This window comes from Micromonospora sp. NPDC005553, assembly GCF_042871765.1.
GTDB lineage: Bacteria > Actinomycetota > Actinomycetes > Mycobacteriales > Micromonosporaceae > Micromonospora.
Window position 1 is genome coordinate 1214163 of sequence record NZ_JBIAJD010000001.1, and the last position, 56993, is coordinate 1271155.

54 protein-coding genes (2 of these 54 cut by a window edge) are annotated in these 56993 nt (G+C 71.8%); 19 read left to right on the forward strand and 35 right to left on the reverse strand.

Annotated elements, in window-relative coordinates; translation table 11 throughout:
- On the forward strand, positions 1-474 hold the 3' portion of the coding sequence (locus ACFYPG_RS05475; RefSeq protein WP_387350470.1) for a MerR family transcriptional regulator. 297 nt of this gene lie to the left of the window's left edge; the window shows 474 of its 771 coding nt (coding positions 298-771); its start codon lies beyond the left edge, outside the window; it ends in the stop codon at positions 472-474.
- A gap of 162 nt (positions 475-636) precedes the next feature.
- Here the strand turns inward: ACFYPG_RS05475 and ACFYPG_RS05480 are convergent, their stop codons facing one another.
- Together ACFYPG_RS05480 and ACFYPG_RS05485 are read right to left on the reverse strand one after the other, a co-directional pair.
- Positions 637-918, reverse strand: a complete 282-nt coding sequence (locus ACFYPG_RS05480) for a hypothetical protein (protein WP_387350471.1) — start codon at positions 916-918, stop codon at positions 637-639.
- A gap of 70 nt (positions 919-988) precedes the next feature.
- Positions 989-1438, reverse strand: a complete 450-nt coding sequence (locus ACFYPG_RS05485) for an SCP2 sterol-binding domain-containing protein (RefSeq protein ID WP_357204124.1) — start codon at positions 1436-1438, stop codon at positions 989-991.
- 331 nt (positions 1439-1769) lie between these two features.
- Between ACFYPG_RS05485 and ACFYPG_RS05490 the strand changes: the two genes are divergently transcribed.
- The gene (locus tag ACFYPG_RS05490) at positions 1770-2822 is read left to right on the forward strand and encodes an LLM class F420-dependent oxidoreductase (RefSeq protein ID WP_387350473.1); all 1053 of its coding nucleotides are present in this window, start codon (positions 1770-1772) and stop codon (positions 2820-2822) included.
- On the opposite strand, the gene ACFYPG_RS05495 is transcribed toward ACFYPG_RS05490, so the two are convergent.
- Both ACFYPG_RS05495 and ACFYPG_RS05500 read right to left on the reverse strand, forming a co-directional pair.
- Positions 2809-4008 (reverse strand): FAD-dependent oxidoreductase, encoded by a 1200-nt coding sequence (locus tag ACFYPG_RS05495; RefSeq protein WP_387350475.1) that lies wholly within the window; start codon positions 4006-4008, stop codon positions 2809-2811. The two genes, ACFYPG_RS05490 and ACFYPG_RS05495, sit on opposite strands and share 14 nt — an antisense overlap.
- Positions 4009-4172: 164 nt before the next feature.
- Positions 4173-4367: a DNA-binding protein gene (locus tag ACFYPG_RS05500; protein WP_355008720.1), complete on the reverse strand. Its 195-nt coding sequence runs from the start codon at positions 4365-4367 to the stop codon at positions 4173-4175.
- Between the two features lie 487 nt (positions 4368-4854).
- On the opposite strand from ACFYPG_RS05500, the gene ACFYPG_RS05505 reads away from it, so the two are divergent.
- From ACFYPG_RS05505 to ACFYPG_RS05550, 10 genes are all read left to right on the forward strand, one after another.
- Positions 4855-5649 (forward strand): TIGR03084 family metal-binding protein, encoded by a 795-nt coding sequence (locus tag ACFYPG_RS05505; RefSeq protein WP_387350477.1) that lies wholly within the window; start codon positions 4855-4857, stop codon positions 5647-5649.
- A 77-nt stretch (positions 5650-5726) separates the two neighbouring features.
- Entirely contained in the window at positions 5727-6917 is a 1191-nt protein-coding gene (locus tag ACFYPG_RS05510; protein WP_387350479.1) for a cytochrome P450, read from the forward strand.
- Positions 6918-6955: 38 nt separating this feature from the next.
- The gene (locus tag ACFYPG_RS05515; RefSeq protein ID WP_387350481.1) at positions 6956-8527 is read left to right on the forward strand and encodes an AMP-binding protein; all 1572 of its coding nucleotides are present in this window, start codon (positions 6956-6958) and stop codon (positions 8525-8527) included.
- Positions 8524-10131: a tyrosine 2,3-aminomutase gene (cmdF, locus tag ACFYPG_RS05520; RefSeq protein WP_387350482.1), complete on the forward strand. Its 1608-nt coding sequence runs from the start codon at positions 8524-8526 to the stop codon at positions 10129-10131. Before ACFYPG_RS05515 ends, cmdF begins: the two co-directional genes overlap by 4 nt.
- Complete coding sequence (locus tag ACFYPG_RS05525) at positions 10115-10837, forward strand: DUF899 domain-containing protein (RefSeq protein ID WP_387350484.1); 723 nt, start codon at positions 10115-10117, stop codon at positions 10835-10837. Before cmdF ends, ACFYPG_RS05525 begins: the two co-directional genes overlap by 17 nt.
- A 7-nt stretch (positions 10838-10844) precedes the next feature.
- Entirely contained in the window at positions 10845-12014 is a 1170-nt protein-coding gene (locus ACFYPG_RS05530) for a DegT/DnrJ/EryC1/StrS family aminotransferase (RefSeq protein ID WP_355008714.1), read from the forward strand.
- Positions 12011-12757, forward strand: a complete 747-nt coding sequence (locus tag ACFYPG_RS05535) for a class I SAM-dependent methyltransferase (protein WP_355008713.1) — start codon at positions 12011-12013, stop codon at positions 12755-12757. Before ACFYPG_RS05530 ends, ACFYPG_RS05535 begins: the two co-directional genes overlap by 4 nt.
- Entirely contained in the window at positions 12754-13467 is a 714-nt protein-coding gene (locus ACFYPG_RS05540) for a class I SAM-dependent methyltransferase (RefSeq protein ID WP_355008712.1), read from the forward strand. Before ACFYPG_RS05535 ends, ACFYPG_RS05540 begins: the two co-directional genes overlap by 4 nt.
- Before the next feature lie 17 nt (positions 13468-13484).
- On the forward strand, positions 13485-14462 hold the full coding sequence (locus tag ACFYPG_RS05545; RefSeq protein ID WP_387350487.1) for an aldo/keto reductase: 978 nt from the start codon (positions 13485-13487) through the stop codon (positions 14460-14462).
- A 30-nt stretch (positions 14463-14492) separates the two neighbouring features.
- Positions 14493-15767: an activator-dependent family glycosyltransferase gene (locus tag ACFYPG_RS05550; RefSeq protein WP_387350488.1), complete on the forward strand. Its 1275-nt coding sequence runs from the start codon at positions 14493-14495 to the stop codon at positions 15765-15767.
- 65 nt (positions 15768-15832) lie between these two features.
- On the opposite strand, the gene ACFYPG_RS05555 is transcribed toward ACFYPG_RS05550, so the two are convergent.
- The 11 genes from ACFYPG_RS05555 to ACFYPG_RS05605 all read right to left on the reverse strand — a co-directional run bounded on the left by ACFYPG_RS05555 (position 15833) and on the right by ACFYPG_RS05605 (position 28417).
- Positions 15833-16270 carry a nitroreductase family deazaflavin-dependent oxidoreductase gene (locus ACFYPG_RS05555; protein ID WP_387350490.1) on the reverse strand — a complete coding sequence of 146 codons (438 nt, stop codon included), beginning with the start codon at positions 16268-16270 and terminating at the stop codon, positions 15833-15835.
- A gap of 3 nt (positions 16271-16273) precedes the next feature.
- Positions 16274-16780 (reverse strand): SRPBCC domain-containing protein, encoded by a 507-nt coding sequence (locus tag ACFYPG_RS05560; RefSeq protein ID WP_387350492.1) that lies wholly within the window; start codon positions 16778-16780, stop codon positions 16274-16276.
- Positions 16781-16830: 50 nt separating this feature from the next.
- Positions 16831-18462, reverse strand: a complete 1632-nt coding sequence (locus tag ACFYPG_RS05565) for an MFS transporter (RefSeq protein ID WP_387350494.1) — start codon at positions 18460-18462, stop codon at positions 16831-16833.
- Positions 18459-19055, reverse strand: a complete 597-nt coding sequence (locus tag ACFYPG_RS05570; RefSeq protein ID WP_355008706.1) for an NADPH-dependent FMN reductase — start codon at positions 19053-19055, stop codon at positions 18459-18461. The genes ACFYPG_RS05565 and ACFYPG_RS05570 overlap by 4 nt, the downstream gene beginning before the upstream one ends.
- Before the next feature lie 111 nt (positions 19056-19166).
- Positions 19167-20414 (reverse strand): activator-dependent family glycosyltransferase, encoded by a 1248-nt coding sequence (locus ACFYPG_RS05575; RefSeq protein ID WP_387350496.1) that lies wholly within the window; start codon positions 20412-20414, stop codon positions 19167-19169.
- A 34-nt stretch (positions 20415-20448) separates the two neighbouring features.
- The gene (locus ACFYPG_RS05580) at positions 20449-21081 is read right to left on the reverse strand and encodes a dTDP-4-dehydrorhamnose 3,5-epimerase family protein (RefSeq protein WP_387350498.1); all 633 of its coding nucleotides are present in this window, start codon (positions 21079-21081) and stop codon (positions 20449-20451) included.
- 10 nt (positions 21082-21091) lie between these two features.
- Entirely contained in the window at positions 21092-22357 is a 1266-nt protein-coding gene (locus tag ACFYPG_RS05585) for a GNAT family N-acetyltransferase (protein WP_387350500.1), read from the reverse strand.
- The gene (locus ACFYPG_RS05590) at positions 22354-23736 is read right to left on the reverse strand and encodes a condensation domain-containing protein (protein ID WP_387350502.1); all 1383 of its coding nucleotides are present in this window, start codon (positions 23734-23736) and stop codon (positions 22354-22356) included. The genes ACFYPG_RS05585 and ACFYPG_RS05590 overlap by 4 nt, the downstream gene beginning before the upstream one ends.
- 37 nt (positions 23737-23773) lie before the next feature.
- Complete coding sequence (locus ACFYPG_RS05595) at positions 23774-24022, reverse strand: phosphopantetheine-binding protein (protein ID WP_387350504.1); 249 nt, start codon at positions 24020-24022, stop codon at positions 23774-23776.
- Positions 24023-24114: 92 nt separating this feature from the next.
- Entirely contained in the window at positions 24115-27363 is a 3249-nt protein-coding gene (locus ACFYPG_RS05600) for a BTAD domain-containing putative transcriptional regulator (protein ID WP_387350506.1), read from the reverse strand.
- Between the two features lie 52 nt (positions 27364-27415).
- Positions 27416-28417, reverse strand: a complete 1002-nt coding sequence (locus ACFYPG_RS05605; RefSeq protein WP_355008699.1) for a methyltransferase — start codon at positions 28415-28417, stop codon at positions 27416-27418.
- 174 nt (positions 28418-28591) lie between these two features.
- On the opposite strand from ACFYPG_RS05605, the gene ACFYPG_RS05610 reads away from it, so the two are divergent.
- Positions 28592-30133, forward strand: coding sequence for a 4-hydroxyphenylacetate 3-hydroxylase N-terminal domain-containing protein (locus ACFYPG_RS05610; protein ID WP_355008698.1), 1542 nt, complete (start codon positions 28592-28594; stop codon positions 30131-30133).
- A gap of 173 nt (positions 30134-30306) precedes the next feature.
- Here the strand turns inward: ACFYPG_RS05610 and ACFYPG_RS05615 are convergent, their stop codons facing one another.
- On the reverse strand, positions 30307-32376 hold the full coding sequence (locus ACFYPG_RS05615) for a KedN5 family methylcobalamin-dependent radical SAM C-methyltransferase (RefSeq protein ID WP_387350508.1): 2070 nt from the start codon (positions 32374-32376) through the stop codon (positions 30307-30309).
- A gap of 204 nt (positions 32377-32580) precedes the next feature.
- Positions 32581-34182, reverse strand: a complete 1602-nt coding sequence (locus tag ACFYPG_RS05620; protein ID WP_355008697.1) for an FAD-binding oxidoreductase — start codon at positions 34180-34182, stop codon at positions 32581-32583.
- Between the two features lie 312 nt (positions 34183-34494).
- Here ACFYPG_RS05620 and ACFYPG_RS05625 point away from each other — a divergent pair, with 312 nt between their 5' ends.
- Genes ACFYPG_RS05625 through ACFYPG_RS05645 form a run of 5 tightly spaced genes read left to right on the forward strand, consistent with a single transcriptional unit; the run spans position 34495 to position 40192 of the window.
- Positions 34495-35481: a Gfo/Idh/MocA family protein gene (locus ACFYPG_RS05625; protein WP_387350511.1), complete on the forward strand. Its 987-nt coding sequence runs from the start codon at positions 34495-34497 to the stop codon at positions 35479-35481.
- Positions 35478-36407, forward strand: coding sequence for an NAD-dependent epimerase/dehydratase family protein (locus tag ACFYPG_RS05630; protein WP_387350512.1), 930 nt, complete (start codon positions 35478-35480; stop codon positions 36405-36407). The genes ACFYPG_RS05625 and ACFYPG_RS05630 overlap by 4 nt, the downstream gene beginning before the upstream one ends.
- Entirely contained in the window at positions 36404-37714 is a 1311-nt protein-coding gene (rfbH, locus tag ACFYPG_RS05635) for a lipopolysaccharide biosynthesis protein RfbH (protein ID WP_387350514.1), read from the forward strand. Before ACFYPG_RS05630 ends, rfbH begins: the two co-directional genes overlap by 4 nt.
- A gap of 40 nt (positions 37715-37754) precedes the next feature.
- Entirely contained in the window at positions 37755-38816 is a 1062-nt protein-coding gene (locus ACFYPG_RS05640) for a glucose-1-phosphate thymidylyltransferase (protein ID WP_387350516.1), read from the forward strand.
- On the forward strand, positions 38813-40192 hold the full coding sequence (locus ACFYPG_RS05645) for an NDP-hexose 2,3-dehydratase family protein (RefSeq protein ID WP_357194100.1): 1380 nt from the start codon (positions 38813-38815) through the stop codon (positions 40190-40192). The genes ACFYPG_RS05640 and ACFYPG_RS05645 overlap by 4 nt, the downstream gene beginning before the upstream one ends.
- Before the next feature lie 50 nt (positions 40193-40242).
- On the opposite strand, the gene ACFYPG_RS05650 is transcribed toward ACFYPG_RS05645, so the two are convergent.
- The 18 genes from ACFYPG_RS05650 to ACFYPG_RS05735 form a co-directional block, all read right to left on the reverse strand.
- Entirely contained in the window at positions 40243-41394 is a 1152-nt protein-coding gene (locus tag ACFYPG_RS05650) for an epoxide hydrolase family protein (protein WP_355008691.1), read from the reverse strand.
- A 34-nt stretch (positions 41395-41428) separates the two neighbouring features.
- A complete protein-coding gene (locus tag ACFYPG_RS05655; RefSeq protein ID WP_387350519.1) occupies positions 41429-42685 on the reverse strand; it encodes a cytochrome P450 in 1257 nt (418 codons plus the stop codon).
- Positions 42682-44277, reverse strand: a complete 1596-nt coding sequence (locus ACFYPG_RS05660; protein WP_387350520.1) for an AMP-binding protein — start codon at positions 44275-44277, stop codon at positions 42682-42684. The genes ACFYPG_RS05655 and ACFYPG_RS05660 overlap by 4 nt, the downstream gene beginning before the upstream one ends.
- A gap of 8 nt (positions 44278-44285) precedes the next feature.
- Complete coding sequence (locus ACFYPG_RS05665; RefSeq protein WP_387350521.1) at positions 44286-45026, reverse strand: class II aldolase/adducin family protein; 741 nt, start codon at positions 45024-45026, stop codon at positions 44286-44288.
- Positions 45023-45709: a DsbA family protein gene (locus ACFYPG_RS05670; protein ID WP_357194115.1), complete on the reverse strand. Its 687-nt coding sequence runs from the start codon at positions 45707-45709 to the stop codon at positions 45023-45025. Before ACFYPG_RS05670 ends, ACFYPG_RS05665 begins: the two co-directional genes overlap by 4 nt.
- The gene (locus tag ACFYPG_RS05675; RefSeq protein ID WP_387350524.1) at positions 45706-46641 is read right to left on the reverse strand and encodes a thioesterase; all 936 of its coding nucleotides are present in this window, start codon (positions 46639-46641) and stop codon (positions 45706-45708) included. The genes ACFYPG_RS05670 and ACFYPG_RS05675 overlap by 4 nt, the downstream gene beginning before the upstream one ends.
- Positions 46642-46644: 3 nt before the next feature.
- The gene (locus tag ACFYPG_RS05680; RefSeq protein ID WP_387350526.1) at positions 46645-47427 is read right to left on the reverse strand and encodes an alpha/beta fold hydrolase; all 783 of its coding nucleotides are present in this window, start codon (positions 47425-47427) and stop codon (positions 46645-46647) included.
- On the reverse strand, positions 47424-48236 hold the full coding sequence (locus ACFYPG_RS05685) for a beta-ketoacyl synthase N-terminal-like domain-containing protein (RefSeq protein ID WP_387350528.1): 813 nt from the start codon (positions 48234-48236) through the stop codon (positions 47424-47426). The genes ACFYPG_RS05680 and ACFYPG_RS05685 overlap by 4 nt, the downstream gene beginning before the upstream one ends.
- Positions 48233-49345, reverse strand: coding sequence for a beta-ketoacyl synthase N-terminal-like domain-containing protein (locus tag ACFYPG_RS05690; protein WP_387350530.1), 1113 nt, complete (start codon positions 49343-49345; stop codon positions 48233-48235). Before ACFYPG_RS05690 ends, ACFYPG_RS05685 begins: the two co-directional genes overlap by 4 nt.
- Positions 49323-50405, reverse strand: coding sequence for a beta-ketoacyl synthase N-terminal-like domain-containing protein (locus ACFYPG_RS05695; RefSeq protein WP_387350532.1), 1083 nt, complete (start codon positions 50403-50405; stop codon positions 49323-49325). The genes ACFYPG_RS05690 and ACFYPG_RS05695 overlap by 23 nt, the downstream gene beginning before the upstream one ends.
- Positions 50402-51607: a beta-ketoacyl-[acyl-carrier-protein] synthase family protein gene (locus ACFYPG_RS05700; protein WP_387350534.1), complete on the reverse strand. Its 1206-nt coding sequence runs from the start codon at positions 51605-51607 to the stop codon at positions 50402-50404. Before ACFYPG_RS05700 ends, ACFYPG_RS05695 begins: the two co-directional genes overlap by 4 nt.
- A gap of 3 nt (positions 51608-51610) precedes the next feature.
- Complete coding sequence (locus tag ACFYPG_RS05705) at positions 51611-51865, reverse strand: acyl carrier protein (RefSeq protein ID WP_355008681.1); 255 nt, start codon at positions 51863-51865, stop codon at positions 51611-51613.
- Entirely contained in the window at positions 51862-52386 is a 525-nt protein-coding gene (locus ACFYPG_RS05710) for a 3-hydroxyacyl-ACP dehydratase FabZ family protein (protein ID WP_387350536.1), read from the reverse strand. The genes ACFYPG_RS05705 and ACFYPG_RS05710 overlap by 4 nt, the downstream gene beginning before the upstream one ends.
- Positions 52379-52774: a 3-hydroxyacyl-ACP dehydratase FabZ family protein gene (locus tag ACFYPG_RS05715; protein ID WP_387350538.1), complete on the reverse strand. Its 396-nt coding sequence runs from the start codon at positions 52772-52774 to the stop codon at positions 52379-52381. Before ACFYPG_RS05715 ends, ACFYPG_RS05710 begins: the two co-directional genes overlap by 8 nt.
- Positions 52771-53511: a 3-oxoacyl-[acyl-carrier-protein] reductase gene (gene fabG, locus ACFYPG_RS05720; protein ID WP_387350540.1), complete on the reverse strand. Its 741-nt coding sequence runs from the start codon at positions 53509-53511 to the stop codon at positions 52771-52773. Before fabG ends, ACFYPG_RS05715 begins: the two co-directional genes overlap by 4 nt.
- 117 nt (positions 53512-53628) lie before the next feature.
- A complete protein-coding gene (locus ACFYPG_RS05725) occupies positions 53629-54819 on the reverse strand; it encodes a CaiB/BaiF CoA transferase family protein (RefSeq protein WP_387350542.1) in 1191 nt (396 codons plus the stop codon).
- Position 54820: 1 nt separating this feature from the next.
- The gene (locus ACFYPG_RS05730) at positions 54821-55975 is read right to left on the reverse strand and encodes a steroid 3-ketoacyl-CoA thiolase (RefSeq protein WP_357194308.1); all 1155 of its coding nucleotides are present in this window, start codon (positions 55973-55975) and stop codon (positions 54821-54823) included.
- A gap of 26 nt (positions 55976-56001) precedes the next feature.
- On the reverse strand, positions 56002-56199 hold the full coding sequence (locus ACFYPG_RS05735) for a ferredoxin (protein WP_355008676.1): 198 nt from the start codon (positions 56197-56199) through the stop codon (positions 56002-56004).
- A gap of 164 nt (positions 56200-56363) precedes the next feature.
- On the opposite strand from ACFYPG_RS05735, the gene ACFYPG_RS05740 reads away from it, so the two are divergent.
- A protein-coding gene (locus tag ACFYPG_RS05740; protein WP_355008675.1) for an acyl-CoA dehydrogenase family protein crosses the window boundary here: on the forward strand, positions 56364-56993 show its 5' portion. 522 nt of this gene lie beyond the right edge of the window; 630 of the gene's 1152 nt are visible here — the first part of the coding sequence; it begins with the start codon at positions 56364-56366; the stop codon falls past the right edge of the window.

Genomic DNA, 56993 nt, shown 5'->3' on the forward strand with positions numbered 1-56993 from the left:
AACGACGTGACGGCCGAACGCACCGAGGTCGACCGCCTCATCAACGAGCTGGGCTGGCAGGTGGGCGACGACGTCCCGGGCCGGAACCGGCTGGCCCACGTCCTCGCAGCTCTGCGCCAGCTCGGCTGCAGCCACGGCACCGAGTTCTTCCATCCGTACGCACAGCTCGCGGAACAGTCCGCGGACCGCGAGCTCAGTCTGCTTCCGCGCGACAACATGGAGGTGGAGCGGGCCGCCGCGGTGGCCCGCGCGGTGCTGCTCGACGCGGCGCTCGCCGCGCTGCGCGGGATGGCCCAGGAGCACCTGGTCACCCAACGTTTCGGCAGACCGGCCGACACGTCCGGCGCGGCCCCGTCGACGCACGGCCGCTCCCCCACCACCGACGCGACGCCGGCGAACGGCACGCGGCACGCCGGCGACCCGGCGACCGGGGTGCCCCAACAGCTTCCCCGCCGGGCCGACCGTGCCGGCTGAGAGGCACGTGGGAGACGGGCACAGGAACGTCGCCCGCCGGGAGAGCGGCGACACCCGCACCGGCCGCGGTAAGCCGACCTCAGTCGGCGTACGCGACCCGGTGGCACCCGCGGGGCCTGGCCAGGCCGTACCGCACGACGGTGCGCGCCGCGAGCCCGCCGTTCATCGGAAGTCACCCGCTGGGCCGGCGTCGTAGAAGGGGCCGTCGAGAAGCGTGGCCGGAATGCCGCGCCAGCGGTCTTCGACGTTCTCGGCGCGAGGGTTTCCGAGCGTCCGCGGGGCATCGCGCCCGTCTCCGGCCGGCCCGCCGATGTGGTAGCCGGGACCGTCGAGGAGCGTCGCCGGGATACCGCGCCACGGGTCTTCGAGGTCCTCGTGGCGAGAGCCGGCAGCCGAATCCTCGGCATCGCGCCCATCCTCACCGTGCGCGCCGGTGTCGGTCATGTTCTCGCTCCTCACGTGCCGAATCGCCAGATGGAACCCGGACGCCTCCACCCGGTCCGGGCCGCGCCGCTCAGGGCCGGGGGGCGGCGAAGAAGGTGGGGAACCGGGCGGTCAGACCGAGGTCACCTCGGGTCTTCAACCGGCCCTTCATCACCAGCATCACCGCGTGCGCGTTGCCCGTGACCAGGTGGACGAAATCAGCCGCGGCCAGGTTCAAGGTCAGCTGTGGCTGCCCGTCGGCGCGGGACGACAGAGTGCAGACGCCGTCGGCGATGACCATCTGGTAGGTGTCGACGCCGCCGTCCGGTCGATCGCCGATCCGCCAGTGCACCACCGCCCGGGTCCGGCCGGCGACCTCGGGCCGAAACGCGGACTGCATCCCGCCGATCAGGTGATCGAGGATTTCGGCACGCCGCTCACCGCGCATGACCTCGCGCAGCTCGTCGTCCGGAGTGTGCTTGACCAGACGGGCGAACTCGACCGGATCCATAGCTTCGACACGTGAATCATGGATGGACATCAAACTCCTCCAACGCCGGATGAGAGACACGTCGCTGGACCGCCGGCACCCGCCCACGGCGGTGACGACCCTCCGTCCGCCTCATACGAGGCTGACCATGATGTGCGGCCCCGCCATCGTGCCCACCACAGCAGCGGTGCGACTTCCGCGCCCTCCGGTCATCGCCACCCCCTGCTCTCGTCACACATCCTGGCCCCGAGTTCGACCGGGGGCACCTCCCAGGCTGCGCAGGTGCCAGGGCCCGTCCGATCGGGCGTCGCCGGTGCCCTGCGCTGCGGGAACGGCACGGCGCGAGATGCCCGCCGATGCGACCCGACGCCACGATGGTCGGATGCGACTGTCGCTGAATCTGGGACATCTGGTGGGCGCCGGCGATGCCGCCGGCCGGGTGCGGTTGGCCGTCGAGGCGGAGCGGCTCGGCTTCCACACCGTCTGGGCGGCGGAGGTGTACGGCTCGGACGCGGTGACGATGCTGACCTGGATCGCCGCGCACACCCGGTCCGTCAACATCGGCTCCGCCGTCATGCAGATGCCGGGACGCAGCCCCGCCCTCACCGCGATGACCGCCGCGACCCTCGATCGCCTGTCCGGCGGTCGGTTCCGGCTGGGCCTCGGCGTCTCCGGACCACAGGTCTCCGAGGGATGGCACGGCGTGCCCTTCGCCGACCCGCTCGGGCGGACCCGTGAGTACGTCGACGTGCTCCGCCTCGCCCTGTCCCGGCGCCCGCTCGCCCACCCGGGCCGGCACTACCCGCTGCCGCTGTCCGGCGGCGCCGGCAGAGCCCTGCGGCTGACCGTCCATCCGCCCCGCCCGGACCTGCCGATCTATCTGGCCGCGGTCGGCCCGCGCAACCTGGAACTGGCCGGGGAGATCGGCGACGGCTGGCTCGCCGCATTTCTCAGCCCGGAGTTCGCGGCCGAGCAGTTGCGGCACGTCCGGGCCGGCCGGGACCGAGCCGGCCGGCCCATGGACGGGTTCGAGGTGATCGCGTCAGTGCCGCTCGCCGTCGGCGACGACGTCGGGCGGTGCGTCGACCGGGTCCGCGCGCACGTGGCCCTCTATCTCGGCGGCATGGGCAGTCGAGACCGCAACTTCTACAACCTCCTCGCCGCACGCATGGGATACGCGGACGCGGCCCGTGACGTCCAGGAGCTGTATCTGGCGAAGCGGTACGCCGAGGCGGCCGCCGCCGTACCGGCGGACTTCGTCGACCGTACGTCGCTGCTCGGACCGGTGGACCGGATCGCCGGGCGGCTCCGCGAGTTCGCCGAGGCCGGCGTCACCGAGCTGGCGGTCACCGTCTTCGGCGGCGGCATCGGTGCCCTGCGGGAGGTTCACGAGGCGTACACCGCGGACCGGTCGACGCCGCTCAGGCGGGGGTGACCGTCCGGTTCCAGTCGATCCGGTGCCGGTGCACCGGACCGAACATCCGCTCGGGCTTCAGCACGGTGTGCCGCGCGACCGGGGCCAGCAGCCGCATGAGCGCGTACGCGACCGGGCCGGGAGCCTTGGCCTGATTGGCGCGCGCGGCATCGGCAGCGATCTTCTCCACCCGGGGTCGGCGCATCATCTCGTAGGTGGCGAAGGCCGCCTGCACCCCGGGCACATCGCGCAGGCAGCGAGCGAGCTGCACGGCGCTCTCCGAGGCCAACGAGGCGCCCTGACCGGACACCGGGGAGGGCGCGTGCGCGGCGTCCCCGACCAGCACCATCCGCCCGCGGTACCACGTCCGCAGCGGGGGCAGGATCTCGATGGCGCCGAACGGGAACACGTCCTGCGGCCCGGCCCGGTCGAGCACTTCGCGCGCCGGTACGTCCTCGGCGTGCACCCGGCGCAACCGGTTCAGCCATCGGTCCGCGGGCACCCGGCGCGCCTCGGACATCGCCATCGGCTCGTCGCTGGTGATGTTGCTGAACCAGTTGACGCGTCCGTCGGATCCGATCCAGTGGCCGAAGAAGGCGTCGTGCCCGTTTGCCAGATGCATGACGCCCGGCTCACCGACCGACGGCACCTCCACGGCGCCGCCCAGGCCGAGCATCCCGGTGTACTGCGCCGTGGGTGCGCCCGGGTCGATGAGGCGCCGGACGGCCGATCGGATGCCGTCCGCACCGATCAGGACGTCGGCGGTCGCGCTGCTGCCGTCGGCGAAGTTGGCGGTGATGCTGTCCGGCGAGTCCGTGGCGCCGACCAGACGCCGGCCGTACACGATGCGGACACCCGCCGCCTCGGTCCGCTCACGCAGCAGTCGTTGCAGGTCCGCGCGCTTGACCGCGCGGCTCGGCGGCAGATCGGGCAGGTGCTCGAAATCGCCGAACGGGCGGCCTCGGCCGTCCGTCATCACGGTGCGGCGGATGGGGCTGCCAAGGCGGTGCACGTCGTCCTCGACCCCGACGATGCCGAGCGCGTCGATGCCGTTGGGCGCCAGCATCAACTCGCCGCCGACATCGTCGGACGGTCGGTCGTACGCCTCGAAAACGGTCGGCTCGATGCCTGCGCGGTGCAACGCGAGCGCCGCCACGCTGCCGGCGATGCCGCTACCGATGATCATGGCTGTTCTGGCCTGTGTCATGCCGCTTCCTCCGGGTCGATGCCCCACACTGCCTCGCGATGGAGCTGATGTGTGGCCTTCGTACCCGTTTCCCATCAGATGCCTTCTTCCAAAGTGCTGTGGCGGGTGCCCGCCACGACGAGACCGGGTGGGTGGCGAACAGCCACCCACCCGGTCGTCACGGTTCATTTGAAGGAGAGGCCCTTCGCCTTCATCGACGACTTGAGCGTGCTCAGGGCTTTGGGGCCCATCCCGTGCAGCTCCTTGACCTCGGACTCACTGATCTTGGTGAACTGCTCCAGCTTGGTGTAGCCGGCACCCTCGAGCGCCCGCAGCGCGGGCTTGCCCAGTGAGCTCGGCAGATCGGTGCCTTGCGCCATCGTGTGACTCCCTTCGGTTCTGTGGACGCGCCCGTCCGGCGTTCATCGTGCCCCAGTGGCGGTGCCGGGACGGTCCGGAAACGTTCCGGTCCGGGTGAGTCGCGCGCCGCGCCGCACAGTGGCGGACCAGGGTCCGGGTCCAGCGGCGGCACCGGCGCGATCGGCGGCGTCATCGGGCGTCGCGGCCGCGCGGACCCTGCCCGGCGCGTGTGGCGCCGGAACAAGTCTGCCCAGCGCCACCCGTGCCACGCGTACGCGTTCGTGCGCAGTCGCCCTGAACACCCCGGCGGCGAAGATCCACACTGCCCCGCAGCGCACTGACGAAGGTGCATCACCCTCCGTGCGAGGTCGACCATGGAGAAGTTTTCCGGGGATTGGCGCACGGGTCCCGCCTGCAGAGAACCGACGCCGATCCAGTCCACACACACCGCCGCCCGGCTCGCACCGGCCCGACGCCACCCGTACGCCCGATCGAGAGGACCTCACGGTGACCGGACCCGACCCGATCCCCGCCCTGACCGCTGACGGTGACGAGCTGGACCGGCTGCTCGCCGGCCTGGACGACACACAGTGGAAGCTGGACACTCCGGCTCCCGGTTGGACCATCGCCCATCAGGTGGCCCACCTGGCCGCGACATTCCGGCTGGCCGGTTTCGCCGCCGCGGACCCGGACGGCTTCCGCGCCCGCGTCGCGACGATGAGCGGCGACTTCGACCGCAACGTCGACGTGGCGCTGTCGGCCTATCTCTCCGACCCGCCGCACGTCCTGCTCAACCGGTGGCGGGAGGAACGCGCCAACGCCGAGAAGGCTCTCGCCGCCGTGCCGGACGGTCAGGTGGTGCCCTGGCTGGTGCGGCCACTGCCCGCGCCGGTGCTCGCCTGCGCCGGAATGATGGAGCTGTTCGGCCACGGTCAGGACATCGCCGACACGCTCGGCGTGCGTCAGGTGCGGACGGACCGGATCCGGTTCCTGTGCGGCTTCGCCGTGCGCACCTGGGACTTCGGCTATCAGGCTCGCGGCGAGTCGACCCCCGACGTCGAGTTCGGCTACACGCTCACCGCTCCGTCCGGCGCCGTCTGGCGGTTCGGCCCGGAGGACGCCGAGCAGCGGATCTCCGGGCCGGCCGAGGACTTCTGCCTGCTCGTCACGCGGCGCCGGCACCGCGACGATCTGTCCCTGACCGCGACGGGGGCCGACGCCGAGCACTGGCTGGACATCGCCCAGGCGTACCGCGGGCCGGCCGGTGCGGGTCGCACGCCGGGACAGTTCGGCCGGTCCTGATCATGCCGGATGCACCTCGTTCCAGCAGCGCAACCACGAAGGCGCTGCGCGACACCCGCTGTTGCCAGGATGACGGCATGACCGTCGCGCCGCACGCCGCGGACTTCCTGCTGGGCGACGCGGCACAGCGGCACGCCGGATCCGCACGCCTGGCGGCGCTGGGACCGGTGCACCGGGTGACGCTGCCGTCCGGCGGTCCGGCGTGGCTGGTGGTCGGGTACGACGAGGTGCGCCGGTGCCTGGCCGACACCCGCCTGGAGGGCCGCACCGGCGCGGTAGCCGACCGGCGCGGTCTTTCCGAGCGGCTCCGCCTCGGCATGAACAATCACATGCTGAACCGGGAACCGCCGGACCACACCCGCCTGCGCAGGCTGATCTCCGCGGCGTTCACCCGGCGGCGGATGGAGGACATGCGGCCACGCATCGAGCGGATCGCCGAGGATCTGCTGGACGCGATGGCCGGCGCGGACGAGGTCGACCTCGTCGCGGCGTACGCGTTGCCGCTGCCCATCCGGGTGCTCGGCGGGCTGCTCGGCATCCCCGAGTCGGACGACGCCGCCTTCCACCGCTGGACGACCACACTGACGGCGAGCGCGCTGAGCCTCGCCGAGCTGGAGGCGGCCGCCGGGGAGATGCTGGACTACGCCCAGGGCCTGCTGCGCGACAAACGCCGCGCGCCGGGTGACGACCTCCTCTCCGCCCTGGCATCGGTGCGGGACGGCGGTGACCGGCTCACCGAAGACGAGCTCACCTCCATGGTGTTCCTTCTGCTGATCGCCGGACACGAAACCACCGTCAATCTGATCGGCAACGCGATGCTGGCGTTGCTGACCGACCGCCCGCAGCTCGAGCGGCTGCGCGCCGATCCGGACCTGGTGCCGGACGCGGTGGAGGAGGTTCTCCGGTACGAGAGCCCCGTGCAGGTGGCCGCCCGGCGGGCGCGGCAGCCGCTGGCCGTCGGCGGGGCCACCATTCCGGCCGGCGCGGTGGTGCTGGTCTCGCTGCTGGCGGCCAATCGCGATCCGCAGCGGTTCGCCGAGCCGGCCACGCTGCGCGTCGACCGGCCGCAGAACGCGCACGTGGCGTTCGGGCACGGACTGCACCACTGCATCGGCGCGCCGCTGGCCCGGCTGGACGCGACGATCGCCATCCGCGCGCTGGTGCGCCGCTATCCGCACCTGCGGCTGGCCAACCCGGCCGAATCGCTGGCCTGGCGGGCGAGCGTCGTCATGCACGGCCTGAACTCGCTGCCCGTGCGACTGCGCTGATCTCCCCGTCGCCCCAACCGATCTGGAAAGGAGGAGGCGTGACCGCGAACACCCAGGGTCTGGAGCCGGCCGACGCCGGCCCGACCGTGGCCGACCTGATCCGGGCGCAGGCCCGGCGGCATCCCGAAGCGATCGCCGTGTCGGACGGCGACGTCGAGCTCACCTACGGCGAGCTGGCACGCCGCGCGGCCGGTGTGCGGGCGGCGGTACGGGCGTACGGTGCCGGGCCGGGACGACCGGTGGCAGTGCTCGCGTCCCCCGGCGCGGACCTGGTCGTCGCGCTCGTCGGCGCGCTCGGTTCGGGGGCGCCGATGGTGTGCCTCGCCGGCACCGGGACCGCGCACGCCGCGCTCGCCGATCTGGGGCCGGCGTGCGTACTCACCGACTCGGACCCGGACGATCCGGTACGCCGGGCGGTCGACGCGACCGGCGTGCCCGTGCTGGACCTCGCCGGCATCCCCGGCGCCACCGACACCACGGTGTCCGCCGTCGCTCCGGACGCGACCGCCTACGTGGCGTACACGTCCGGCACCACCGGTCGACCCAAGGGCATCCGGCAGACCCACGCCGCGCTGGCCCAGTTCACCGGATGGTTCGCCGCCGAGTTCGGCATCGGTGCCGGCACCCGGCTGGCGCAGTGGGCGGCACCCGGCTACGACGCCTGCCTCGTCGAGGTGTTCGCGGCCCTGCGCGGGGGCGCCACGCTGTGCCCGGTGCCGTGGCGAACACGCGCGGACCCGGATCGCCTGGTGCCGTGGCTGTCACGTGAGCGCGTGACAGTGCTCCAGACCGTGCCGAGCTTCGCCCGTGAGCTGGAGCCGCTGCTCGCCGGCGATCCGGCGTCGACCCGGCTGGCCGCCCTGCTGCTCGCCGGCGAGGCGCTGCCTGGCCCGCTCGCCCGCCAGCTCCGGGCGCGGCTGCCACGGACCAGGCTGGTCAACCTGTACGGACCGACCGAGACCATCCTCGCCACCTGGCACGAGGTGTCCGTCGCGGACACCGGGCCCGGCACCGTCGCGATCGGCCGGCCCATCCCCGGACGTGACCTGCTCGTGCTCGACGACCGCGACGGCCCGTGCCCGCCGGGCGAGATCGGTCACCTGGTGATCCGCAGCCGGTACGTCACCACCGGGTACGTGGGGGCGGCGGCCGCGGACAACGGGGTGTTCCACCCGCCGCGCGGCGTCGACGGCGTCACCCCGCACTACCGGACCGGTGACCTCGGCCGGTGGCGCCCGGACGGTGTGCTGGAGTTTCACGGCCGCCGGGATTTGCAGATCAAGATGTACGGCGTCCGCATCGAGCTCGCCGACGTCGAGGCCGCCCTGTCCGCTGACGAAGCAGTGGCCGCCTGCGCCGTGGTGCCCGTGACCGGCCACGACGGTCTGGTCGTCCGCCTCGACGCCTACGTCGTACCCGGCCCAGGCGGGACCCCGGACCACTGGCGCTCGGCACTGCGCCGCCGGTTCGGCGATCCCGTCCTGCCGGTCACCTTCACCACCGTGGATTCCCTGCCGCGCAACACCGGCGGCAAGGTCGACCGGCGCGCCCTGGCCGGCCTCCGTACCGGAAGAACGAAACACCGCGATCCGATGGAGTGTGCACTGTGACCCTTGTCGAGACCCAGACGACCGTCGACTTCGACGGCGAGACCGTCGGCGTGCCCGATGTGTGGAAGGTCGCGGTGGACCGCGTCCGCTGCGGGGTGAACCGGGACGCGCTGGGCCGTGCGGCCAGCAGCCGGGCCATGTTCGAGGACACCGTACGACGCGGTGAGCCGGTGTACGGCGTCACCACCGGTTACGGCGAGATGGTCTACATGCTCGTCGACACCTCGAAGGAGGTCGAGCTCCAGACCAACCTCGTACGCAGTCACAGCGCCGGCGTGGGGCCGGACTTCGCCGAGGACGAGGCCCGGGCGATCGTGGCGGCCCGGCTCAACGCCCTCGCCAAGGGATATTCCGCGGTCCGCCCCGAGGTGCTGGAGCGGCTGGCGCTGTATCTGAACGAGGGCCTGACGCCGGCCATCCCGCAGATCGGCTCGCTGGGAGCGAGCGGTGACCTGGCTCCGCTGGCACACATCGCCTCCACCCTCATCGGCGAGGGTTATCTGCTGCGTGGTGGTAGCCGCGTGCCGACCGGCCCGGTGTTGCGCAAGCTCGGCATCGAGCCGCTGGAGCTCCGCTTCAAGGAGGGCCTCTCACTGATCAACGGCACCTCGGGCATGACCGGCCTGGGCTGCCTGGTGGCCAAGCGCGCGCTCGACCAGGTTCGCCAGGCGGAGATCGTCACCGCTCTGGTGTTGGAGACCATGCGTGCGTCGACCAGTCCGTTCCTCGCCGAGGGCCACGACATCGCGCGCCCGCACCGCGGTCAGATCGACACCGCGGCGAACATGCGGGCCCTGATGCGAGGGAGCGGGTTGGCGCTGGAGCACGAGGACCTGCGCCGGCAGCTGCAGGCGACCGAGCGGGCCGCGAACGGCGTCTCCCGTACGGAGATCTACATGCAGAAGGCGTACACGCTGCGGGCCATCCCGCAGGTGGTGGGCGCCGTCCGGGACACCGTGTACCACGCCATGGAGAAGCTGGAGACCGAGGTCAACTCGGCCAACGACAACCCCCTGTTCTTCGTCGGCAAGGAGGTCTTCCACGGCGCCAACTTCCACGGCCAGCCGATCGCCTTCGTGATGGACTTCCTGACCATCGCGCTCACCCAGCTCGGGGTGTTCTCCGAGCGGCGCACCAACCGACTGCTGAACCGGCATCTCAGCGACGGGCTGCCGGAGTTCCTCGTGGCCGGTGATCCCGGCCTGAACAGCGGGTTCGCCGGCGCGCAGTACCCGGCCACCGCGCTGGTCGCGGAGAACCGCACCATCGGGCCGGCCAGCACCCAGAGCGTGCCGTCCAACGGCGACAACCAGGACGTGGTCAGCATGGGCCTGATCGCCGCCCGCAATGCCCGGCGGGTGCTGGAGAACAACGACCGCATCCTCGCCGTGGAGTTCCTGGCCGCGGCGCAGGCGGTGGACCTGCGGGGTGGGCCCGACGGGCTGAGCCCTGCTGCCCGGGCCACCTATGACACCGTCCGCGGCCTCGTGGCCACGCTGAACGAGGACCGGTACATGTCCGACGACATCGAGCGGACCGCCGAGGCGCTGTCGCGTGGGGTGTTCCTGACGGAGCTGGAGCGCGCCGATGTCGTGCTGCGCTGACGGGGCTACGGGCAGGGCCGCCACCACCACGCCGGCCCCGGCCGACCGGGCGCAGTGGCTGGCCGACCGGGCGCAGTGGCTGGCCGCCCGCAAGGCGCTGCTGGAGCGGGAGAAGGAACTGACCCGGGCCCGCGACGCGGTGACCCGGGAGCGGCAGGCGCTGCCCCTGCTGACCGTCGACACGGACTACACCTTCATCGCCCCGGGCGGGCGCCGGCTGAGCCTGCTCGACCTGTTCGAGGGCCGGCGCCAGCTCATCACGTACCACTTCATGGGTTCGTTGGAAGGGTACGGCTGGTGTCCGATCTGCTCGTTCTGGGTGGACAACATCGGTCACCTGGCGCACCTGCACGCCCGGGACACCACGCTGGTGGTGGTGTCACCGGAGCCGCCAGCGGAGACGGAGCAGTTCGTCAAGCGGATGGGCTGGACCGTGCCGTTCGTCTCCTGCCACGGCACCACGTTCTACGAGGACTTCCACGTGCGCCTCGACGACGACGACCCGGAGCCGGAGATGCCCGGCGTCAGCACGTTCCTGCGCGAGGGCGACGTGGTGCGCTACGCCTACTCCACCTACCGGCGCGGTAGCGACCTGCTCAACAACACCTACAACTACCTCGACCTCACCCCGCTGGGTCGCCAGGAAGATCACCTGGAGGACAAGATGGACTGGGTCCGCCACCACGACGACTACGAGAGGTGGTGAGCGGATCATGATCAACGTGTTTCAGCCGTCCCTCGGCGAGGCGGAGCTGAACGCCATCGCAGAGGTGTTCGGCAGCAACTGGGTCGGCAAGGGACCGCGCACCGCTGCGTTCGAGGCAGCCTTCGCCGGCCACCTCGGTGTGGACACCGACAGGGTCACGGCGGTGAACTCGTGCACCGAGGCGACCTTCATCGCGATGCAGCTCGCCGGTGTGGGGCCCGGCACCGAGGTGGTGCTGCCGACAGTGAGCTTCGTCGGTGCGGGCAACGCCATTGCGGCGCACGGTGGCCGTCCGGTCTTCTGCGACGTGGATCCGCACACCCTCAACCCCACCGTCGACGACGTGGCGGCGGCACTCACTCCGCGCACCCGCGCAGTGCTGGCGCTGCATTATGGTGGCCGGCCTGGTGACATCGCGGGCATCGCCGAGCTGTGCCGGGAACGCGGGATCCTCCTCATCGAGGACGCCGCCTGCGCGGTGGACTCCAGCGTGGACGGCGTACCCTGCGGCACGCTCGGCGACATCGGCGTGTGGAGCTTCGACGCACAGAAGATCGTCGTGGCCGGCGACGGCGGCATGCTCACCGCCCGCGATCCCGACCTGGTGGCACGGGCCGCCAAGCTCGCGTACTTCGGCCTGGAGCAGTTCAGCGGCTTCTCCCAGGCCCGGCGCTCGGCGCACCGATGGTGGGACTTCGACATCTCGTCGTTCTCCAGGCGTTCGATCATGAACGACATGCAGGCCGCCGTCGGCCTGGTGCAACTGGGCCGACTGCCGGACTTCGCCGACCGGCGGCGAACTGTCGAGGCTCGCTACGACAGCGGCCTCGCCGACGTGCCCGGTCTGACCCTGCCCCCGCCGCTGCCCCCCGGCCAACGCAGCTCGTACTACCTGTACTGGGTGCAGATGGACGAGGGAATCCGCGACGACGTGGCCAGCGATCTGTACGCCCAGGGCATCTACACGACGTTCCGCTACCCCATCCTGCACCGGGTGGCCGCGTACGGGTCGACAGCGCGGCTGCCCCGGGCCGAGCGGGCCGCCGAACGCACCCTGTGCCTGCCGATGCACCAGGCGCTCAGCGACGACGACGTGGACGCGGTCGTCGCGGCGCTGCGCGCATCCCTCGCCCGTCGGCTCGGCCGGCACACCGTCGCGGCGGGAGACACCCGGTGACCGGCCAACCCACTGTGACCTCGGCGGCATACGACGCCGACGTGGCCGAGATCTACGACCTGCTGTACGCGGGACGGGGCAAGGACTTCGCCGCCGAGGCGGACGCCGTGGCGCGCGTGGTCCGCGAGCGCCGGCCGCAGGCCCGGTCCGTGCTGGACGTGGCCTGCGGGACCGGCGAGCACCTGCGGCGGCTGGCGACGACCTTCCTGGAGGTCGCCGGACTCGAACTGTCCCCGGCGATGTGCACTGTGGCGCAGGCCAAGCTGCCGTCCGGCGCCGTCCACGTCGGCGACATGCGGTCGTTCGCGCTGGGCCGCGAATTCGATGCCGTGTGCATCCTGACCGGCACCATCGGCTACGCCCACGACGTCGACGAGCTCTGCGCGACGGTCCGGACGATGGCCGCGCACCTCGTTCCCGGTGGCGTACTGGTGATCGACCCATGGTGGTCCCCGGACACCTTCCTCGACGGGCACATCGCCCACGACGTGGTCCACGACGACACCCGTACCGTCGTGCGGGTCTCGCACTCGGCGCGGCAGGGGCAGGCGGCCCGGCACGAGGCGCACTACGTCGTCGCCGACGACGGCGGTATCCGGCACTTCTCCCACGTGCAGATGCTGACCCTGTTCACCCGGGAGGACTATCTCGAGGCCCTGCGGTCGGCGGGCTGTACCGCCGAGCATCTCACCGATGCCGGCGGCCTGCCCGGCCGTGGCCTGTTCGCCGGGGTCCGCCGATGACCTACACCGCGGAGTTCGCCGAGATCTACGAGTTCATCTACCGCAGCCGGGGCAAGGACTGGGCCGCCGAGGCGGAGACCCTGACCCGGTTGATCCGCGACCGGCGTCCGGAGGCGGCCAGCCTGCTCGACGTGGCCTGCGGGACGGGCGCACACCTGGCCACCTTCGCCGGCACCTTCGACGAGGTGGCCGGCGTGGAGCTGTCCGAGCCGATGCGTGCGACGGCCCGGACGCGCCTACCCGGGGTGCCCGTGCACGACGGCGACATGCGCGACTTTCGCCTGGGCCGCCGCTTCGACGCGGTCACCTGCATGTTCAACGCCATCGGCTACCTGGGCTCGGTGGCCGAGTTACGCCAGGCCGTGTGGTCCATGGCGCAGCACCTGGAGCCGGGCGGCGTGCTGGTGGTGGAACCGTGGTGGTTTCCCGAGCGGTTCCTCGACGGTCATCTGGCCGTCGACTCCGACACCGACGGGACGCGGGCGGTGGCCCGGATGTCGCACACCACCCGCACCGGGCGGATGTCGCACCTGGAGGTGCGCTTCCTGGTGGGGGACGCGGGCGGTATCCGGGAGTTCACCCAGACGTCGCACCTCATGCTGTTCAGCCGCGACGAGTACCTGGGTGCGTTCGCGGACGCCGGCTGCCCGGCCGAGTTCCTGGATGACGGGCTTACCGGGCGCGGCCTGTTCGTCGGGCAGCGCGGCTGAGACGAAGGAGAGCGACGATGCGCTACACCCGACTCGGCCGTACCGCCCTGGAGGTCAGCCCGCTGTGCCTGGGCACGCTCAATCTCGGTGTGCGCACCACGCGCGAAGAGGCGTTCCGCCTCATGGACGAGGCGCTGGACCACGGCATCAACTTCTTCGACACTGCTAACCACTACGGCTGGCAGGTGCATCGAGGGCTGACCGAGGAACTCATCGGCGCATGGTTCGACCAGGGCGACCGCCGGCGGGAGAAGGTGGTGCTGGGGACCAAGGTGTTCAACCCGATGAGCGACTGGCCCAACGACCGCGGGTTGTCCGCCCGGCACATCGTCGCCTCCTGCGAGGACTCCCTGCGGCGGCTGCGCACCGACTGGATCGACCTGTACCACATGCACCACTTCGATCCACACGCCGGCTGGGACGAGATCTGGCAGGCGATGGAGATGCTGACCGGCCAGGGCAAGATCCGGTACGTCGGCTCCTCGAACTTCGCCGGGTGGCACATCGCCGCGGCGCGGGAGACGGCGACCCGACGCGGTCACCTCGGGCTCGTCGTCGAGCAGTGTGCCTACAACCTGGTGGCCCGGCAGGCCGAGACGGAAGTGATCCCGGCGGCCCAGGCGTACGGCGTCGGGGTGTTCGCCTGGTCCCCGCTGCACGGCGGGCTGCTCGGCGGCGCGCTCCGGAAGCTGGCCGACGGCACCGCCGTGAAGACGGCGCAGGGGCGCGCGATGCGGGCCCTGGAGGACCGGTACGAGGCCGTCGCCGACTACGAGAAGTACTGTGCCGGTCTCGGGCTGGACCCGGCCGAGGTGGCGCTCGCCTGGGTACTGGGCCGTCCCGGACTGACCGGCGCGGTGATCGGTCCACGCACCCTGGCGCACCTGCACGGTGCCCTCGCCGCCCTCGACAGCCCGCTCGACCCCGCGGTGATCCGGCGCCTGGAAGAGCTGTTCCCTCCGGTCGCCGGCGCCAGCCCGCCGGCGGGCTGGTGAATCACCTCGAACCCGAAGGAGAGACCCGCCATGCGTGTCCTGTTCGTCGCTCCCCCGGACCTGAAGTCACACCTCTACATCATGACGCCGCTGGCCTGGGCGCTGCGCACCGCCGGTCATGACGTGCGCGTCGCCTGCCAGCCGGGCTCGACCGAGGCGCTGGCGCAGGCGGGGCTCACCGCCGTCCTGGCCGGTGAGCCCATGGCCGAGACGCTGGCCGAGGTCGACGAGATGTCCGAGCCGCCGAAGCGCCAGGCCGCACCGGCAACGCTGCCGGTGCAGACCGACTATGCCCGGGACGATCCGTACGCCGAGCTTGAGTACCTCACCACGAACCTCCTCCCGTTCCTGCACACCGACGAGATGCTCACCGACCTGATCGGTTTCGCCCGCGCCTGGCGGCCGGACCTGGTGCTCTGGGACGCGATGACCTACGCCGGACCGGTGGTGGCCCGGGCCTGCGGCGCGGCGCACGCGCGCATCCTGTTCGGCACGGACGCCTTCGTGCAGCTCTGGGAGGCGGTCCGGGCGGCCGGCGGGTCCCGGCCGGACCCGATGCGCGCCTGGCTGGAGCCGCTGCTGCGCACGCACGGCGGCGGCGCGTTCGCCGACGACGTCGTGCACGGTCAGTGGACGATCGACACCATGCCGCCGTGGACCTGGCGCCCCAGCTCACCGCACTACATCCGGATGCGTCACCTCGCCTTCAACGGCCCCTCGGTGGTGCCCCGGTGGCTCTATGAGCCGCCGGTCCGGCCGCGGGTCTGCGTCACGCTGGGCATGACCCACCGCGAGGCGGACGTCGCCGAGGCCTCCGCCGTGGACCTGCTCGAGGCGGTGGGCGACCTCGACATCGAGGTGGTCGCCACGATGAGCGCGGAGCAGCTCGCCTCGGTGCCGCGGATACCGGACAACGTGCGGGTGGTCGACTTCGTGCCGATGAACGTCCTGCTGCCGACGTGCAGCGCCATCGTGCACCACGGCGGATCCTCGACGATGGCCTCAGCCTTCGAGCACGCCGTACCGCAGCTCATCGTGCCGAGCGCGTACTGGAGCGAGAAGTGGTTCGGCCCGGTGGCGCAGGCGAACGGGCTGCAGGAGCGTGGCGCCGGGGTGTGGCTGGCCTACGACTCCGACCACCTCACCCGGGCGGGGCTCCGCGAGGACCTGATGCGGGTGCTCAAGGACCCGTCGTTCAAGGAGAACGCGGTCCGCCTGCGTACCGAGATGATGGGTCTGCCCACGCCCAACGAGGTGGTGCCCGCCGTGGAGAAGTTGACAGCGGCCTACCGGCGGGCGGGCTGAGGCAGGGCTGTGCGCCTCCGCGCGGACGGGGGCGGGCCGGCGGAGGCGCACAGCCTGTTCAGGGGTTAACGCAGCGGTTCCAGCAGCACCACCGGGATCTCCCGGGATGCCTTCTTCTGGTAGCGGCGGTAGGTGGAGAAGATTCCCGCCATCTTCTCCCACAGCGCGGGCCGCTCGGCCTCAGCGGCGACCGACGCCTTGGCCTGGAAGGTCTCGCCGTACACCTGCACGGACACCTCGGGTTCGGCACAGAGGTTCAGGTACCAGGCGGGATTCGCCTCCTGCCCGCCCGCCGAGGCCACCACCACGTACCGGTCGCCGTCCCGCCCGTAGATCAGCGCGGTGCGGCGCAGCTTGCCCGTCCGGCGGCCCCGCGTCGTCAGTAGCAGGGTGGGCAGCTTGCCCTGGAAGTCGTGTCCCTTGACGCCGTCGCTCTCCACATAGGAGCGCACGTGGTCGGCCACCCACTTGGTGGGACTGTCGTGGATCTCTTCGTCAGCCATGTGTCATCCCTGTTCTCCGTCGAGCAGTCGACGATAGCGTTCGACCAGCGCCGGAGGTGCCGGATCGGGGCCGGGTGGCACGACCTCGCGGCCGGCCAGGTGATCTCCGAGCAGGTCGAGGCCGGCGTGCCAGCCAGCCGCGCTGTAGGCGATGTGGCCCGGGTCGGCCACCGTGGTCAGCAACGTGAGGTCGGTCCCGTCCCCCGCGGCGGACAGCTCCCAGCGCAGGGTGTCCGGACCCCAGGTGTACGCGAAGAGGTGGGGTGGGTCGACGGCGAGGACCTGGCCCGGATCCGTGTCGCCACCGGGCCAGGTGAACGTCATCGCAGCGCCAGCCTCCGGCACCAGCTCGACGGTCATCGGCGTCCACCAGGCGTTGACCTGATCCGGTTCGACGAGGCACCGCCACACCTCGGCGACCGGTGCCGGAAAGCGGCGCCGCAGCCGCACGCTGGGCCGCGCGCTGTCCCGGCACAGCGTCACCTGGGTGCCATCCACGTCGAGTGACATGGTTACTCCTTCCGCGACGCCCGGCGGGCCAGGCCCGCCGGGCATCGGCGTCAGCGTTGAGGCGGAACGGTCTGCGGGGCGTCGTCGGTGCGGCCGGCCTCGACGCCGGCGGCGTCCGCGGCCGTAGCCTGCTCGGCAAGCGGCGGAATGTCGGTCGGCGGCGTCATCTCGCTCAGCTGCGTGTGCCGCAGGGCGAAGTACGCGAAGACGGCCAGGCAGATCATCAGCGCCGCGCTGACCCAGGCGACGTTGTTCAGACCGACGGTGAACGCGGCCCGCGCCGGCACCAGCAGGTCGGGGAACTGCGCGGACAGCACGCTGGCGGGAGCGATGCCCTCCCGGGCAGCCTCCACCACGTCGGGCGGCACCGTGTCGGGCACAGTGTCCGCCAACTCGCTGCGGTAGGTCGCCATGCCGATGCTGCCGAGCGTGGCGATGCCGATCGAGATGCCGAACTCGTTGCTGGTCTGCTGCAGCGACGACGCGGAGCCGATCCGGTCCGGCGGCGCGGCGCCCATCACCAGCATGGTGCCCAGCGACGAGGGCAGGCCCATACCGAACAGCAGCACCGCGAAGCCCGCGACGAGCAGCCCGAGACCGTCCACGCTGTCCACCTGGGCCAGGATCAGATAGCCCACCACCCCGATGCCGAGCCCGAGCGCGATCACCCGGCCCGCCTTCAGCTTGGCGGTTAGGCCCGGCGCCAGGAACAACGCGATGATCATGGCCAGGGACGGCGGCAGCAGCCACAGGCCCGCCCGCAGCGGTGACAGCCCCTCGATCACCTGGAGGAACTGGGTCACCAGCAGCGACGCGCCGCCGTTGAGCGCGCTGACCAGCAGGCCGAGGATGAGCGCGGCGCGCAGCGTCGCTATGCCGAACAGGCGCAGGTCGAGCAGCGGGTCGGTGAGGCTCCGCTGCCGCCGCACGAAGAGCACGCCGACCAGAACGCCGAACACCATGGCGAGCAGTGCCGGTGCCGTGAAGCCGTCCTGGGCGAGCTTCTTCAGCCCGTACACCAGCGAGATCATCGCGACCAGGGACATGGCGACACTGAGCAGGTCGAGCTTGCCAGCGCCCGGGTTGCGGCGCTCCGGCAACAGCACCGGCGCCACCACCAGGACGAGGACCATGATCGGGACCGCGAGCAGGAACGCCGAGCCCCACCAGAAGTACTCGAGCATGATGCCGCCGACCAGGGGCCCGAGCATCAGACCGCCCATGAAGCAGCTCATCCACGACGCGATCGCCATGCCGCGCTGCGCCGGGTCCCGGAACATGTGGGTGATGAGGGCCAGGGCGGCGGGCATTCCTGCCGCACCGGCCACGCCGAGCAGGGCGCGGGCGCCGATGAGCATCTCCGGCGTCGTGGCGTACGCCGCCAGCAGCGACGCCGCGGCGAACGCGGCGGAGCTGATCAACAGCATCCTGCGGTTGCCGAAACGGTCACCGAGCGTGCCCATGGTGACCAGCAGGCCGGAGGTGAGGAACCCGAAGATGTCCACGATCCACAACTGCTGGGTCGTGGTGGCGCCGAGGTCGGCGCTGAGATGCGGTAGTGCGAGATACAGGACCGTGAGGTCCACCGAGGCCAGCAGGGTGGGCAGGCAGAGCACAGCCAACCCGATCCATTCCCGGCGGCCCGCCCGCGGCACGGCCGCAGTGGTGCCTTCGGTTGTCATCGAATTCCTTCCTGAAGTTTCCCGAGTCGGGTGTCGGTCGGCGCCACGCGTCCGCGCCGCAACGTGTCGGCCCACCAGACGAGCTGTTCGAGCATGCGACCAGCCGCGACCGTCAGACCGGGATCGACCGGCCGGCCGGCGAGATCGAAGGCGGACCGGTGGTGAGGGATGGTCACCGGGTCGCGCACCGTCATCGCGTCCAGGTCGGTGAACACCTGGCGCAGATGGTCCACCGCCCGCAGCCCCGCTGCCGGCCCGCCGTAGCAGACAAAGCCAACGGGCTTGCGCCGCCATTCGTCGCGGAACCAGTCGATGGCCGTCTTCAACGACCCGGGGAAGCTGCCGTTGTACTCCGGTGTGACGACGACGAACGCGTCCGCGGCGGCCAGCCATGGTGCGAGGTCGCGAACGGCGGGCGGAGCCGGGTCGCCGGCGACCTCGGGCAGGCGGGCCTCGGCGAGGTCGATCACGTCCGCCTCGATGCGCCCACCACGGTTGGTCTCGTCGCACAGCCAGCGCGCCGGGACCGGACCGAACCGGCCTCGGCGGATGCTGGCAATGACGATCACCAACCGCAGATGGTTCTCGCTCATCCTGGCGTCACCTCTCCCCGGCTCGCCGGCCTCCCCGCAACAGTGGTCAGCCTTCCGTGCCGGGGTTCCGGTTCGGTTCCGGCCGGACGTGCGCCGGCCGGAACCCCCGGGTCACCGCTGGGCGGCGATCTTCTCGAGAACCGGCACGATCTCGCTCGGTGCCGGCTCGGCGAGCATCTCGCCCCGGATCCGGTCCGCGGCCGCCCGGAACTCCGGCTCGTGCACCAGCCGCAGGACGTTGTCGCGGATCGCCTCGGGCGTCGCCCGGTCGAGCGTCAGATCCAGGCCGGCGCCCTGCTCGCGCAACATGTCGGCGCGCACGACGGCGTCCCACAGGTCGGGGACGAGAGTCAACTGCGGCACGCCGTACGCCATCGCCGTCGACACCACGCCGGCGCTGCCGATGTGCACGACGGCCGCGCAGCTGGGCAGCAGCGCGTGCATCGGCACGAAGTTCACCACCCGGACGTTGGGCGGCACGTCGGTCAGTTCGCTCTCGTCGACGGCCAGCGTCGCGACCACCTCGACGTCGGCGTCGGCGAAGAGCTTGAGCGTCGAGACCGGGATCGGGTCGTAGCCCAGCATGTAACGCATCGAGATGCCGGCGGTCACGCAGACCCTCGGGCGCTCCGGGCGCTCGCGCAGCCAGCCAGGGACCCGGGCCGGACCGTTGTACGGCACATACCGGAACGGCACGATCCGCAGCCCGACGTCCAGCCGCATGCTCTCCGGCGCCTGGTCCAGGGTGTACTGCCCGGTCAGCACGTCGGCGTCGTAGGTGACTCCGAACCGCTCCAGGTGCGCGGCGGCCCAGTCCTGCATCGGGTCGCGTCGCCGATCCTCGGGCTGCTCGGCGAGCAACGCCTGGAACCGGTTGTAGATGCGGGTCTGCGCGTCGGCTCCCCAGAGCAGACGGGCGTGTGCGGCGCCGGTGACCCGGGCCGCGATGGCGCCGGCGAGGGTGAAGTTCTCCCAGATGATCAGATCCGGCTGCCACTCCCGCGCGTACGCCACGAGGGCGTCGACCATCGGGTCGTTGAACACCTTGGCCGAGGTCTCCACGGCCTCGTCGAAGAACGCCAGCAGGGCCGGATAGTCCATGTCGGCGCCGCCGGTCCGCAGCGCCGTGGTGATCCGCTCGCCCCAGGTCGGGTCGTCGGCCTTGGCCGCGATGACCGACATGAAGTCGTGGTCCTCCCCGACCTGCACGGCGGTCAGGCCGGACTGCACTACCGCGTCCATGAGGGCCGGTTGGGTGGCGACCCGGACCTCGTGGCCGGCGGTGCGCAGGGCCCAGGCCAGCGGGACCATGTTGTAGTAATGGGTGGTTTCCGCATAGGTGGCGAACAGAACGCGCATCGGTGCCCTTTCGGTCGGGTCGTCGTGTGCCCGCCTACCGTCCACCAGCCGCCCTGGCCGGGGCATCTCGCAGATTGCGCACCTCGATCGCCCGGCAGCGGGCGTAGTCCGGCAGCAACCCCGCCTCCCTTGCCTGCTCCAGGGTCGGCGCGGCGCGGTCGCGCTCGGACAGATCGTGCCCGGCGGGGTTTCCCACCGGCAGACCCAGCCGCGGATCGAGGACGGAGACGGCGCGCTCGTCAGCGGGCTCGTACTCCCGCGAGAGCAGGTACTGCATGACGGTGTCGTCGGTCAGCGCGACGAAGGCGTGGCCGACGCCGACCGGCAGGTACAGCGCGTCCATCCGGTCGCCGGTGAGCCGCACCGCGTCCCACTGGCCGTACGTGGGCGACCCCACCCGGATGTCCACCACGATGTCGAGCAGGGCGCCGTGCACGCAGTAGACGTACTTCTCGGCGCCGGGGGGTGCGGCTGTGTAGTGCACCCCCCGAACCACCCCCCGCCGGGATCGGCTGTAGCTGGCCTGCGCGAGCGGGAACAGCGGACGGCCGGTGGTCTCGGCGAACAGGCCAGCCTGCAACGGGGTGCCGAAGAAGCCCCGGTCGTCGGGGAACACCGGCGCGGTGAAGTGCAGGGCCCCGGTCACGGCGAGCGGGCTCACTGTCACGGTGACCCCGTCAGAACCAGTAGCTGATGTACGGGCTGCGCTCCGGCACCGCCATGGCGTCCCACAGTCGCACCTTGCGCGCGTCCGGGGCGCTGATCCGGCCGGCCCGGGTGAGCGCGGCCGCCGGGGTGCCACCGAGCAGGATGACGGCCAGCGCGCCGACGCCCATCTCCAGGTCGGCCGCGGCGGTGACCGGCTCGCACGTGGCGTGCCCGTCGGTCACCTCCAGCCGGAACGTGCCGGCCGCCAGGCCCTCCGGGTCGTGCACGGTGAGCGTGAGGACGCCGTCGCAGGCCCAGCCGCGGGTGCGCAGGAGCCGTGGCACATCCAGCGGGCGGATCCAGAGGGCGTCCTGGCGGCGGACACGCATCCGTCGCGCGTCGTCGACCCACCAGCGCAGCGGGCTGTCCACCGGCATCCGCCACACGTCGATCTCGCGGACCAGGTCGACGGAGAACAGGTGCCGCCAGAGCGCGCCCTCCGCCTCCTGGTCGGCCGCGAGGAAGTCGATGACGTGCAGCTTGCTCTGCGGCGCGGACTCCGCCGTCCAGTCCGGCATGATCCGGTATGTCACCAGCCCACGGTCGTCGATCGCGGCGCAGTGCCGGGGCCCGTACCCCGGGGCGCCCAGGGCGAGAGCCTCCTCCAGCGCGCCGGACGCGGGGTCGCCGGCAAGCCGGTCCCAGTAGCACGAGGGGGTGAGCACCTCCCCGGGCGTCTGCGCCGCCTGCTGGGAGTACAGCTTGTACCCGAGGTCCCGGGCCTGCGTACCGTCGATCCGACGAGGACGCAGGTCGCGGCCCGGCACGTCGTCGCGCAGGCCGACCGCCCGGACGTCGAACTCGACCGCGTCGGACCAGGTCGCCGGGCCGGAACCGAACCGGCCGTAGATCGGCCACTCGGACGCGCCCCCGACGACGATCGCCTTGCCCTCGTCGACGGCCCGCCGGTTCAGGTGTGCGACTGTGGCGCGCAGCAACCCGCGCCGGGCCACCACCGGGTGCGCGGAACCACCGGTGCACGCGGCGGCCGGCACCGTGTTTCCGCCGGGGAGCACGAGGTCACGGTCGAGCGCGGTGTTGGTGGCGACGTACCGTTCGTCGTCGGCGACCGCCACGGCCCGATCCGGCGGGTGCGTGCGCCGGTAGAAGTCGAGGATCTCGGGATCGGCGCTGACCGGGTTGCCGAAGGCACCGAGCCAGCAGTCCAGCCATTCCCCGTACCGGTCGTCCGGGAGGTCGGTGACCAGCTGGTAGCCGGGAGGCAGCGTGCTCACGAGTGCGCCCCTTCGTGGGTACGGGCGCCGGCCAGCGGCGCGTCCGGGTCGGCCAGGACCCTGCCGAACAGGTCGCGGAACTCGGCCAGCATGCGGTCCACTGTGGCCTGCTCGAACCGGTCCGTGCTCGAGCTGACGGCGCAGAAGATCTCACCGTCCGGGTCGATGTCGATGGTCCACAGGATCGCGTCGTCGGGGATGCCCGGGCCCTGCGCCTGGGACAACCGCCGACGCACCGGCGCGTACTCGACCGCACCGGCGGACCGGGTCTTCGACGCCGCGGGGTTCTGGAACACCGCGAAGCCCGGCACGACCATGCCGCCCTGTTCCAACCCCGCGATGACGTCCGGGGCCCGCTGCGCCAGTCCGACGAACGGCACCTCGTGCGGGAATGCCTCCAGGCAGGTGGCGCGCACCCGGGCGAGGACGTCGCGGTAGGTGGCACAGCCCGAGATGTCGGTTCGCAGCGGTGACATGTTGACGAAGTAGCCGACCGTGGCCTCGGCCCACTCGTGCCGGCGGCCGGGTCCGGGGGTGAGCGTCCACACCACCCCGTCCGAGACACCAGTCATCCGCTGGAGATGGATGAGCTGCGCCGCGAAGATCACCATGAACGGTGAGCTTCCCGTCGCACGACCCAGACGCAGGGCGGCCGAGCCGATCCGGGCGTCGATCTGGAAACGGTCGACGCGGGTGACGCCCGGATGGTCGGGGTTCGCCGGCCGGTCCGCGGCGATGACGACGGGGCGCGCTCCAGCCAGCCGCTCACGCCAGTACTCGAAGGACGGGTCGGACCCGCCGGCAGCGGCATCTCCCTCGGTGCGTCGCACGTAGTCGCGATACCGCGGTGGGTCCGGCAGGTCGGGCTTGCCGCCGGCCAGGCGGGCGGCGTAACACGCGGCCAGGTCGTCCATGACGATGCCCAGTGACCACACATCGATCAGCGGGAGGTACGCGACAAGCACCAGCACCGCGTCCCGGTCGTCGAAACGGCCCAGGTACGCCCAGAGCAGGGGAAGCTCGTCCGCGTCGAAGTGACCGGACTCAGCCTCGTCGAGGAACCGCTCGGCCCGTACGCCCCGGCCGTCCGGGTCGTCGCCCAGGTCATGCACCTGGAGCCGGGCCGGGCACGGGTCCCGCACCTCCTGTTCCCAGCCGTCGGCGCCCCTGATCACCATGGTCCGCAGTGGTTCGTGCCGGGCGATGACGTCGTCCAGAGCCCCGCGGAGCAGGTCGGCGTCGACCGGCCCGGTGAGCCGCCAGCCACCGCTGGAGATGGGGCGCGGGCCGAACCCCGCCGTGGAGCCGTCCTCCTGATGCTGCCCGCGCAGGAACTCCTGCTCGATGGAGAACGGGAAGCGGTTCTCTGCGTACACCATTCCACCGTGCCTTTCCACGTGGTCGAGCCCGCTCGGGTCAGCGCCGTTGCGCACGCGCGAGAACCGCCCGGGCGAAGGCGGCGCGTGTCGGATCCTTGAACAATTCCTCGACGGGCACGTCGATGCCGGTCCGGTCACTTATCCGCGCGACGATGCGAAAAGCCGCTATCGACTGCCCGTTCAATTCGAAGAATGTCGCGTCGGGCGGACCGGCCGCGGTGTCGAGAACGTCCTCCCAGATCGCATTGACGTGCTTCTCGAGATCGGCGCGCGATTGTTCTGACATCCGGATCCCCTCGGCCGGGAATTCACTGTCTCGCGAGCTGAAGCATCACACGGGTACGACCCGATGTTCATCTCCTGCGTTGCGCAGGCTCGTCAGCGCCGGGCCATCGACCGGTCGTCGCGCAGCAGGTCGTCGAGCGGCGCGCCGGCCCCTGCGGCGCGCTCCGCGACCAGTTGGGCCGGGCCCAGGTCGGCGGCCAGGAGCCCGGCGACGCGTCGCGAGTCGTGCCGGTCCGCGTCCGGTGACGGCAGTCCCGCCGCGTCGCGGGCGGCGTCCGCCGCGCCCAGCAGTCGGGCCGCCCGCACCGGGTCACCGGCCAGCCGGTACGCCCCGGCGAGCCCCTCCAGGGCGAGCGCCACCGCTCGCGGGTCACCGCTGTCCTGAGCCGCGGCGAAGCCCTCCCGGTGCCGGTGCAGCGCGTCGTCGGCCGCACCGCGCTGCTCGGCGACGAAGCCGAGCTCCGCGCCGACCGCGGCCACGCCGGCATGCCAGCCGGCCTGCCTGTTCCACTCCAGCCACGGGTGCAGCAGTCGCTCGGCGGCGTCCCATCGGCCCTGCCGGCGTGCCGTGATCGCCAACCCCAGGTCGGCGAACTGCTCCAGGGCCAGATTGGACTGTTCCTTTGCCATGTGCCGGGCCTGGGCGTGCAGGTCGCCGGCGGCGGCGTGGTCGCCGGCGTCCAGCGCGATCCGTCCCAGTTCGTTCAGCTGGTACGACACCTCCGGCCACAGGCCCAGCTCGCGGGCGATGCGGAGGGCATCGCGGTGCAGCCGCGCGGCACGGCTGCTGTCCCCGGTCATCCGGGCCAGCGCGGCCAACGGATTGGTGGCCTGCAACACTCCCCAGTGGTCGCCGAGATCGCGGAACTCCTCCAGACTCCGCTCCGCGTCGCGGCGCAGCGCGGCGACGTCTCCGCGCAGCAGCGCCGTCCAGGCCAGGCTACTCAGCGCGGCCGCCGCCCCCCAGCGGTCGCCGAGGCTACGGAAGTCCGACAGCACTCCGTCCAACCGGCCGTCGCCGGGCCGGGCGGTGACATCCTCGGGCAGCGCCGAGGCGAGCAACCAGCGGGCCCGCGCCACGGCGTGCGGGTCGGCACCGGCCTCACCCTCGGCCTCCGCCCGGCACAGCAGGTCGTGTGGGTCATCGCCCCCGAGCGCTGCCATGCCCGCCTCCCAGAGCAGCGCCAGGGCACGCCGGCCGGCCGGCGCCTCGCCCGGCACCGCGGCCGCCGCCGCCAGCGCACGGCGGCCCTCGCCCAAGTGGCCGCGCAGTACCCAGTACCAGGCGCAGGCGCAGGCCAGCCGGAGGGCGAGCACCGCGTCGCCACGCTCGATCGCCGCGGCCAGGGCCGCCCGCAGGTTGGCCTGTTCGGCGTCCAACCGGCGCAGCCACCGGCGCTGGACGGGACCGCGCAGATTCTGGTCCGCCTCCTCGGCGAGGGCGGCCTGGCAGGTGCCGTGCCGCAGTCGCACCGCCTCGTCCTCGCCGGACTCGCGCAGCCGCTCGGCGCAGTACGCCCCCACCGACTCCAGCATCCTGTACCGCACCCCGTCGGCGTTCTCCACGAGCGTGACCAGCGAGCAGTCCACCAGTCGCCCGAGCAGGTACGCCACGTCGGCACGGGACACTCCCCCGGCGGCGGGCGGATCGGCGCACACCTCCTCGGCGGATGACAGCGCGCAGCCGTCGGTGAACACCGACAGCCGTCGCAGCACGGCCCGTTCGTCCGCGCCGATCAGGTCCCAGCTCCAGTCGATCATGGTGCGCAGGGTGGCGTGGTGGGCCGGGCCGCCGCGCCGGTGGGCAGCCAGCAGTCGGAACCGGTCGTCGAGGCGGGCGGCCAGTTCGGTGATCCCCATCGTGCGCACCCGGGTGGCGGCCAGTTCCAGGGCCAGCGGTATGCCGTCGAGCCGTCGGCAGACGGTGGCCACCGCTGCCGCGTTCTCGTCGTCGGGGGCGAAGCCGGGCTCGGAGGCGGCCGCCCGCGCCAGGAAGAGCTCCCCGGCGCTGGACCGACGCAGTTGCGCGACCGTCGTCGTACCCGCCTCCGGCGGCGCCAGGGGCGGCACCGGCACCAGAACCTCGCCGGGCACACCGAGCGACTCCCGGCTGGTGGCAAGAATGCGCAGGTCGCGGCAGGCATCCAGCAGTTCGCGGCCGAGCTCGGCGACATCTTCGACGACGTGCTCGCAGTTATCCAGCACCAGCAGCAGACGCCGACCCCGCAGCGCCGCCACCAGTCGGTCGACACCGCCGGCGCTGCCCGAGCGGCCGTCGTCCCGGAGCCCAAGCGTGCCGGCGACGGCGTCGATCACGGCCGACGGCGCCCGTCCGCCGCCGGCCGGACGCGGCACGGTGCTGAACTCGACCATCCACGCGCCGGCCGGCACACCGGGTGCGATCCGCGCGGCGACGGCCACCGCTAGCCGGGTCTTGCCGACGCCGCCCGGACCGGTCAGGGTGACCAGGCGGCCGGCGTCCAGCAGTCGAGCCGCGTCGGCGACCGCGGCGTCCCGGCCGATCAGCCCGGTGAGCGGGGCCGGCAGGTTCCCGCGTTCGGGTTCGATCGGCACCGGCGTCGTGGCCGGGCCGGTGAGCGCCGGGTCCTGGCGGAGCAGGGCGCGGTGCAGGGCGACCAGTTCGGGCCCCGGGTCGAGCCCCATCTCGTCGCGCATGCGGTCGCCGAAGACCCGGAACTCGTCGAGCGCCTCGGCCTGCCGGCCGCACTGGTACAGCGCCCGCATCCGCGCCGCGCGGAAACGCTCGCGCAACGGATGGCGTTCCACAAGGTCGCCGAGATCGGCCAGCACGTCGGCGTGTCGACCCAGATCGAGCGCTGTCTCGGCCCACTCCTCCTGAGCGATCAGCCGGGCCTCCGACCAGCGCGTGACAGCCGGGCGGACGAACGCCTCGTCCGGGAAATCGGCAAGCGCGGGGCCGCGCCACAGCGCCAGGGCATCGGTCAGCAGCGCCATCCTGTCCCGGGGGTGGACGGCGCGGCGGGCTCGGCCCACCATCTCGGTGAACAGGCCGACGTCCACCGCGTCGTCGCCGGCGGTAAGGGCATACCCGGCCGGGGAATGCGTGACCAGATCGCGCGCCCCCGGCTCGGCGTCGTCCAGTGCCCGCCTGAGCTGCGACATCTTGCTGCGGAGCACGCTGGCCGGGTTGGCGGGCAGTCGGTCGCCCCAGAGGTCGTCGATGAGCCGGTGCGCCGCCACCGGCCGACCGTCGTGGACCAACAGGTCGGCCAGCAGCGCGCGGACCTTGAGCTCCGGGATGCGCACCGGCTTGCCGTCGGCGGTCCAGACCTCGAGCGGACCGAGCATCCCGAAGCGCATGCGGCACAGGGTAACCCACCCGGTGGCGCGACGGCGGCAACGGAATGGCAGGTCAGCCTGCCGCGCGCAGCTCCACGATGGAGAACGAGCCGGCCGGATGGACGGCCACAGCGTGCAGCCCGACGGATGCCGCGAGGGCGGTCAGATCGGCGGCGGTCCGCTCCCGACCACCGCAGGCCGTCAGCATGCGCAGGTCCATTCCGGTGTGGGTAGCCTCCCCACCGGGTCCGGTCTGCTCGACCACCAGCACCGCGCCGGTCTGCCCGGCGGCCTCCGCGCACCGGCGCAGGATCTCCCGCGCAGGGTCGTCGGCCCAGTTGTGCAGCACGAACGACAGCACGTACCCGCCGGCGCCGGCCGGCAGCGGGTCGAAGAAGCTGCCGGCCACCACGTCCAGGCGCTCCCCCAGGTCCGACTCCGCGACCGACTTGCGGGCGGCCTCGCAGTTGTCCGGCATCTCGAGCACCGTGCCACGCAGCGTCGGGTAGGCGTTGAGCAGCCCGATCAGCAGCGCGCCGTTGCCGCCGCCGACGTCGACGACCCAGCCCAGCGGACCCCAGTCCATGCCTTCGACGATCTCCGGAGACCGTGACTCCAGGTCGCTGGTGAGCCGGTTGAAGTTCGCGGCCCGCTCCGGGTCGGCGGCCCAGTCCTCCCAGAAGGAACGGCCGAACTGGACCGGAAAACCGGCCTCTCCCGTCCGTACGCTGTGCAGCAACTGCACGAACGACAGTTCGGCCCGGCCGACGGAACCCTCGATGTCCAGCCGGGCGCGGGCCTTCGACGGGTGGTCCTCCCGCAGCACCGCGCCAAGCGGGGTCAGTGAGTACCGCCCGCCGCTCTCCCGGGTCAAAAGGCCCCGGACGGCCAGGTACCGCATGACCCGCTCCAGCGCGTCGGCGTTCACCCCCTCGGCCCCCGCGATCGCCTCGGCGGTGTCGGCACCGGCGTCGATGTGGTCGGCCAGGCGCAGCGTCGCCGCCGTCCGGATCGCCATCGGCGTACCGAGCCCCGCCATGGACCAGATTTTGGCGCTCATCTCGTCCCGTGCCACCGTGCCCCCTCGTGGGTCGTAAGAATCTGATCGTCGCCCGCTCACGCTCGCATTCCTTGCGTAGCAGCGGCATCTCCTGAATTGCCGTTCCGCTTCCATTGCCTTGTCGTGCCACCGAGCCGGCTGGCACGCTCCATGAATATCCGCACCGCCACGCCGAGGAGCTGATTGCCGATGCCGAGCGCAGAATCCACGACGGAGACGCCGGAGGCGCAACCGTCCGGACTACGGCCATTCACCGGTGCCGAATATCTGGAAAGCCTGCGCGACGGTCGGGAGATCTGGCTGTACGGCGAGCGAATCAAGGACGTCACCGAGCATCCGGCCTTTCGCAACAATGCCCGGACCATCGCGAACATGTACGACGCGCTCTGGGAGTCGCCGGACCGCGACGTGCTGACCGTCCCTACCGACACCGGCAACGGTGGCTTCACCCATCCGTTCTTCCGCGCCCCGGTCGACGCGGCCGACCTGCGCCGCTCGCGCGACGCCATCGCGGCGTGGCAGCGACGGTGCTACGGCTGGCTCGGCCGCTCGCCCGACTACAAGGCGTCGTTCCTCGCCACCCTGGGCGCCAAGGCCGACTTCTACGCCCCGTTCGGTGACAACGCCCGGCGCTGGTACAAGGAGTGCCAGGAGCGCGTGCTGCACGTCAACCACGCGCTCGTGCACCCGCCGGTGGACCGCCACCTGCGCCCCGAGCAGGTCGCCGACGTGTACGTGCACGTGGACCGGGAGACCGACGCGGGCCTCGTGGTGAGCGGGGCGAAGGTGGTGGCGACCGGGTCCGCGCTGACCAACTACAACTTCATCGCCCACCACGGGCTCCGGATCAAGGAGAAGCAGTTCGGTGTCGTGTTCATGGCGCCGATGAACGTCCCCGGGGTGAAGCTGCTCTGCCGCACCTCGTACGAGATGACCGCGGCCCGCACCGCCAGCCCGTTCGACTATCCCCTGTCGAGCCGGATGGACGAGAACGACGCGGTCATCGTGTTCGACCAGGCCCTGATCCCGTGGGAGAACGTCTTCGTCTACGGCGACCTGGAGAAGGCGAACACGTTCTTCCACGACTCCGGCTTCATGCCGCGGTTCTCCCTGCACGGCGCCACCCGGCTGGCGGTCAAGTTCGACTTCATCTGCGGCCTGCTGATGAAGGCCGTGGAGATCAACGGCACCGACGAGTTCCGTCAGGTACAGGGCAACATCGGTGAGCTGATGGTCTGGCGGCATCTGATGTGGGCGCTGTCCGACGCCATGATCGAGCGGTCCCGGCCGTGGGCCGACGGCTACGTGCAGCCCAACGAGGAGTACGCGCTGACGTACCGGACCCTCGCCCCGATGGCGTACGGCAAGATGCGCGAGATCGTCCAGCACACCGCGGGCAGTGGGCTGATCTACCTGAACTCGGGTGTCGCCGACTTCCACAACCCGGAGATCCGCCCGTACCTGGACCGGTACCTGCGCGGCTCGCACGGCACCGACGCTGAGCAGCGGGTGAAGGTGATGAAGCTGCTCTGGGACGCGGTCGGCACGGAGTTCGGCGGGCGTCAGGAGCTGTACGAGCGCAACCACGCCGGCAACCCGGACGACAACCGGGCCCAGGTGCTGCGCCGCGGCACCCAGGCCGGCGTCACCGACGACATGATCGCCCTGGTCGAGCAGTGCCTGTCCGAGTACGACCTGAACGGCTGGACCGCGCCGCACCTGGCGACGTAGTAGGCGGCGGCGATCGCCGCGGACCCCTGAGCTGGCGTGGGCGCTCGTCGAGCGTCCACGCCTCATTTTGCCCGCGACCGGCGTCCACGCCTCAGTCTGTTCGTGAGAAGGCGCGCCGGCGCGCACGCCAGGGCCCGGCGCCTCCTGTTGAGGCACCGGGCCCGCAGCGTGTCTCAGGAACAGCCGCCCTTGTCCGCCTTGAGCATCCCGAGCGTGGTCCGTCCGTCCGGAGCCGGGGAGCCGGCCTCCGCGGACCGCGACGCCGAGGTGGCCTCGAACTCCGCCTCGCTCAGGCCCTCGGCACTCCCCCGCGCGTTGTCGTGGACCTCCTCGGCGGTCATCCCCATGAAGTGCACGACGATCTCGTGGTTGGTCGACGTGACCGCCGACTCCGAGCCGGTGCGGTAGTACAGGTCGACGGTGAAGTCCACCGGCGACAGGTCCGGCTCCTCGCCGCGCCGGATGGCCGCGACGATGGCCGGCACGTCGTAGCGGAGCCGCACCCCGCTGCGCAGGTAGTACTCCTCATCGCGTACCAGCACCACCGGCAGGTCCTCACCGACCGGATGGTCGGCAGGGCGGTAGACCGGCTGGGTGAGCAGGTCGTACCGGAACACCTCGTCCAGCACCGGCGCCGCCTCGGCGGGCACCAGCGGCCGGATCGCCTCGTCCCACCAGCGGTGCAGCATCCGCTCGGCGTCCGGGTCGGTGTAGAGGTAGGTGATCGCCGCCCCGAACGCGCCGGTTCCGCCGACAGCGGTCGCGGCGTACCCTCGCAGTGGCGCGGCCGCCGGGTCGTCAGTGGTGCTGATCCAGGTGTCCAGGTGGCGCAGCACCTGGGACTGGGTGATGCCGGCGAGGTGCCGCAGCGCCGGCCAGATCCAGCGCAGGACCGCGTTCTCCGCCACCACCCGCGCCATGAAGAGGAACCGCTGCATCTGTTGGTTCTCGGCGAAGGTCATGGTGTTGTGCGCGAGCACGTACTCGAAGTCGTCGTTGTCACCGCGGACGGCCTTGATGCCGTACTGCTCCTTCTTCTCCATGTAGTCGGTGTTGGGCAACAGCAGGATCGGGTAGACCGCGATCCGCGACACCCGCCGCGACAGACGGTCGTAGCCTTCCATGAAGGACTGCACTGTCTCACCCGGCGCGCCCCAGATCAGCTCGGCGTAACAGTCGAGCCCCTCCTCGTCCAGCCAGGCGGCGAGGTCCTCCCATTCGTTGACCTTCATGTTGCGCCGGTTCATGGTGTCCAGTGCGGTGTCGCTGAGCGTCTGCAGCGCGAGCGTGAAGGAGCTCCGCATGCCGGCCTCCTTCATCATCTTGACGATGCGGAAGAACGTCTTCGACTTGTTCTTCGCCCAGGACGTCTCCAGCGCGCGCGGGAAACCGAGCCGGTCCCGAGTCTCGATGAGCGTCTCGACGAACTCCACGTCACCGGGCAGGAGCCCGAAGTTGGCGTCGCAGGCGACCACGGTGTGCACCTTGAGCCGGCCGAACATCTCAAGCTCGGCGCGCATCCGCTCCGGCGAGAACGCCCGGACCTTCTGCCCGACGGCACCGCCCCAGTAGCAGAACGCGCACTTGTACGGGCAGCCCCGGTTGGTCTCCATCAGCGCCACGTCGTACCGGAAGTTGCCGTCGGCGTCGGTCATCTCCAGCGCCCCGGTCAGGAAGGGCGACGGTATGATCTCGAGATCCTCGATCCGGTCACGGGCGACGTTGTGACAGGTGGCGCCGTCGGTTTCGCGGAACGACACACCCGCCACCGCGTGCAGCGCGTGCTTGTCCACGCCGTCCAGGTAGCAGTTGAGCAGATCGCGGAACGTCAGCTCGCCCTCCCCGTTGACCACGACGTCGACCTCGGGGAACATCCGGAACACCCGGTCGGCCTGCTCGGCCACGTGGGTGCCACCGAAGACGACCCAGCCGTCCGGGTTGAGCTGTTTGAACGTCGCGGCCAGTGATCCGAAGGACCGGTAGTTCCAGCCCAGCACGCTGAACGCGAGAACGTCCGGCGGCTCGTCGCTGAACAGGGCGTTGGCCATGGTGGCGTTGGTGGTGCCGCCGCGGAAGTTGTGGATGCTGATGTCGCAGGCGTCGCGGATCCGGTCGTCGGCCAGGGCCGTCGACTTCAGATAGCCCGACGCCAGCGGCATCGACTCCAGCGGCATCTCCCAGACACCCTGTTGCACCAGGAACACCTTGGTCGTGGCGTTGGCATTGCCGTCCGGGCTCGTCATGTCGGTCCTCCGTTTGCTGATCGGATCTCCTCGGCCGGGACTCAGGTCGTCCCGGCTGTCCGGCAAGGACCGCCACCTCTTCCGTCACACCGTCGTCAGGGCAGTACGCAACCGGCCCCACACCCGTCATGTCGATGGGCGTGGGGCCGCTTCGCGACCGGCTGTGTCAGCGGTCTGCGGGCAAGGCCTGGACGAACCGCCCGGTCAGGCGGGCTCGATGGACATCGCGTGCTGGAAGGTGTTCAGCGGGTCGTACTTCTTCTTGATCCGCTGAAGCTTCGGGTAGCTGTCCTTGTAGTAGAGGTCGTGCCAGGGCACCCCTGACGTGTTCCACGCCGGGTCCCTGGTGTCCTTGCTCGGGTAGTTGATGTAGCAACCGTCGTACTGGTCGTTCGGGACCGGCACCCCGCCGGTGGCGGCGTGCACGTCCCGGTAGAGCCGGCGGGTCCACTCCACGGCCTCCGCGTCGGCGTTCGGATCGGCCCACGTGGAGTCGATCCAGAAGCGCAGAATGGAGTCGCGCTGGGGCACCGCGGTGGCGTCCGACGCAACCGCGTTGACCTGCCCGCCGTAGGCACCGAGATAGACCAGGCAGGAGTTCTTGGCGTCGGGGTCCGTCAGCGCCCCGTAGACGATGTCGATCTGGTCGTCGGTGAGCGGCTTGCGCAGGTTGCTGCCCGCCGACTTCGTCCGGGCGCCGAGCGAACGGGGGTACTCGAACAACGCGTTGGCGAGCCAGAGCTCCTCGTTCATCTCGACGTAGCCCTGCACTGACACGCCCTCGGAGACAGCGGCGATGTAGTCCTCAACCATCCGGCGGGCATTGGGCGCCGTGGCGTCCATCCGGCACTCCAGGTAGAGCGCGTAGTCCCTCTTCATGTTGAGGTGCAGGGCGCTGTGCATGACGACGTACGGCGAGTCCGGCCCGCTGTTGGCCGCGTGCCAGGCTCCGTGGTTCTGCACCAGCCGCTTGAAGTCCGCCTGGCTCAGCGACTCCCATGGCCAGGTCACCCAGGTCATCAGGAGCCGGGCCGGCGGCCGCGGCAGCGCCTTGGTCGGGTTGTTTCCGGTGGCCCGCGGGTCGCGGAACCAGTACCGGGTGACGACGCCGAAGTTGCCGCCGCCACCACCGGTGTGCGCCCACCACAGGTCGCGGTTCGGGTCGTCGGGGCGGCGCGTGGCGACGACGATGCGGGCCTTGCCCTTGGCGTCGACGGTCACCACCTCGACCGCGTACAGGTGATCGGAGATGAGACCGTACCGCCGGGACAGCGGCCCGTATCCCCCGCCGGCGGTGTGTCCGCCGATGCCCACCGGTGGGCACACCCCACCGGGGATGGTCACGCCCCAACCCAGGTAGAGCGCTTTGTACGCCTGCGCGAGCGTGCTGCCCGCGCCGACCGAGAAGGCGTTCATCTTGGCGTCCCAGGAAACCTGGTGCATCGGGGACACGTCGATGAGCATGTCGAAGCGCGGGTCGGCGACCAACGCCTCGAGGCAGTGCCCGCCGCTGCGGACGGTGAACTTGCGGCCCTCCTTGACCGCCCGCTGCACCGCCTCCTGGACCTGGCCGGCCGAGTAGGCCAGCACGATCGAATCCGGGGAGAAGACGAAACGCGCGTTGAACCCGCGCGTCAGCAGTTCGGGGTAACGCGGGTCGTCCGGACGCACCACCACATTCGGCAAGGCCGCCCCACCGCTGTGACCGACGGCCTGCGCAGCGCCGGGCTGCAGGACCAAGCCGGTGACAGCAGCGCCGGAGACAGCAGCGGCCGAGCCGAGGAACTGCCGGCGCGATGCAACCATGTGAGCACCTACCCATCGGTATAAGTCGACTGATCCGGCTCAGTCTGCTTGCTCTGGCCACGCGCGATCTTCTTCCAGATTGCGGTGCCGCCCGGCGCCCGGACCGAACATCGACAGGCGACGCTGCCTGCGATGGCACCACTGTGCCGCAGCGGCGACATCCCGGGCATCTCGCAAGTTGCGCTCAGCGGACGGACGACCCGGCTGCGCAACGTGTGAGATGCCGTCCCGGGCGGTGCTCCGCGATGGTGATCAGGTGATTCCCATGCTGTACGTGCGGTTGCGGGTCGCTCTCGTTCTGGGGCGACGCCGATGAACCACGTGCCGGTCCCCGTTCGCCTGGGCGTGCTCGGCTGCGCGGACATCGCGTGGCGCAAGCTGCTGCCTGCGGCTGCGGCGGAACCGGGTCTGCGTACCGTCGCGATCGCCGGACGTGACCCGGCACGCACCGACCGTTTCGCGGCCCGATTCGGCTGCGCCGCGGTGAACCGGTACGAGGAGCTGCTCGAGCGTTCCGACGTGGAAGCGGTCTACCTGCCGCTGCCGATCGGCCTGAGGCACCGGTGGGCGGGCGCGGCGTTGGCCGCCGGCAAGCATGTGCTCGCCGAGAAGCCGATGGTGGGCACCGAAAAGCAGACAGCGGATCTGGTTGCCCAGGCGGCCGAGCGCGGCCTCACCCTGATGGAGAACTCCGCGTTCCTCCTGCACGGCCAGCACGCCGCGGTGCGCCGCGCGTACGCGGCCGGCGAGATCGGGGAGCTACGCGCCTTCAGCAGCGTGTTCGGGATTCCGCCGCTGCACAACGGCGACATCCGGTACCGCCCGGACCTGGGCGGCGGGGCGCTGCTCGACGTCGGCTTCTACCCTCTGCGCGCGGCACGTCACTTCGTCGGCCCGAGCCTGCGGGTGGTGGGCGCGGACCTGCGCACCGGACCGTCCGGCGTGGACGTGGCGGGCACCGTGCTGCTGAGCGGGCCGAACCAGGTCGCGGTGCAGGTCGGGTTCGGCTTCGAGCACTTCTACCGCAGCGGGTACGAGCTGTGGGGCAGCACCGGTGAGCTGCGCCTGGAGCGCGCGTTCACCCCGCCGCCGGAACACCGCCCGGTGCTCGGGTTGCGCCAGCAGGACCACCGCGAGTCGCGGACGCTGGCCGCCGAGGACCAGTTCGCCGCGCTGGTCCGCACCTTCGTGGCGGCGGTGTACGGCGAGCACGACCTGTCCGGGCACCACGCCGAGATGCTGGGGCACGCGCGGCTGGTCGACACCATCCGCCGGGCCGCCGGCCTGGGCGAGCCGTGACCGGGCGCGCCCTGGTGGTCGGCACGGGTCTGCTGGGCCGGCACGTCCGTGACCGGCTGACCTCGGCCGGCTGGGACGTGGTCGTGGTCGGGCGCCCACCCGAGGTCGCGACAGGGTCGCTGACCGAGGCGATCCGCGCGGCGCGGCCCGGCGTGGTGGTCAACGCCGCCGGTGAGATCTGGCGGCCGGAGCCCGACCGGCTCACCGCCGCCAACGTCGAACTCGCCGGACTCGTGGTGCGGGCTGTGGCCGAGGCCGGTGCCGACGCCCGGCTGGTGCATCTCGGCTCATCGCTGGAGTACGCGCCGCAGCCACCGCCGACAGCCCTGACCGAGGACTCCCCGGCCGCACCGCGCAGCGCGTACGGACGGTCGAAGCTGGCCGGCACCGAGCTGGTACGCCGCCTCGCGGCCCGGCACGGGGTCGAGGCGGTGGTGCTGCGGCTGTTCAACGTCATCGGCGCCGGCATGTCACCGGTCAGCGTGCTGGGCCGGACGGTGAACCGCCTGGTGGCGGCGCACCGGACCGGTACGACGGCACACCTGGAGCTCACGGACCTGGCGCAGTACCGCGACTACGTGGACGCACGCGACGCCGCCGACGCCGTCCTGGCCGCCGGCACGGCACGGCAGATCGCTCCCGGGCTGTTCAACATCGGGTCGGGTGTCACCCGGACCGCAGAGGAACTGGTCCGGGCGCTCGCCGAGGTCAGCGGTGTCCCCTACCGACTGGAGCTGCGGCCGGCGCCGACGACCGGCGCACGCTCCGCCGACGGCGACTGGCAGCGGGCCGACACCCGCCGGGCGTACACGGTGCTCGGCTGGTCGGCGCGCCGGGAGCTGCCCGAGACGCTGCTCGGGATCTGGCAGGCCGCCCGGTCCCACCCGTTCCCCGGCCACCCCGCGCAGGAGGCGAGCACACCATGACCCCGGACCTCAAGGCAATGATCCTGGACCTGGTCCGGGCCTATCACACCGAACGCACACCCGACGACCAGGAGTTCGTTCCGGGCGTCACGCCGGTGCTGTCGTCCGGCGCCGTGCTCGAAGCCGAAGACCGGCTGGCGCTGGTCGAGGCGGCGCTGGACATGCGGATCGCCGCGGGGTTCCACGCGCTGCGGTTCGAGCGCTCCTTCGCGCGGTACTTCGGCCTCCGCAAGGCCCACCTGGTCAACTCGGGATCGTCGGCGAACCTGCTCGCCCTGTCCGCGCTACGCGCGTCCGAGCTGGGAGACCGGCGTCTGCGGCCCGGCGACGAGGTCATCACGGTGGCGGCGGGCTTTCCCACCACAGTGAACCCGATAGTGCAGAACGGCCTGATACCGGTGTTCGTCGACGTGGAACTCGGCACGTACAACACCACAGCGGAGCGGGTGGCGGCAGCGATCGGGCCACGCACCCGCGCCATCATGATCGCCCACGCGCTCGGCAACCCGTTCGAGGCAGCCGAGATCGCCGAACTGGCCGAGCGGCACGGGCTGTGGTTCGTCGAGGACAACTGCGACGCGGTCGGCTCGCTGTACGGCGGGCGGCTCACCGGCACGTTCGGCCACCTCAGCACTGTCAGTTTCTATCCGGCCCACCACATCACCACGGGCGAGGGCGGCTGCGTGCTCACCGACAGCGTGGAACTGGCCCACCTCGTGGAGTCCTTCCGCGACTGGGGGCGCGACTGCTGGTGCGAGCCCGGGGAGGACAACCGCTGCAAGAAGCGGTTCGACTGGCAGCTCGGCACACTGCCGGCCGGTTACGACCACAAGTACACGTTCTCGCAGGTCGGCTACAACCTGAAGGCGACCGACCTGCAGGCGGCGCTCGGGCTGAGCCAGCTGGAGCGGATCCAGGCGTTCGGTGAGGCTCGGCGCAAGAACTGGCAGCGGCTGCGCGAGGAGCTCGACGGAGTGCCGGGACTGCTGCTGCCGCGTCCCACACCGGGCTCGGATCCGAGCTGGTTCGGGTTCGCGCTCACCGTCACGCCTGACGCACCGTTTGGCCGCGGTGAGCTGCAGCAACACCTGGAGGAGCGGCAGATCCGTACCCGGCTGCTGTTCAGCGGCAACCTGACCCGGCACCCGGCCTACCGGGATGTCGAGTTCCGGGTCGCCGGTGACCTGTCCAACAGCGACGCGGTGGTGCACGGCACCTTCTGGATCGGCGTCTATCCCGGCATCACCGACGACATGATCCTCCACGTCGGGCGGACCATCCGGGAATTCGTCGCCGGACGCCACTGAACGAGCGTCCACACTTCCTGCAAGGAAAGGAATTTCCACGGTGAAGGCTCTGGTCCTGTCGGGCGGTTCCGGCACCCGATTCCGCCCGCTCAGTCATTCCATGCCGAAACAACTGCTCCCCGTGGCCAATCGACCGGTACTGGAACTGGTGCTGGAAACCGTCAGCGGCCTCGGCGTCACCGAGATCGGGGTGGTGGTCGGTCGGTGGGGGCCCGACATCAGGATGGCGCTGGGCGACGGCCGGCGTTTCGGCGTACCGATCACGTACCTGCACCAGGACCAGCCGCGCGGGCTCGCGGACTGCGTCCGGCTGGCACGTTCCTTCCTCGGCGACGACGACTTCGTCATGTACCTGGGCGACAACGTGCTGCCCGACGGTGTCGCCGACATCGCCGCCGACTTCCGTGTGCACCGCCCGGCCGCCCAGATCGTGGTGCACAAGGTCAGCGACCCGCAGGAGTTCGGCGTCGCCGAGCTCGACCCGCACGGCACCGTGCTGCGGGTGGTGGAGAAGCCGGCCCGGCCGCGCAGCGATCTGGCGATGATCGGCGTCTACTTCTTCACGGCGGCGGTGCACGAGGCGGTGGCCGCGATCGACGCGAGCACCCGCGGGGAGCTGGAGATCACCGACGCGGTCCAGTGGCTCCTCGCGTCCGGCGCGGACGTACGTGCCAGCGTCTACGACGGCTACTGGAAGGACACCGGGCAGGTCGACGACCTGCTCGACTGCAATCGCCGGATGCTGGCCGATCTGACGCCCGGCATCGCCGGCGACGTCGACCCGGCCAGCATCCTGACCGGGCACGTCGTCGTTGAGCCCGGCGCCCGGGTGGTGCGCTCCCGCATCGACGGCCCGGCCGTCATCGGGGCGGGAACCCTCGTCGAGGACAGCACGGTGGGGCCGTTCACCGCCGTCGGCCCGGACTGCGTCCTGCGTCGGTGCAACGTGGCCGACTCGGTGGTGCTCGCTGGTGCCACCATCTCGGCGGTGCCGCCACTGGCCCGGTCGCTGATCGGGCGCGCCGCGACGGTCAGTGCGGGCGACGGCCTCGCGCACCGGCTGGTGATCGGTGACGACACCCGGATCGAGCTGGCCGCGTGAGCGCGCCGGGGGCGGCGCTTCGGCTGCGCCCGCGTGAGGACGACGGGCTGGCGCAACGCCTGGCTCGCTCGGCGGCCGAGACCGAGGCCGGCGCGGCCATCCGTACGACGGACGTGCCGGGCTGGCTGGCGGAGCGGGCGCGCGCCCAGCGGTTCCGGGTGACGCCGATCCCGTTCCAGGAGTTGGACGGTTGGGGGTTCGCTCCGGGCACCGGCAACCTGGTGCACCACAGCGGCCGTTTCTTCACTGTGGAGGGCCTGCACGTACGCACCGGTGGGTCGCCGCACCTGGAGTGGTGGCAGCCGATCATCAACCAGCCCGAGGTGGGCATCCTGGGCATCGTCGCCACCGAGTTCGACGGCGTTCTGCACTTCCTCCTGCAGGCCAAGGCCGAGCCCGGCAACCCGACACCGGTGCAGCTCTCGCCGACGGTTCAGGCCACCCGCAGCAACTACACCGGGGCGCACCGCGGGGCACCGGTGCGCCACCTGGAGCTCTTCACCGATCCGCATCGCGGCCGGCCGCTCACCGACGTGCTGCAGTCGGAGCACGGGTCCTGGTTCCACCACAAGACGAACCGGAACATGATCGTCGAGACTGGCGCCCCGGTCGACGCCGGCGCGGACTTCTGCTGGCTCACCCTCGGCCAGATCGGCCGTCTGATGCAGGTCGACAACCTGATCAACATGGACACCCGTACGGTCCTGGCCTGCGCGCCAGTGACCTTCGGCGATGCGGTGGCCCGGCACGACGACACCGAGGTGCGTTCCTGGTTCACCGCGGAACGCACACGCCACGACCTCCACGGCCGGCTGGTGCCGCTGCGCGGGCTGCCCGGCTGGACCATCGGCGAACGGACCATCGAACACGTCCCGCCGCGCTACTTCCGGGTGATGGCGGTCTCGGTCGAAGCCGACAACCGCGAGGTACGCGGCTGGACCCAGCCACTCTTCGAACCGCTGGAACGAGGGTTGATCGCGTTCCTGACCCGCCGGTTCGGCGGCGTGCCGCATCTGCTCACGCACGCCCGGGTGGAGGCCGGCTTCCACAACACAGTGGAGCTCGGGCCGACCGTACAGTGCACACCCGGGCACCACGGCTCGGGCACCGGGCCGGCATTCCTGGACCTGATCAGGTCGGCGACGCCCGGCCAGATCCGGTACGACGTGGTGCACGCCGAGGAGGGCGGGCGTTTCTACCACGCGGAGAACCGCTGCGTCGTCCTGGAGTCCGACGCGGCGCCCGCCGATCCGCCGCCGGGATACCGCTGGCTGACACCGGGCCAGCTGACCGCGCTGCTCCGGCACGGGCACTATGTCAACGTCCAGGCCAGGACGTTGCTGTCCGCCATCACCACCGGCGCGGTCGTTCTCTGACGCACACCACGGCCGGCCGGGATCACCCGGCCGGCCGTGGCGGTTGTCGATCAGCGCACCAGACGCACGAACTCCCGGACGTCGTCGACCAGGGGGCCGGGCTGCTCCAGGGCGGCGAAGTGACCGCCCTGGTCAAACTCGGTCCACCGGGCGATGGTGGGGATGTGTGCCTCGGCGAATCGGCGTACCGGCAGGAAGATGTCCTTCGGGAACACGGCCACACCGACCGGCACGGTGATCGGAGGGGGCGCCGCCCCGGCGGCCGCCGCCTTCACCGCGGCCGCGCCCTCGTAGTAGAACTGCGCCGAGGGCCCGGCGGTGGCGGTGAACCAGTACAGCGACACCAGCGTCAGGATGTCGTCGCGCGACACCGCGTCCTCGGGCACCTTCTCGCTGTCGGTCCACTCCCGGAACTTCTCCACGATCCAGGCGAGCTGCCCGACCGGTGAGTCGGTGAGCGCGTACGCCAGCGTCTGGGGGCGGGTCTGCTGGATCTTCATGTAACCGGACAGGTGCTCGTCGAACTCGCGCAGCCGGCCCAGCCGCGCCATGTCCCGCTCGCTCAGGCCGTCCAGGTCGGCCGGGTCGCCGGACGGGAAGGTCATCAGCATGTTCACGTGCACCCCCGCGCAGTGCGTCGGGTCGATGACGCCGAGCGCCTGCGAGATCACCGATCCGGCGTCACCGCCCTGCGCCACGTACCTGTCGTAGCCGAGCCGGCGCATCAGCTCCGACCACGCGGAGGCGATCCGCACCACGTCCCAGCCGGTGTCCGGCAGGCTGGAGAAGCCGTACCCGGGCAGCGACGGGATCACCACGTGGCACGCGTCGGCCGGGTCGCCACCGTGTGCGCGCGGGTCGGTGAGCGGGCCGACGATCTCGGTGAACTCCGCGAACGAGCCGGGCCAGCCGTGGGTGAGGATCAGCGGCACCGCGTCCGGTTCCGGGCTGCGCACGTGCACGAAGTGGATCATCGCGCCGTCGATCTCGGTCCGGAACTGGGGCATCTGGTTGAGCCGAGCCTCCGCGGCCCGCCAGTCGAAGGTGGTGGCCCAGTAGTCGGTGAGCTCCTGCAGGTAGGCCAGCGGCACGCCGCGGTCCCAGCCGACGCTGGCGAGCTCGCCGGGCCAGCGGGTGGCGGCCAGTCGTCGACGCAGGTCGTCGACGTCGGGTTGTGGGATGTCGATCCGGAACTCTTCCATCGCGCAATTCCCTTCCATTGGCTGAAGCACGCGCTTATCGGATCTGTGCGGGAAAAGACTTCAAACCGTTCACGAAGTTCGACTCCAACCGGATCTCCGGTCCGGTACGCACCAGCGACGGCAGGTGCGGGAGGAACGCCCGGAGCAGGGCGGTCAACTCGTGCCGGGCCAGGTGGGCGCCCAGGCAGAAGTGAGGGCCGATGCCGAACGCCAGGTGCGGATTGGGACTGCGGCCGAGGTCGAGCCGGTCCGGCTCGGTGAAGACGGCCGGGTCGCGGTTCGCCGAGGTGTAGTAGAGGACCACCTTGTCGTCGGCCGCGATGGCCTGCCCGGCCAGCTCGGTGTCGCGAGTGGCGGTACGTCGGAACTGCATGATCGGTGTGACATGGCGGATCAGCTCGTCGACCGCCGCGGCGATGGGCACCGTGCCGGCCACCAGTCGGTCGCGCTGCTCGTGGTCGTCGACCAGGGCCGACAGCGAGCCGGCGATGAGGTGTCGGGTGGTCTCGTTACCGGCCACCACCAGCAGCAGCCAGAACATGCAGAATTCGCGGTCGGACAGCCGCCGGCCGTCCACCTCGGCGACGGCGAGCCGGCTGATCAGGTCGGGCTGCGGGTGCGCGCGGCGCTCGGCCGCCAGCTCCAGCGCGTAGGTGAACGCCTCGGCGAATGTCCGCCGGTACGCGTCCACGTCCCCGCCGCCGAACTCGGGATCGTCGAAGCCGACCAGATGGTTGCTCCACCCGTACAGCAGGTGGCGATCGGCGCGCGGGACACCGAGCAGGTCGCAGAGCACCAGCAACGGCAACTCGGCAGCCAGGTCGGTGACCACGTCCAGCTCGCCGGCGCGCACGACGCGCCGGACCAGCTCGGTGGCGTGTGCCGCGACCCCGTCGGCGAGACCGCCGACCGCCCGGGGCGTGAAGACCGACGTCACCAGGCGGCGGATCTGGACGTGCTGCGGTGCGTCCATGCTGATCAACAGCTGCCTGGTCTGCCGCAGGTCCGCCGGTGTCCGCGGGTCGACGAGGAAGGCGCCGGCCCGCCCGGACGAGAAGTCGCCGGTGCGCCGCGACGCCTCCTGCACCGCCGCGTGCGTGGTGACCGCCCAGTACCCGCGGCCCCGCTCGGTGATCCGGCCGCTCGCGCTGTGCCGGGTCAGGAGCGGCTCGTCGACCCAGGCCACCGGTTCGTCGCGCCGCCGACGGGCGAACTCGGCGTGCGGCACCCCGTGCGCGTAGGTGGCCGGATGGGCGATGTCCGGCCGGGTGGCGCCCGACACGCCGGTCACGGCACCGGCTCCGCCGACGACGTCCGCTCCAGCACCGCATCCGGGTCGTCCGGCGCGGGCGGCGCGATGGCGCGGCGCAGCGCGTCCTTCCGCAACTTGCCGGAGGTGTCCCGGGGCAGGGCAGCCACCACGTGGTACGCCCGAGGCGTCTTGAAACCCGCGAGCGAGCGGCGGCAGTGCGGATCGAGCAGCGCGAACAGGTCGGCCGGCTCGGGCAGAGTCGGCTCGATCACCGCGACCACGTGCTCGCCGAACTCGTGGTCCGGCACGCCGATGACGGCCGCGTCCCGTACCGCCGGATGGGCCAGCAGCACCGCCTCGACCTCCGTGGGATAGACGTTCACGCCCCCGGTGACGATCAGGTCCTGGGCACGGCCGTCGAGGTACAGGAAGCCGGCCTCGTCCAGGTGTCCCAGTTCGCCGTAGGTGAACTTGTCCGCGGCCAGGTGCACGGCCCGGGTCTTCTCGGGCGCCTTGTGGTACTGGAACGTGCGCCCGGTGAGGCGCCGGACGAACACCCGCCCGGACACACCGGCGGGCACCGGGGCACCCTCCTCGTCGACCACCACGAGTTCGTACGGCGGCACGGCGCGGCCCACGCTGCCCGGCCGGCGCAGCCAGTCGTGCGAGTTGATCAGGCTGACGACGCCGCCCTCGGTGGCGCCGTAGTACTCCAGGAACACCGGCCCCCACCACTCGATCATGGCCCGTTTGACGTCCGGCGGGCACGGCCCGCCGCCGTGCCAGACCCGCCGTAGCGATGCGCCGGAGAAGCCGCGGCGGACGTGCTCCGGCAGCCGGAGCAACCGCACCAGCTGGGTCGGCACCAGATGCGCCGCGGAAATCTGCTCCGCGTCGATGACCGCGAGCGTGGCCTCCGGGTCGAACCTCTCCTGGATGTGCAGCGTGCAGCCGCGCAGCAGGGCGAGCAGCGCGAGGAACAGCTGCGACGAGTGGTACCAGGGCCCGTCGAGCAGGAACCGCTCGTTCGCCGGGACGTCGAGGACCACGCGGGCGTACTCCAGCAGTTTGGCCACCCGGGTGAACGGCGCTCCGACCACGAACATGCCGTTGAGCACGCCCTTGGGTGCGCCGGTGGTCCCGGACGTGTAGAGCATGGTGGAGCCGCAGGACTGCTCGGCCGGTTCGGCCGGATCCGCGGCGGCGAGCAGAGGCTCCACCGCCCGGAAGCCGGGCACGTCACGGTCGCCGAGCACCAGTCGCGTCGGGACCTCCCCCGGCGCGCGGGCGGCGGCCCGGCCACTCACCTGCGCGTAGGGCTCCTCGACGATCAGCCCCCGACACTCAGAGTCGGTGATCAGGTAGGCGATCTCCGGCTCGGTCAGGTGCCAGTTCACCGGCACCACGGTGATCCCGCGGTGCAGGCAGGCCAGCAGGATCTCGAACGTCTCCCGGCGATTGCCGAGCACGCAGGCCACCTGGTCGCCGGGACCCAGCCCTTCGGCGGCCAGGACGCCCATCCAGCGGTGCACCCGCGAACCGAGTTCCGGCCAGCTGGAACGGCCGCGCTTGTCGACCAGGGCCGTGCGGTGTCCGTTCGCGGCGATGAGGTCGTTGATCAACGTCGGCATGGGCGCGTCTACTCCTCGATCAGGTCGGGTTGGGCGCGGATGATGTCGTCGTACAGCGGGGAGAAGTTGAGCCGTCCCATGCCCGGCGTGCCCATCAGGGCCGCCGTGGCCCGCGCGGCGTCCGGGCGGATCGGTACCGGCCGGCCGGCCGCCTCGGCGAGCAGTTGCACCTGGCAGCTGCGATCCATGGTGATGAACCACCACGCCGCCTCCTGCACGCTCCCGCCGACGGTGAGCAGGCCGTGATTGCGCAGGATCACCGCCTTGGCGTCGCCGAGCCGGTCGGCGATGTGCTTCGCCTCCTGCGACTCCAGGACCACGCCCTCGAAGCCGTCATAGACCGAGTGGTCCTCGTAGAAGGCGCAGGCGTCCTGGGTGAGCGGGTCGAGCGGCCGGCCGAGGGTGGACCAGGCCCGCCCGTAGGTGGAGTGCGTGTGCGCGGCCGCCACCACGTCCGGTCGGGCGGCGTGCACGTGGGAGTGGATCGCGTACCCGGCCGGGTTCACGCTGCCCCTGCCCGCGACCACAGTGCCGGACTCGTCGACCAGCAGCAGGTCGGCGACCCGCACGTGTCCGAAGTGCATGCCGAACGGGTTGATCCAGAAGTGGTCCGGCTCGATCGGGTCACGGGCGGTGACGTGTCCGCCGGCGCCGTGGTCGAAGCCGGAGCGGGCGAACAGCCGCAGTGTCGCGGCGAGCCGCTGCTTGCGGTAGCGCCGTTCGGCGAGCGGTTCGCGGCGCGTGGTCATCCGCATCCGCCCGGGGTGTCGAGGTCGTACGGCGGGGTCAGCCGGGCCGACTCGGTGACCACCGGCCGGTCGTCACCCGCCTGCCACATCTCCAGGAAGGCGTCGACCCGTTCCAGTCCCCAGAACCGGTGGCGTCCCAGCTTGAGGTAGGGGATGCCGAAGATGTCGTCGAGGTACGCGCGGTACAGGCAGTCCACGCCCTCCTCCCGGATGCTCGCCGACTCGGCGGCCAGCACCGCCGTCTCCGGAGCGAACCCGGCCTCCTTGGCCGCACGGCGCACCGTGTCGGGCTGGCAGATGTCCTCACCCCGTCCCCAGCGGGCCTGCGCCAGCGCGTCGTAGAACGCCTCGGCCAGGCCCTCGCGTCGTGCGGCCAGCCAGGCCAGATGCGGCAGTTCCCACCACGGGTCCCGGTCGATGGGCCAGGCCATGGTCAGGTTCTGGCGCTGGGCCAGGCGTTTGGTGTCGAGCAGCATGTACAGGTGCTTGGCCCGGCTCATCTGCACGTAGTGGAACTCGCCGCCGCGCGCCGCCAGTGCCGCCGTCGACCGCTCGTCCGGGTCCCAGTACGGCTGCAGGTCCATCCTGGTGAACAGATCCGGTACGGCCTCGCGCAACCGCCGCACCGCGAGCCAGCTGTACGGGCTGCGGAAGGAGAAGTACAGCCGCGGCCGGGCGCTCATCGTCGGTCTCCCCGCAGCGCCGCGACCACCTCGTCATCGAGCTCGGCCATGCCGCCCGCGCCGGGTCCGGCAGCGATGGCGTAGCCGTGCAGGATCCGCGCCTGCGCGACCTGCACCAGGCGGTCGCCGCGTTGGACGTGGCACCGCATCCGTCCGTCGAAGAGCACGCCGCGCAGGATGTCGGTGACGGTGAAGACGGTGTGCACGGTCTCCTCCATCCGCGCGGCCTCGACCAGCTGCAGGTGGCTGCGCGACACCACCGGGATCCAGGACCGCTCGGTCAGCAGGCGGCCGACGGAGATGCCACGGTCGGCGAGGAACCGGTCCACCACCTCCTCCAGAGCGCGCACGAACCCGGAGTGCTGGACCCGGTCGGAGTAGTGGCAGTAGAAGTACGGTGCCCGCCAGGACCACAGGTGCGCGCCCGGTTCCGCGCCCAGCACGTCCTCGGCGGTCTCACCGGGTGCCAGCGACCGGTGGTCCGGGTGTCGCACCGTTGTCGCCGCGGCCAGGTCGGGGACCTCCAGGGCGTCGAGCCCGCCGGGCGCGCGACGGTAGGTCTCGGCGGTGCGCTCGCGGACGAGCGCGACCCGCACCCGGCCCCGCAGCGCGGTCACCTCCTGTCCGTCCCGGGTCGACACGAGCCGGACGCTCAGCAGGTTGTCAGTGGCCGAGGTGACCTCGGCCCGCACCTCGTCGTCCAGTTCGAGCACGGCGGGCAGTTGTACGGAGCTCTCCACGATCTCCAGGCCGAGACCGTGCCGCAGGTACAGCTCACCGGCGCCGGCGCCCTGGTCGCGGAGCCAGCGCAGCACGCCCTGCTCGACCAGGTAGAGGAAGTGCTTGAAACCGATCCAGGTACGGATGTTGGCGCCCTCGTACCCCGGTTCGGTGTGCACCACTGTGGGTCTTGGTGTGATCGTCACGGTCATTGCTCATCCCGCCGTTCCCATCGTCGCCCGGGCCAGCCGGGCCAGGTCGGCGACCCGGTCGGCGATCCCTTGGGCGTGCCGTACATGGCAGAAGTGGTCGTAGTCGTCGCGCAGGTGCAGGAGGCCGCCCGGCATGCCGGCGGCGAGCACCTCCGCCGCCTTCGGGGTCAGCGTGGGATCCGCGCCGCCGGCGAGCACCGCGACCGGCCTGCCCACCGCCTCGAGCGACAGATCGGCGGTCGCCAGGTACTGCTCGAAGACGGTGAGGAACCCGGCCGGACCCACCCGCTCGATCGCCAGGTCCGTCATCGCCGCCAGCAGCCCGGCGTCGATGCGGGCCGCCCGGCTGCCCATCCGGGCGCGCAGGCCGTCGTGGATGTGCTGCACGAACGTCTCCCGGGAACGGTCGAACAGTGCCCAGGTGACCGGCCCTCCGGGAGGTCGGTACAGGGGGCAGATCAGCGCGACGGTCCGCCCGGCGAGAGGTTCGTCGGCGCAGAGCAACTGGAGTGCCGCGTTGCCGCCGAACGAGTGCGCCACCAGCACGTCCGGGGTTCGGGGCAACGCGGCCAGGCCCGAGCGCAGCCACTCCGCGGGCGACCGGTGCCGCCACCGGTAGTCGTTGCCGGCACGCCACGGAAGGTCCAGTGCGACCAGGCGCCGGCGCGGGCCGAGCCACTCGGCGAGGGGCCGCCAGCTCTGCCAGGTGTCCTCCAGCCCGTGCGCGAACGCCACGAGCGGGGCGCCCGGATCACCCTCGTTGAGCACGTGCACGGGGACGGTCACGACGCACCGCCGAGAACGGCGAACGGCGTGTCGCCGGGATCGCCCACGGCCAGTGCGCCGTGTCCCTCGTCGGCCACCAGGTGCGCGGCCAGGGCGAGGGCGACGATGTCGCGTGCGCCGTAGGAGTCGCCCCAGTCATCGATCGGGCCAGACGGCAACGGCTCGGCCGCGGGCAGCGGCGCTCGCGAGTGGACGACGAGGGGGCCCGGGCGCGCGGTGAGCACGACGCAGGCGGCACCCGCGCGCAACGGCGGGGCACCGGCGTGCAGCGCCGACGCGATCTCGTCGGCCGGCTCCACGCCGACCAGGACCACCCGGTCGGCGCGACCCGCCGCCAGCAGCAGCGCGGCGGTGCGCAGGCCGGCGCGCCCGGACCGGGCGCCGGAGCAGATCATCAGATTCGGGCCGCCGAAGCCGAACCACAGCGCCACGGCGCTGGACACCACGTTGCTGGACACGCCCGGCGCGTCGAGCACACTGACCGCGCGCCCACCCTCCTCGGTGACCGTCCGGGCCACCCGGGCCACGGTCTCGACGTTGCCCAGATTGCTGCAGGCCACCACCGCGGTTGCGGGCAGCGGCGTCGGCAGCGGGTGACGGCCCGGTGTCAACCCCAGCGCCCGGTGCACGGCGCAGAGCGCGAGCCGCGTCGCGGGGTCCTTGGAGAGCAGGCCCTTGCGACCCAGCAGCGTGGCCGCCCGGTCGGCGGTGGCGGCCTCCGCGCGCGCCCACTCCCCCGTTCCCGCGGCGCTCAGGTCGGCACCGGGCAGGTGGAGGCTCCAACCGGTCGCGTAGATGGCGGTGGTCACGACGCCTCCAGCAGGGAGACCGCGTTGACGCCGCCGAACCCGAAGGCGTTCACCTGCACCAGCCGGGGCCGCGACCCGACGAAGTCGCCCACGACGAACCGCAGTCCGTCGCCCTCGGCCAGGACCGTTCGCAGGCCGGCCACCGGCGGCACCAGCCCGGTCTCCAGGCAGCGGATCGCCACGTCGACGTTGACGAGCGCCGCGGCACCGGAGGTGTGCCCCACCGCGCCCTTGACCGCAGTGATCAGCGGCGAGCCGCCCGCGGCGTCGACCACGGCCCGCAGTGCCCGGCACTCGGCCGGATCGTTGAGCGCGGTGCCGGTGCCGTGCGCGATCACCAGATCGGTCTCCGACGGCTCCCGCCCCGCACGGGCGTACGCGTCGCGCATGGCGCGGCAGATGCCGTCCACGTCGGGCGCGGTCTCGTGCCGGGCGTCGCAGGACAGGCCGGTGCCGGCGACCCGCGCGAGCGCCGGTCGGGAGACGTCCGCCGGTTCCACGACCAGCGCCGCCGCACCGTCGCCGAGCAGCACACCGGTGCGGTCCCGGTCGAACGGGCGGACCCGCGTGGTGGGCGGATCGCTCACCCGCCCGATCATCGCCAGCATGGAGCGTGTCATGGTGTCTGCGGCGGCGACCACGACGGCGTCGGCGTCGCCCAGGGCCAGCATGTCCTCGGCCAGTGCGAGGACATGCCCACCCGCACTGCACGCGTTGGACACCGTGATGACGTCGGTGACGCCCGGCAGCACGCGGCGCACCGCCTCGGCGAAGTGCAGCTTCGAGCGCGGCGGACGGACCCCGCTGAGGGCGAACTCCTCGACCGCGCCGAGTTCCCGCAGCCCCGTACCCACCAGGGCGGTGACCCGGCGACGGCCGGCGTCCAGCCCGGACGCGGCCACCGCCTCCGCCACGCACGCCGACAACATGCGGGCGGCGCCGAACGGCGCCGCGCCGGCGGCGTGGTAGCCGTGCGAGACGTTCAGAAGCGCCCCGCCGGGGTGCCGCAACGGCGCCGCGCCGCAGGCGCCGCTGAGTAGCGCCGCGAACGTCCGCTGGCCGTCGCCCAGGCAGGTACGGACGGCGCTACCGGTCACCAGTGCCGGCATCGGCGCACCTCCTCACGACAGCTACGGCCACCGCGCCGTCGGCGTTGCGGGCGGTCAGCAGGGCCGGCCCGGCAGGCTCCGGGTCAGCCAGCCAGACCGCGAGCGCGGCGGCGGACGAGGCCGCGTCGCACTCCCCCAGCAGCCTCTTCGCCGCTACCCGGCGAGGTCGGTGGCGGAGCAGCCCGGCGACCGCGAGGTACTCGTCCTGACCCGCCTCGTCCGCCTCGCCGGTGAGGACCGCGGTGACGTCGGAGGGTGCGACGCCGGCCCGGTCCAGGGCGCGCCGGGCGCAGGCCAGGAGTGCGCGCGCCCCGGTGCCGCCCGGACCGAACCCGGTCGCGGTGACGAGGTCGGCGACCGGCGCGGCGCCGACCCAGGCCGGTGGCTGGGGCGCGGACAGGACGAACACGGCGGCCGCCTCGCCGAGCGGCACCTCGGCCGTCGTACCGGTGAGGTGTGCGGCCCACGCCCGGTGTGCGGAGAACTCCTCGACGGCACCGGCGAGCATCACGTCGGCGTATCCGCCGGCGAGCACCATCTCGGCGTACCGGACGGCGTTGAGGAAACCGAGCGCGCCGCCCGCGACGGTGGCGTTGACACCGCGCAGGCCGTGCCGGATGGCGACCTGGCCGGCGGCGCCGTTCATCACGGTGTTCGGGAACAGCATCGGGTTCACCAGGTACGGCTTCTCCTGCACCAGCGTCTCGCGACTGAAGTCGCTGGTGGACCGGAAACTGCCGATCGTCGTGCCGAGCACCACACCGACGCGACCGCGGTCGGCGTCGGCGGACAGTTCGGCCGCGCCGAGGGCGTCCTCGCAACAGACCACCGCGAGCCCGGTGGCCCGGTCGTACGTGCTGGTCCCCTTGCGGCCGAGCCGGGCCCGGATGTCGAAGCCCGGCACGACGTGTCCGCGCGGCGACGGAAGCGACTCGGTGAACAGGCCACCGGTGCCGGGGGCGACCGGGGCGTCGGAGCGCGGCAGCGACGCGGGGGCCGCGGACGTGGCAATGCCGGCCGAGGTGAGCGCGGACCAGCCGAACACGCTCACGCCGGTCATGCCACCGCTCCCAGCATCACGATGGCGTTGTTGCCGCCGAAGGCGAACCCGTCGTTCTGCACCACGCGCACTGTGGCGTCGCGGGCCACGTTCGGCACGGGGTCGAGACCCGGCAGCCCTTCGTCGGGGTGCTCCCAGTTCACTGTGGGCGGCAGGAAACCCCTGTCGATCGCCAGCACCCCGGCGATGGCGCCGAACCCGCTCGCCGCGCCCATCGTGTGCCCGATCATCGACTTGATCGAGCTCACCGGCGGCGGCTCGGGCCCGAAGACCTCCAGGATCGCCGCGCCCTCCACCAGGTCGTTGGCGGGTGTGCCGGTGCCGTGCGCGCAGATGTAGTCGACGTCCTCGGGTTTCACCCCGGCGTTGCGGTGCGCCAGCCGGATGCAGTCCGCGATGCTGGGTGTGTGCGGTGCCACCGGATGGTGCGCGTCGCAGTTGCGCCCGTACCCCAGCAGCTCGGCATAGATCCGCGCGCCGCGGGCGCGGGCGTGCTCGAACGTCTCCAGCATCAGCACGGCCCCGCCCTCGCCGGTGAGAATGCCGGAGCGGTCCCGGTCGAACGGCGCGCACGCGTGCTCGGTGAGCGCGCCCAGCCTGAAGAAGCCGGCGTGCGCCCACCGGCACACCGCGTCGGCACCGCCGGCGAACACCACGTCGGCCTCACCGGCGACGAGCAGGTCGTAGCCGTACCCGATCGCGTAGTTGCTGGCCGAGCAGGCCGTGGCCAGGGTGAGCGACTCACCGGCGAGGCCGAGTTCCTCGCTCACCGCGTGCGCGAGCCGGTTCGCCGGTAGCTGCGCCAGCAGGGTCGGGTCCTGTCCGGCGAACCCCTCGGCGAGGATCTGTGCGGTCAGCGCCTCCAGCACCTGTGACTCGCCGCTGGTGGTGCCGATCACCGCGTGCGCGCGTCCGGCGTCGATCCGGTCCGGGTCGAGACCGCCGTCGGCGGCCGCGAGCCGCGCCGCGGTGGCCGCGAACAGGCTGGACCGGCCCCACCGGGACGGGTCCAGCCTGGACAGGTGCTCACCGGGCCGGAACCCGTGCACCTCACCTGCCTTGACGAACGGAAACCCGGAGGTGTCGAAGCTGGTGATCCGGGATATGCCGGATCGCCCGGAGCGCAGCGAGTCGGCGAACGCCGACACGCCGACCCCGATGCTCGATACCGGACCGAGCCCGGTCACCGCGACGCGGACCACGGCTCAGTCCCGGCCGGTGGCGTGCCGGGTCAGGGCGGCGTGCACAGCCTTCAGGTTGCGCAGTTCGGGAAGCTCCGCCTGCGGAATCTCCACCTTGAACTGCTTGTCGATACGGGCCAGGATCTCGATGGCACGCAGCGAGTCCGCCTCGTACTCGTCCATGAAGTCGCCGGTGTCGGTGAGCTCCTCCGGCTCGACCTCCAGCACCTCCGCGACGATCTCGCGAAGCTCCTCCAGCTGCTGTTCCTTGATCGTCATCGCTGTCCTTCCGTGCTGACCGAAACCATTGGATGAGGGTGGGCGACGCCGGACGGCGGGACCGCCGGCCGGGCGACGGGGCGGCGGGTGGCGATGAGGGTGCCCACGGTGGCCACCCGGCGATCGCCGATCCAGGTCTCGCCGTGGGCGAACGCGGTGTCGGCGACCACGGAGTCGAGGTGGACCTCGTGCCGGAGGACGTCACCGGGGTACGCCGAGCCGGCGAAGTGCCAGTCCCGGGCGCCGGCGAACATCAGCACGCCGTCGTCGTCCGGCGGTGGGCTGTCCCCCAGCCAGAGCAGGGCGGCGCTCTGGCCGAACGACTCGATCAACAGCGACCGCGGGTACGCGAACCGCCACGGCTCGGCACTCTCCGGCAGGTCGGCGTAGCAGGGCTCGGTCGCGCTGACCAGTTTGACCGTCCGGATGGAGCGTCCCGGCTCCAGCGCGAGCACCCGGTCCACCAGGAGCATCGGATGACGTTGCGGGAGCACCGCCCGGATCTCGTTGTGCTCACCCATCGCCGGCTCCGGCGGCGGCGAAGAGGGCGCGCAGCTTGGCCGTGGTGGTGCCGTCGGCGCGGTACGCCACCGCGCGCACGTCCCAGCCACCGGGCGACTCCTCGGCCCGCACCGTGAGCGTGAGCGTGTCACCGTCGAGCAGCGGCGCGAGAAACCGCACCGAGCGCAGCTCGACCAGCTCGGGCGGGCGGCCCCCGGCGGCGCCGGCCATCGCCCGGCACAGCGCCTCCACGACGAAGACCCCGGGGAACACCGCCAGGTCGGGAAAGTGGCCCCGCAGGTACGGATCGTCGCCGCGCACGGGGACACGTACGGCGAAGGCCGCCCCGGAGGAGTCCAGGCGCACCAGGTCGGCGTCACACAACGGGGATGCCACCGCCCGGGTCACAGCGTGATCCCCCCGTCCACCTGGAACACCTGGCCGGTGACGTAGGAGGCGCGCTCGCTGAGCAGGAAGGCGACCATTTCGGCGACCTCGTCGGCCCGGCCGAACCGGCGTACGGGAATCTGGCCCAGTGCCTGCTCGCGGAGCCGGTCCGGGAGCGCGTCGGTCATTTCGGTCTCGATGAAGCCGGGCGCCACCACGTTGACCCGTACGCCGTGCCGGGCCACCTCCTTGGCCAGCGACTTGCTGAACCCGATGATGCCGGCCTTGCTCGCGGCGTAGGCCGTCTGGCCGACGTTGCCGTAGACCCCGGCCACTGACGACATGTTGACGATGGCGCCGCTGCGCTGCTTCATGAAGCGGAACGCCATGGCCCGGCAGACGTTGCGGGTTCCGGTGAGGTTGGTGGCCAGCACGGCGTCCCAGTCGTCCGCGGGGGCCAGCACCAGGGGCGCGTCGCGGGTGATGCCGGCGTTGTTGACGACGAGGTCGAACGTGCCGAGCTGATCTTCGGCGGCGCGCACGAAGTCCTCGACGGCGGCGGGGTCCGCCACGTCGCAGCGCGCGAAGTAGCACGGCACGCCGAGCAGTCGGACGTCCTCCTCGGTACGCCGGGCGGCCTCGTCGCCGGTGTGGTGACAGCCGGCGACGGCGTACCCCTCGCGGGCCAGTCGCAAGGCCACCGCCCGGCCGATGCCGCGCGACGCCCCGGTGATCAGAGCCCGGTGCTGTTCGGCCATTTCGCCTCCGTCGTAATTTGCGCGCGAACCATTAACAGCCGCATTGATGAATTGGCCTTAAATGGTGGAGATCGCTACTCGCCTACTTTATCGGCCGACCGGCCGGGGCCCCTTCTCTCACGTTGCGACATCGCTTTTCAGCTCGTTGCGGATCTCCGCCGAGTCGGCGCCGGGCGCCGGTGCGCACCGGCGGATCCGGGTCGGGGTGCGCGAGAATTTCACCGCCGGCCCGACGAGCGGCGCTGTGGTTCCGTCGCTCAGCACGGTGTCCTGGAGCATCCCGCGGGCCCGTACGTGCGGGTCGGCGACCGACTCGCTCAGCGTCCGGACCGGAGCGGCCACCAACCCGGCGCCGGTCAGCACGTCGACCGCCTCGGTGACCGGGCGTCCCGCGCACCAGCCGGCCACGACGAGGTTGACCGCTTCGCGGTTGGCGATCCGCTGGTCGCCGGTCCGAAACCCGTCGGCGTCGGCCAGTTCGGGGCGGCCGATCGTGCGGGCCAGTACCCGCCAGTGCTTGTTCAGCGCGACGACGAGGTAGAGATGCCCGTCGGCGCACGCGTAGACGTTCGACGGCACCGCGAACGGGGTCTCGTTGCCGTGCCTGCCGGGTGGGGCCCCGGCGGCGGCGAGGGTCGGCAGGCCGCTGCTACCGAACAGCAGAGCGTCCAGCATGGACACGTCGACATGCTGACCCTCGCCGAACCGGTCCCGGTGGGCGAGCGCGGCAAGAGCCCCGATCGCGGCGTGCAGCCCGGCCAGCTCGTCGGCGATGAAGGTGGGCGCACGCACCGGATCGCCGTCGACCGGCCCGTTGAGCGCCATCCAGCCGCCGGCCGCCTGCACCACCGGGTCGTACGCGGGTCGGTCCCGGCCGGGACCGTACTGGCCCCACCCGGAGACGGACACGAACACCACGTCCGGGCGGACGGCACGGCAGTCGGCGTATCCGGCGCCCCACCTGGCGAGCGTGCCCGGTCGGTAGTTCTCGACCACCACGTCGGCCACCTGGACCAGCCGCAGGAACTCGGCGCGCCCCTCGTCCGTACGCAGGTCGAGGCCGAGGCTGCGCTTGTTGCGGTGCACCGTCTGGCGGAACCAGGACAGCGAGGTGCCCGGGATCACCGGGGGCACCTCGCCGTCGCGGCCGTGCGCCAGTTCCACCCGGATCACGTCCGCGCCGAGGTCGGCCAGGACGCAGGTGGCCAGCGGCCCGGACCACACCTTCGTCACGTCGAGCACGCGGACGCCGTGCAGTGGCCCGGACAGGTCGGTCCGCGCTTCGGCGTAGAAGTCCTCGGCCCGCATGTCAGAGCCGCTGCAGCAGTGAGGCGGTGCCGAGGGAGCCCCCGCAGCACATGGTGATCAGCGCCGACTCCCGGCCGGAGCGCTCCAGTTCGTGCAGTGCGGTCACCAGCAGCCGGGTGCCTGTGGAACCGAGCGGGTGGCCGAGGGCTATCGCCCCGCCGTTCGGGTTGACGCGTTCCGGGTCCGCACCGTACGCCGCCTGCCAGGTGAGCACGACGCCGGCGAACGCCTCGTTCACCTCGTACAGGTCGATGTCGTTGATCTTGCGCCCGGCCCGGGCGAGCAGCCGACCGGTGGCGGCGACCGGACCATCCAGCAGGTAGTACGGGTCAGCGCCGGTGACCACCTGGTGGCTGATCCGCGCCCGCGGGCGCAGGCCGGCGGCGCGGGCCCGCCCCTGCGACATCCACAACACGGCGGAGGCGCCGTCAGAGATCTGCGACGTGGTCCCGGCGGTGTGCACCCCTCCCTCGATGGTCGGCGCCAGCGCAGCCAGCCCTGCGGCTGTCGTCGGGCGCAGCCCTTCGTCGCGCTCGACCAGACGGACCGCACCGGTGGGGCTGCCGTCGCCGTTGAGCACCGGCGCGCGCACCGGCGTCACCTCCGCGGTGAACCGGCCATCGGCCCAGGCCGCGGCGGCCCGCCGCTGGGACGCCAACCCGTACGCGTCGGCGTCGGCGCGGGTGATGCCCTCGCGCCGGGCGATCCGCTCCGCGCCACCGAACTGCGCCTGGGGCGGGTCGTCCCACGGATAGTCGGCTGTCTTGTAGTGCCCGGGGCCCTGGTAGAGGTTCGTGCCGACCGGCACCCGGCTCATCGACTCGACGCCGCAGGCGATGCCGACGTCGATCTCCCCGGCCGCGATCAGCGCGGCCACCAGGTGATTGGCCTGGTGGGCCGACCCGCAGGACACATCCACTGTGGTGCAGCCGACAGCCGGGTCGTGCCCGGTGCTGAGCCAGGCGTTGCGGGTGACGTTGAGGCTCTGCTCCCCGGACTGCGTGACGCACCCGCCGATGATCTGTTCCACGTCGGACGGGTCGGTGCCGGTCTCGTCCAACACCGCCAGCAGCACGTGCCGCAGCAGTTCCACCGCCTTGAGACCGGCCAGCGCCCCACCCCGCCGCCCGATCGGCGTACGGGTGGCCGCGACCATGACCGGCAGTCGCTCACCGGACGCGATCACGCGTCGGTCCGCAGCGTGATGGCGAGCTTGGGGCAGCCCCGGGCCGCGATCTCCGTCGCCGGCCACAGTGCGGGCGCCGGGTGTTCCGCGCGGACCCGGAGCACGTCGTCCTCGCCCAACTCGAACACCTCCGGGGCGGCGTCGGCGCACAGGCCGTTGCCGTCACACTGGTCGAAATCGACGATGACGTGCACGAGTGCCTCCCCGGGTCCGTATCCGACGCCATCGTCGCCGCCCGGCCCGTACGGGCGCATCTTCAAAATTGCCGCCTCGCATTTCCGGTGCCCTTCCTTCTCGCACGTTGCGGAATGCGCCGACAAATGGCGACGCCGGCCACCGTGGGCATTAGCGTGCCTCTATGCGGCTGGACGACAGCGACGAAGAAGGCGAATTCCGGGCCGAGCTGCGCGCCTGGTTGCGCGCGCATGTGCCGGCCCCCTCCGCGGGTCCGCCACAGCCATGGCCGGAGCCGGAGATGCGGCAGTGGAGCGCCACCCTCGGCAAGGCCGGGTACGCCGGCCTGACGTGGCCGCGGGAGCACGGCGGGCGGGGCCTGCCACCGCTGTACCAGGCGATCCACGCCGAGGAGAGCACGCTGGCCGGCGCCCCGGACCACCTCAACGTCATCGGCCTGCACATGGTCGGTCCCACGCTGATCCGGTACGGCACCGCGGCCCAGAAGGCCGTCAACCTCCCGGGGATCCTGTCCGGCGACATCATCTTCTGCCAGGGCTTCTCGGAGCCGGAGGCTGGCTCGGACCTGGCCGCGGTGCGCACCCGGGCGGAGCGGACCGCGCACGGGTGGACGGTCACCGGCGAGAAGGTGTGGTCGTCGTACGCCCATCTCGCCGACCGCTGTCTCCTGCTGGCCCGCACCGAACCCGACGCGCCCAAGCATCGCGGCCTGACCTGTTTCCTGCTCGACATGCGCGCCCCCGGCGTCGAGGTGCGCCCGCTTCGCCAGATCTCCGGTGACACCGACTTCAGC

Coding starts and splice junctions, on each gene's coding strand:
- ACFYPG_RS05480 (WP_387350471.1), bottom strand. CDS start 918: ATGACCGACACCGGCGCGCACGGTGAGGATGGGCGCGATGCCGAGGAT.
- ACFYPG_RS05485 (WP_357204124.1), bottom strand. CDS start 1,438: ATGTCCATCCATGATTCACGTGTCGAAGCTATGGATCCGGTCGAGTTC.
- ACFYPG_RS05490 (WP_387350473.1), top strand. CDS start 1,770: ATGCGACTGTCGCTGAATCTGGGACATCTGGTGGGCGCCGGCGATGCC.
- ACFYPG_RS05495 (WP_387350475.1), bottom strand. CDS start 4,008: ATGACACAGGCCAGAACAGCCATGATCATCGGTAGCGGCATCGCCGGC.
- ACFYPG_RS05500 (WP_355008720.1), bottom strand. CDS start 4,367: ATGGCGCAAGGCACCGATCTGCCGAGCTCACTGGGCAAGCCCGCGCTG.
- ACFYPG_RS05510 (WP_387350479.1), top strand. CDS start 5,727: ATGACCGTCGCGCCGCACGCCGCGGACTTCCTGCTGGGCGACGCGGCA.
- ACFYPG_RS05525 (WP_387350484.1), top strand. CDS start 10,115: ATGTCGTGCTGCGCTGACGGGGCTACGGGCAGGGCCGCCACCACCACG.
- ACFYPG_RS05530 (WP_355008714.1), top strand. CDS start 10,845: ATGATCAACGTGTTTCAGCCGTCCCTCGGCGAGGCGGAGCTGAACGCC.
- ACFYPG_RS05540 (WP_355008712.1), top strand. CDS start 12,754: ATGACCTACACCGCGGAGTTCGCCGAGATCTACGAGTTCATCTACCGC.
- ACFYPG_RS05545 (WP_387350487.1), top strand. CDS start 13,485: ATGCGCTACACCCGACTCGGCCGTACCGCCCTGGAGGTCAGCCCGCTG.
- ACFYPG_RS05550 (WP_387350488.1), top strand. CDS start 14,493: ATGCGTGTCCTGTTCGTCGCTCCCCCGGACCTGAAGTCACACCTCTAC.
- ACFYPG_RS05555 (WP_387350490.1), bottom strand. CDS start 16,270: ATGGCTGACGAAGAGATCCACGACAGTCCCACCAAGTGGGTGGCCGAC.
- ACFYPG_RS05560 (WP_387350492.1), bottom strand. CDS start 16,780: ATGTCACTCGACGTGGATGGCACCCAGGTGACGCTGTGCCGGGACAGC.
- ACFYPG_RS05565 (WP_387350494.1), bottom strand. CDS start 18,462: ATGACAACCGAAGGCACCACTGCGGCCGTGCCGCGGGCGGGCCGCCGG.
- ACFYPG_RS05570 (WP_355008706.1), bottom strand. CDS start 19,055: ATGAGCGAGAACCATCTGCGGTTGGTGATCGTCATTGCCAGCATCCGC.
- ACFYPG_RS05575 (WP_387350496.1), bottom strand. CDS start 20,414: ATGCGCGTTCTGTTCGCCACCTATGCGGAAACCACCCATTACTACAAC.
- ACFYPG_RS05590 (WP_387350502.1), bottom strand. CDS start 23,736: ATGGTGTACGCAGAGAACCGCTTCCCGTTCTCCATCGAGCAGGAGTTC.
- ACFYPG_RS05595 (WP_387350504.1), bottom strand. CDS start 24,022: ATGTCAGAACAATCGCGCGCCGATCTCGAGAAGCACGTCAATGCGATC.
- ACFYPG_RS05600 (WP_387350506.1), bottom strand. CDS start 27,363: ATGCGCTTCGGGATGCTCGGTCCGCTCGAGGTCTGGACCGCCGACGGC.
- ACFYPG_RS05610 (WP_355008698.1), top strand. CDS start 28,592: ATGCCGAGCGCAGAATCCACGACGGAGACGCCGGAGGCGCAACCGTCC.
- ACFYPG_RS05615 (WP_387350508.1), bottom strand. CDS start 32,376: ATGACGAGCCCGGACGGCAATGCCAACGCCACGACCAAGGTGTTCCTG.
- ACFYPG_RS05620 (WP_355008697.1), bottom strand. CDS start 34,182: ATGGTTGCATCGCGCCGGCAGTTCCTCGGCTCGGCCGCTGCTGTCTCC.
- ACFYPG_RS05625 (WP_387350511.1), top strand. CDS start 34,495: ATGAACCACGTGCCGGTCCCCGTTCGCCTGGGCGTGCTCGGCTGCGCG.
- rfbH (WP_387350514.1), top strand. CDS start 36,404: ATGACCCCGGACCTCAAGGCAATGATCCTGGACCTGGTCCGGGCCTAT.
- ACFYPG_RS05650 (WP_355008691.1), bottom strand. CDS start 41,394: ATGGAAGAGTTCCGGATCGACATCCCACAACCCGACGTCGACGACCTG.
- ACFYPG_RS05660 (WP_387350520.1), bottom strand. CDS start 44,277: ATGCCGACGTTGATCAACGACCTCATCGCCGCGAACGGACACCGCACG.
- ACFYPG_RS05665 (WP_387350521.1), bottom strand. CDS start 45,026: ATGACCACGCGCCGCGAACCGCTCGCCGAACGGCGCTACCGCAAGCAG.
- ACFYPG_RS05670 (WP_357194115.1), bottom strand. CDS start 45,709: ATGAGCGCCCGGCCGCGGCTGTACTTCTCCTTCCGCAGCCCGTACAGC.
- ACFYPG_RS05675 (WP_387350524.1), bottom strand. CDS start 46,641: ATGACCGTGACGATCACACCAAGACCCACAGTGGTGCACACCGAACCG.
- ACFYPG_RS05690 (WP_387350530.1), bottom strand. CDS start 49,345: ATGCCGGCACTGGTGACCGGTAGCGCCGTCCGTACCTGCCTGGGCGAC.
- ACFYPG_RS05695 (WP_387350532.1), bottom strand. CDS start 50,405: ATGACCGGCGTGAGCGTGTTCGGCTGGTCCGCGCTCACCTCGGCCGGC.
- ACFYPG_RS05705 (WP_355008681.1), bottom strand. CDS start 51,865: ATGACGATCAAGGAACAGCAGCTGGAGGAGCTTCGCGAGATCGTCGCG.
- ACFYPG_RS05710 (WP_387350536.1), bottom strand. CDS start 52,386: ATGGGTGAGCACAACGAGATCCGGGCGGTGCTCCCGCAACGTCATCCG.
- fabG (WP_387350540.1), bottom strand. CDS start 53,511: ATGGCCGAACAGCACCGGGCTCTGATCACCGGGGCGTCGCGCGGCATC.
- ACFYPG_RS05725 (WP_387350542.1), bottom strand. CDS start 54,819: ATGCGGGCCGAGGACTTCTACGCCGAAGCGCGGACCGACCTGTCCGGG.
- ACFYPG_RS05730 (WP_357194308.1), bottom strand. CDS start 55,975: ATGGTCGCGGCCACCCGTACGCCGATCGGGCGGCGGGGTGGGGCGCTG.